Source organism: Flavobacterium odoriferum (assembly GCF_025499515.1).
Lineage (GTDB): Bacteria > Bacteroidota > Bacteroidia > Flavobacteriales > Flavobacteriaceae > Flavobacterium > Flavobacterium odoriferum.
In genome coordinates this window covers 1-49,478 of sequence record NZ_JAMKFA010000021.1, presented here as the reverse complement: position 1 = coordinate 49,478, position 49,478 = coordinate 1, and the positions used below count along the sequence as shown (strand labels likewise).

49 protein-coding genes are annotated in these 49,478 nt (G+C 31.6%); 19 read left to right on the top strand and 30 right to left on the bottom strand.

Annotated features, from left to right (window positions below):
• The coding region (locus tag M9Q43_RS13070; protein ID WP_262319313.1) for a hypothetical protein at positions 1-191 on the top strand (191 nt) is incomplete at its 5' end.
• 29 nt (positions 192-220) lie between these two features.
• On the opposite strand, the gene M9Q43_RS13065 is transcribed toward M9Q43_RS13070, so the two are convergent.
• From M9Q43_RS13065 to M9Q43_RS13045, 5 genes are all read right to left on the bottom strand, one after another.
• Positions 221-1,150, bottom strand: a complete 930-nt coding sequence (locus M9Q43_RS13065) for a serpin family protein (RefSeq protein WP_262319312.1) — start codon at positions 1,148-1,150, stop codon at positions 221-223.
• A 1,051-nt stretch (positions 1,151-2,201) separates the two neighbouring features.
• On the bottom strand, positions 2,202-2,405 hold the full coding sequence (locus tag M9Q43_RS13060) for a hypothetical protein (RefSeq protein WP_262319311.1): 204 nt from the start codon (positions 2,403-2,405) through the stop codon (positions 2,202-2,204).
• Between the two features lie 14 nt (positions 2,406-2,419).
• Positions 2,420-2,878 (bottom strand): hypothetical protein, encoded by a 459-nt coding sequence (locus M9Q43_RS13055; RefSeq protein ID WP_262319310.1) that lies wholly within the window; start codon positions 2,876-2,878, stop codon positions 2,420-2,422.
• A 317-nt stretch (positions 2,879-3,195) separates the two neighbouring features.
• Entirely contained in the window at positions 3,196-4,062 is an 867-nt protein-coding gene (locus M9Q43_RS13050; RefSeq protein WP_262319309.1) for a hypothetical protein, read from the bottom strand.
• Between the two features lie 173 nt (positions 4,063-4,235).
• Complete coding sequence (locus M9Q43_RS13045) at positions 4,236-4,667, bottom strand: hypothetical protein (RefSeq protein ID WP_262319308.1); 432 nt, start codon at positions 4,665-4,667, stop codon at positions 4,236-4,238.
• 214 nt (positions 4,668-4,881) lie between these two features.
• Here M9Q43_RS13045 and M9Q43_RS13040 point away from each other — a divergent pair, with 214 nt between their 5' ends.
• Positions 4,882-5,181 (top strand): hypothetical protein, encoded by a 300-nt coding sequence (locus M9Q43_RS13040; protein WP_262319307.1) that lies wholly within the window; start codon positions 4,882-4,884, stop codon positions 5,179-5,181.
• A 150-nt stretch (positions 5,182-5,331) separates the two neighbouring features.
• Here M9Q43_RS13040 and M9Q43_RS13035 read toward each other — a convergent pair whose 3' ends face one another.
• The 10 genes from M9Q43_RS13035 to M9Q43_RS12990 all read right to left on the bottom strand — a co-directional run bounded on the left by M9Q43_RS13035 (position 5,332) and on the right by M9Q43_RS12990 (position 14,246).
• Positions 5,332-5,874 (bottom strand): hypothetical protein, encoded by a 543-nt coding sequence (locus M9Q43_RS13035; RefSeq protein ID WP_262319306.1) that lies wholly within the window; start codon positions 5,872-5,874, stop codon positions 5,332-5,334.
• Positions 5,875-6,423: 549 nt separating this feature from the next.
• Positions 6,424-7,392, bottom strand: coding sequence for a hypothetical protein (locus M9Q43_RS13030; protein WP_262319305.1), 969 nt, complete (start codon positions 7,390-7,392; stop codon positions 6,424-6,426).
• A 171-nt stretch (positions 7,393-7,563) separates the two neighbouring features.
• Positions 7,564-8,208 carry a hypothetical protein gene (locus M9Q43_RS13025; RefSeq protein WP_262319304.1) on the bottom strand — a complete coding sequence of 215 codons (645 nt, stop codon included), beginning with the start codon at positions 8,206-8,208 and terminating at the stop codon, positions 7,564-7,566.
• 10 nt (positions 8,209-8,218) lie between these two features.
• Positions 8,219-8,485: a hypothetical protein gene (locus M9Q43_RS13020; protein ID WP_262319303.1), complete on the bottom strand. Its 267-nt coding sequence runs from the start codon at positions 8,483-8,485 to the stop codon at positions 8,219-8,221.
• A 638-nt stretch (positions 8,486-9,123) separates the two neighbouring features.
• Positions 9,124-9,672, bottom strand: a complete 549-nt coding sequence (locus M9Q43_RS13015; RefSeq protein WP_262319302.1) for a hypothetical protein — start codon at positions 9,670-9,672, stop codon at positions 9,124-9,126.
• Positions 9,673-9,880: 208 nt separating this feature from the next.
• Positions 9,881-10,318 carry a DUF4844 domain-containing protein gene (locus tag M9Q43_RS13010; RefSeq protein WP_262319301.1) on the bottom strand — a complete coding sequence of 146 codons (438 nt, stop codon included), beginning with the start codon at positions 10,316-10,318 and terminating at the stop codon, positions 9,881-9,883.
• A gap of 162 nt (positions 10,319-10,480) precedes the next feature.
• A complete protein-coding gene (locus M9Q43_RS13005; RefSeq protein WP_262319300.1) occupies positions 10,481-11,287 on the bottom strand; it encodes a hypothetical protein in 807 nt (268 codons plus the stop codon).
• Positions 11,288-11,588: 301 nt separating this feature from the next.
• Positions 11,589-12,557, bottom strand: a complete 969-nt coding sequence (locus tag M9Q43_RS13000; protein WP_262319299.1) for a hypothetical protein — start codon at positions 12,555-12,557, stop codon at positions 11,589-11,591.
• A 458-nt stretch (positions 12,558-13,015) separates the two neighbouring features.
• Complete coding sequence (locus M9Q43_RS12995; RefSeq protein WP_262319298.1) at positions 13,016-13,324, bottom strand: hypothetical protein; 309 nt, start codon at positions 13,322-13,324, stop codon at positions 13,016-13,018.
• A gap of 148 nt (positions 13,325-13,472) precedes the next feature.
• Entirely contained in the window at positions 13,473-14,246 is a 774-nt protein-coding gene (locus tag M9Q43_RS12990; protein WP_262319297.1) for a hypothetical protein, read from the bottom strand.
• 402 nt (positions 14,247-14,648) lie between these two features.
• On the opposite strand from M9Q43_RS12990, the gene M9Q43_RS12985 reads away from it, so the two are divergent.
• From M9Q43_RS12985 to M9Q43_RS12910, 16 genes are all read left to right on the top strand, one after another.
• Positions 14,649-15,866 (top strand): site-specific integrase, encoded by a 1,218-nt coding sequence (locus M9Q43_RS12985; RefSeq protein WP_231834652.1) that lies wholly within the window; start codon positions 14,649-14,651, stop codon positions 15,864-15,866.
• Between the two features lie 332 nt (positions 15,867-16,198).
• Positions 16,199-17,101 carry a hypothetical protein gene (locus tag M9Q43_RS12980; protein ID WP_262319296.1) on the top strand — a complete coding sequence of 301 codons (903 nt, stop codon included), beginning with the start codon at positions 16,199-16,201 and terminating at the stop codon, positions 17,099-17,101.
• Between the two features lie 89 nt (positions 17,102-17,190).
• Positions 17,191-17,472: a helix-turn-helix domain-containing protein gene (locus M9Q43_RS12975; protein ID WP_153200096.1), complete on the top strand. Its 282-nt coding sequence runs from the start codon at positions 17,191-17,193 to the stop codon at positions 17,470-17,472.
• Positions 17,473-17,569: 97 nt separating this feature from the next.
• A complete protein-coding gene (locus M9Q43_RS12970; protein ID WP_262319295.1) occupies positions 17,570-19,762 on the top strand; it encodes a VapE domain-containing protein in 2,193 nt (730 codons plus the stop codon).
• Positions 19,763-20,159: 397 nt separating this feature from the next.
• Positions 20,160-21,623, top strand: coding sequence for a class I SAM-dependent DNA methyltransferase (locus M9Q43_RS12965; protein ID WP_262319294.1), 1,464 nt, complete (start codon positions 20,160-20,162; stop codon positions 21,621-21,623).
• Complete coding sequence (locus tag M9Q43_RS12960) at positions 21,623-22,819, top strand: restriction endonuclease subunit S (protein ID WP_262319293.1); 1,197 nt, start codon at positions 21,623-21,625, stop codon at positions 22,817-22,819. The genes M9Q43_RS12965 and M9Q43_RS12960 overlap by 1 nt, the downstream gene beginning before the upstream one ends.
• A gap of 16 nt (positions 22,820-22,835) precedes the next feature.
• The gene (locus M9Q43_RS12955) at positions 22,836-23,759 is read left to right on the top strand and encodes an endonuclease NucS domain-containing protein (RefSeq protein ID WP_262319292.1); all 924 of its coding nucleotides are present in this window, start codon (positions 22,836-22,838) and stop codon (positions 23,757-23,759) included.
• Positions 23,760-23,761: 2 nt separating this feature from the next.
• A complete protein-coding gene (gene hsdR / locus M9Q43_RS12950; protein ID WP_262319291.1) occupies positions 23,762-26,119 on the top strand; it encodes an EcoAI/FtnUII family type I restriction enzme subunit R in 2,358 nt (785 codons plus the stop codon).
• Positions 26,120-26,520: 401 nt separating this feature from the next.
• The gene (locus tag M9Q43_RS12945; protein WP_262319290.1) at positions 26,521-28,002 is read left to right on the top strand and encodes a Fic family protein; all 1,482 of its coding nucleotides are present in this window, start codon (positions 26,521-26,523) and stop codon (positions 28,000-28,002) included.
• Between the two features lie 101 nt (positions 28,003-28,103).
• On the top strand, positions 28,104-28,427 hold the full coding sequence (locus M9Q43_RS12940; RefSeq protein WP_231834738.1) for a helix-turn-helix domain-containing protein: 324 nt from the start codon (positions 28,104-28,106) through the stop codon (positions 28,425-28,427).
• A 58-nt stretch (positions 28,428-28,485) separates the two neighbouring features.
• Complete coding sequence (locus M9Q43_RS12935) at positions 28,486-29,046, top strand: hypothetical protein (protein WP_262319289.1); 561 nt, start codon at positions 28,486-28,488, stop codon at positions 29,044-29,046.
• 89 nt (positions 29,047-29,135) lie between these two features.
• On the top strand, positions 29,136-29,381 hold the full coding sequence (locus M9Q43_RS12930; protein WP_262319288.1) for a hypothetical protein: 246 nt from the start codon (positions 29,136-29,138) through the stop codon (positions 29,379-29,381).
• A gap of 59 nt (positions 29,382-29,440) precedes the next feature.
• Positions 29,441-30,937, top strand: coding sequence for an efflux RND transporter periplasmic adaptor subunit (locus M9Q43_RS12925; RefSeq protein ID WP_262319287.1), 1,497 nt, complete (start codon positions 29,441-29,443; stop codon positions 30,935-30,937).
• 10 nt (positions 30,938-30,947) lie between these two features.
• Entirely contained in the window at positions 30,948-34,043 is a 3,096-nt protein-coding gene (locus M9Q43_RS12920; protein ID WP_262319286.1) for an efflux RND transporter permease subunit, read from the top strand.
• Complete coding sequence (locus tag M9Q43_RS12915) at positions 34,033-35,211, top strand: TolC family protein (RefSeq protein WP_262319285.1); 1,179 nt, start codon at positions 34,033-34,035, stop codon at positions 35,209-35,211. Before M9Q43_RS12920 ends, M9Q43_RS12915 begins: the two co-directional genes overlap by 11 nt.
• 1,105 nt (positions 35,212-36,316) lie before the next feature.
• The gene (locus M9Q43_RS12910; RefSeq protein WP_035118826.1) at positions 36,317-36,739 is read left to right on the top strand and encodes a DUF6943 family protein; all 423 of its coding nucleotides are present in this window, start codon (positions 36,317-36,319) and stop codon (positions 36,737-36,739) included.
• Between the two features lie 203 nt (positions 36,740-36,942).
• On the opposite strand, the gene M9Q43_RS12905 is transcribed toward M9Q43_RS12910, so the two are convergent.
• The 4 genes from M9Q43_RS12905 to M9Q43_RS12890 all read right to left on the bottom strand — a co-directional run bounded on the left by M9Q43_RS12905 (position 36,943) and on the right by M9Q43_RS12890 (position 38,845).
• Complete coding sequence (locus tag M9Q43_RS12905; RefSeq protein ID WP_309508540.1) at positions 36,943-37,200, bottom strand: hypothetical protein; 258 nt, start codon at positions 37,198-37,200, stop codon at positions 36,943-36,945.
• A gap of 29 nt (positions 37,201-37,229) precedes the next feature.
• Positions 37,230-37,508 (bottom strand): hypothetical protein, encoded by a 279-nt coding sequence (locus tag M9Q43_RS12900; RefSeq protein ID WP_262319284.1) that lies wholly within the window; start codon positions 37,506-37,508, stop codon positions 37,230-37,232.
• Between the two features lie 12 nt (positions 37,509-37,520).
• Positions 37,521-37,973: a DUF5675 family protein gene (locus M9Q43_RS12895; protein WP_262319283.1), complete on the bottom strand. Its 453-nt coding sequence runs from the start codon at positions 37,971-37,973 to the stop codon at positions 37,521-37,523.
• 68 nt (positions 37,974-38,041) lie between these two features.
• Positions 38,042-38,845: a hypothetical protein gene (locus M9Q43_RS12890; protein WP_023572017.1), complete on the bottom strand. Its 804-nt coding sequence runs from the start codon at positions 38,843-38,845 to the stop codon at positions 38,042-38,044.
• Positions 38,846-38,942: 97 nt separating this feature from the next.
• Here M9Q43_RS12890 and M9Q43_RS12885 point away from each other — a divergent pair, with 97 nt between their 5' ends.
• Positions 38,943-39,434: a thermonuclease family protein gene (locus M9Q43_RS12885; RefSeq protein WP_262319282.1), complete on the top strand. Its 492-nt coding sequence runs from the start codon at positions 38,943-38,945 to the stop codon at positions 39,432-39,434.
• A gap of 105 nt (positions 39,435-39,539) precedes the next feature.
• Here M9Q43_RS12885 and M9Q43_RS12880 read toward each other — a convergent pair whose 3' ends face one another.
• The 11 genes from M9Q43_RS12880 to M9Q43_RS12830 all read right to left on the bottom strand — a co-directional run bounded on the left by M9Q43_RS12880 (position 39,540) and on the right by M9Q43_RS12830 (position 49,396).
• Positions 39,540-39,947 (bottom strand): hypothetical protein, encoded by a 408-nt coding sequence (locus M9Q43_RS12880; RefSeq protein ID WP_262319281.1) that lies wholly within the window; start codon positions 39,945-39,947, stop codon positions 39,540-39,542.
• A gap of 163 nt (positions 39,948-40,110) precedes the next feature.
• The gene (locus M9Q43_RS12875) at positions 40,111-40,671 is read right to left on the bottom strand and encodes a DUF4274 domain-containing protein (RefSeq protein WP_262319280.1); all 561 of its coding nucleotides are present in this window, start codon (positions 40,669-40,671) and stop codon (positions 40,111-40,113) included.
• Positions 40,672-41,238: 567 nt separating this feature from the next.
• Complete coding sequence (locus M9Q43_RS12870) at positions 41,239-42,144, bottom strand: alpha/beta hydrolase (RefSeq protein ID WP_262319279.1); 906 nt, start codon at positions 42,142-42,144, stop codon at positions 41,239-41,241.
• A 176-nt stretch (positions 42,145-42,320) separates the two neighbouring features.
• A complete protein-coding gene (locus M9Q43_RS12865; RefSeq protein WP_262319278.1) occupies positions 42,321-43,376 on the bottom strand; it encodes a hypothetical protein in 1,056 nt (351 codons plus the stop codon).
• 10 nt (positions 43,377-43,386) lie between these two features.
• A complete protein-coding gene (locus tag M9Q43_RS12860) occupies positions 43,387-44,559 on the bottom strand; it encodes a hypothetical protein (protein WP_262319277.1) in 1,173 nt (390 codons plus the stop codon).
• A 247-nt stretch (positions 44,560-44,806) separates the two neighbouring features.
• Positions 44,807-45,532 carry a DUF3667 domain-containing protein gene (locus M9Q43_RS12855; RefSeq protein WP_262319276.1) on the bottom strand — a complete coding sequence of 242 codons (726 nt, stop codon included), beginning with the start codon at positions 45,530-45,532 and terminating at the stop codon, positions 44,807-44,809.
• Position 45,533: 1 nt separating this feature from the next.
• Positions 45,534-45,794 carry a hypothetical protein gene (locus M9Q43_RS12850; protein ID WP_262319275.1) on the bottom strand — a complete coding sequence of 87 codons (261 nt, stop codon included), beginning with the start codon at positions 45,792-45,794 and terminating at the stop codon, positions 45,534-45,536.
• A 196-nt stretch (positions 45,795-45,990) separates the two neighbouring features.
• On the bottom strand, positions 45,991-46,665 hold the full coding sequence (locus tag M9Q43_RS12845; RefSeq protein ID WP_146603309.1) for a hypothetical protein: 675 nt from the start codon (positions 46,663-46,665) through the stop codon (positions 45,991-45,993).
• Positions 46,666-46,828: 163 nt separating this feature from the next.
• Complete coding sequence (locus M9Q43_RS12840; protein WP_262319274.1) at positions 46,829-47,284, bottom strand: hypothetical protein; 456 nt, start codon at positions 47,282-47,284, stop codon at positions 46,829-46,831.
• 563 nt (positions 47,285-47,847) lie between these two features.
• Positions 47,848-48,396, bottom strand: coding sequence for an outer membrane beta-barrel protein (locus tag M9Q43_RS12835; protein WP_072783505.1), 549 nt, complete (start codon positions 48,394-48,396; stop codon positions 47,848-47,850).
• Between the two features lie 199 nt (positions 48,397-48,595).
• Positions 48,596-49,396, bottom strand: a complete 801-nt coding sequence (locus M9Q43_RS12830) for a hypothetical protein (RefSeq protein ID WP_262319273.1) — start codon at positions 49,394-49,396, stop codon at positions 48,596-48,598.
• Between the last annotated feature and the right edge of the window lie 82 nt (positions 49,397-49,478).

Genomic DNA, 49,478 nt, shown 5'->3' with positions numbered 1-49,478 from the left:
TATCACAAGAAGATAATAAGGCAATAACAGAAAGGCTTAAAATATACAATGTTTTTATTCTCATTTTTTCTAAATTACAGTTAACGTTCTGCGGCTTGCTCTCAGTGGCGTTGAACCAACACCAAGCCATTACAAATATAACAAAACATTCCATTCAGCAGCGGATTTTCCGTAGGAAAATCCAGAAGTAGCCATTGAAGCAAACCGCTGTTAGCAGAGGTTATTCTTTCGTCATTAGTTCTGTGTTCGTTGTCCATAGTCCAAAATATGGGTTTTTAGCGTCTATTCGTTTTAGTAAAATTAAGAATGGCTTGTCGAAAACCATTTTTTTAGGTTTTGGCTTTTCGTATTCTTCTTCCATTTCTTCAACTGCAACAGCGATTTCTGCTTCACTTTCAATTTCTGCACCACTTTCGTCTAAAATAAAAGCAGTTCTTTGCCAAGCACGTTCTATTTGAAAATTCTGTTTGTTTGAGTTAAATCTATTACCTTCTAAATTAGTATAATTTGTCTCAATGTTAAAATTGAATTTTGGAATAATTACAATGTCTTCTTCACTGTAATAATATTTCCAATTTACCTTTTTGTTCTTCTTTTCACTCTTCCCGATTTCTGTTAGTTTTTCAATTTCATTCGTCATTTTGGCTATTGATTTGAAATTTTGTTCTGTCTTAAACAAAATGATTTCGTGTTCCTTGTCTTTTGGAAGCAGTTTTATAATAAAGTTGTTGTCGTTTTTATAGTAAATGATTTCTACAATTTTCAGTTGTTCGTAACTGTCAAACCCATTAACGCCAAATGAAGAAACTTTTTGTCCGTCAAAAATCAACTTGTTTGTGAAACTTTGAAGTTTGAGTTCAAATGGTAATGACTTATTAAATTCGGCTCTTGCTTTTATTAAATCATCTTCAACTTCTCCGCTCACTTCATACTCATTGCTTTTTAATACGTTTTTAAAAGAAGTTGAGTTGTCAAGCAGTTTCAAATCAGCATACTTGTCAGAAATTGTTAAAGGTGAATTAATTTGATTTCTTATTTCGTCCCAAGCAAATAGTAAAGTTGCACAATAAACCGAATTATTGTTATTTGAAATTTTATGTTCCAAAGTCGGAATGAATTGCGTGTTTTTATATCCAGATAGTTTTTTCACTTTTGGAAACTTTCTGTCATTCTTACAACTAAATAATGTTGTCAAGATAAGTGTCAATATGATTGCTGTCTGTTTTTTCATAATCTCTGCTAACGTTTCGCGGCTTAAAAATGTGGCGAAAACCAACACCAAGCCTTTACAAATATAACCAAAACTTTAAATTAAACAACTGCGCCATTTCAAAAATTCCCGAAACCAGCCATATTTTTAAACCGCTGTTAAATGCAGTTTTATATTTTCGGAACTTAAAAGACAACGCAACATTTTACCGCAAAGTTTGGTTTTCGGCTTTCCATTGTCACGCAAACTTGATCTGTCGCGCAAAGTTTGGTTTCCCGCAACGTATTTTCAACACAAAGTTATTCGGCAAAGTTCGGTTCAGATTTCACTTATCACGCAAAAGTTTTCGGCAAGTTTTTTTAAAATTATCAAACAGAAAAATAGGAGCGAAGCGTTCAGCGTAAGTTCGGAAAATATATTGCATTTAACGTTCTGAGGCTTGAATTAATGGCGAACCAAAGCACCAAACCATTACAAATATAAGAAAACCATTAAATTAAACAACTGTGCCAATGAGGATTTTCCGCAAGCCCAGCCATTAATGCAAACCGCTGTTAAATGCAGTATTATATTTTCACGAACTGAAAAATCAACGCAACGTTAATCCACAAAGTTTGGTTCGGTTTTCAATTTTTCGCAAAGTTTGGTTTCAGTTTTTGATTTCACAGAGAATTTTCCCAAAAAGGATTTTCAGCACAAAGTTTGGTTTCAGTTTTCCATTATCACGCAAGATTTTTCGATTACAATTTCCATTAATTTTCTTGCGAAAAAACAGGAGCGAAGCGCTATGCGTAAGTTCGGAAAATATATTGCATTTAACGGTCCTTGGCTAGCTGATGTTGTGGTATTTTGATACTAGCCAAACCAAATATACGAATACTTTCGGATTTTCGGAGAAAATTCGGAAGTAGGCTAGCAGCCACAATAACAGCTAACCAATGTTAGCACACGTTTTTTTATTCAATTGGAAATTCGGCTTTTATAAAATTAATTATAACTCCTTGAATTTCCTTTGGACATTTTCGGTTGTTTGAATTATTCTTTTGTAACCATTGCTATGCCAACCAATTAATTCATCAACAGTCAATCCGTCTAAATCAATTTCATACTCTAATAAGTATTTTTGAATAGAATTTTTAAGATTAGAATATTTTTTATCAAACTCCTCGTTTTTGAATGGATTAAAAATTGTCATAATAAATTTTTTAGTTATTGTCTTTCAAATACTGTTGTGAAATTTGGAACAGTTGTCTGCATACTTACATTTCCTGAAATATATTTAGTTTTAAAACGATTTTCACTCATTTCAATTATCTGTGTTTTATATTCAGCAGAAGAACCACTTCCAGCAGGATTTGTAATTGTTAATATTTTGGTATCTGGATTGTATGAATAGTCATAAAAAACAATTTCACTTTGACAAGCGCCAACAGTAGAAGCAGAACCAATCCAAAGAAGTGTATTTAATTCATTATTTGAAGTAAAAGTATAAGAAGGCAATTCTCCATTAGAACAAAGAATTAACAAATTTTCGCCAGTTTCTTTATTCATTGCTGTTACTTTCCAACTTCCGTGTAAATAACTTTCCGAGTTTAGGTTGTTAGAATCATCGCTATTACTACAACTTATTATAATTAAAGAAATAAGAATATTAAATATTTTTTTCATAATCTTGGTTTTAAATGTGTGCTAACGTTTCGCGGCTTGCTTTCAGTGGCGTTGAACCAACACCAAGCCATTACAAATATAACAAAACATTCCATTCAGCAGCGGATTTTCCTACGGAAAATCCGGAAGTAGCCATTGAAGCAAACCGCTGTTGGCAGTAGTTTTTATTTTTTAGTTTTTAAATCTACAAAATCCAAATATTTTTAAAACGAAATATCGTTCTGAAATCTATATTTAATGGTTATTATATGCTTTGTGTTATATTGAAAGTTTTCTTGCTCCGTTTTAATTATTTCTTCGATATTATTATATCGTTTCTAACTTTGGTTTCTTGGGTTTTTTAAAATTTCTTCAAGATTTTCATTACAAACTAAACAACTACTTTCGTAAACCGAAATTTTTCCACATATTTTGCAATCAGTTAAATTTAAGAATAGATTATCTATAAAATCGTAATCTGTACTAGTTAATTTTTCTTTTGGAATGTATTTTAAAAGTCTAAAAAAATTAACATCAGTTTGGGCTTGTAAATATAAATTTTCAGAATCAAAGTTGATTTCTAGTTCAAAATTATTTCCGTATTCGGGAATATTTATATTGATGTTTTTTACTTGATTCCATTCAAAATATTTCAGTTCAAATTTAAAATCATTTATTAAAATGCCATATTTAAAACCACTTTCTGTTATTTCGCTGATTGTATGTTGGTTTTTCATTTTGTTTGTCCAACAACTTTCACATATATTTTCTATCCAATAATCTGTTTGGTCATTAAAAACATTTTCTTGGCTTCCACATCTTGAACATAAACTATTAATGATTTTTTTGTATTTTTCAACAGTACTTTTTAGTTTAATATTATTTGATTCAATATTACAAATAAAATTACCATATTTTTCTTTTGATTTTATAGGAATGTTTAATTCCCAACCATTTAAGATTAACTCAGAAAACATATTTCTTAATTCATTTTGCCAACCTTCATAATTTGTTTTTATAAAAAGCTCAACAAAAAAATCTCTATCATTAAAATCAACTTCTATTTTTCTTTCTTTTAAAATATTTTTTGCAGTTTCTATGTAAATAGTATTATAGTCAAATTTCAAAATAGTTGTTAAATGAATCAAATAATCATCATCACAATTTATTAATTCATCATAATACTGTTTTACTTCATTTGTCATTTTAGTACGATTTTTTTCAAAATTACTGCCAACGTTCTGCGGCTTGCTCTCAGTGGCGTTGAGCCAACACCAAGCCATTACAAATATAACAAAACATTCCATTCAGCAGCGGATTTTCCGAAGGAAAATCCGGAAGTAGCCATTGAAGCAAACCGCTGTTGTACACTGTTTTTTTATTTTCTAATTAAGTCTTGAACTTTTTTAATACCACAACCAATAACAAAAACTCTTGTTCTTATATCGTTAATCCCATTATATGGTATTTTGTCTGTCCAAAATTCAACATTACGTTTTTCAAGTTCGGATTTTATTTTTTCGACTTCATTTTCAGATTTAAACATTCCAATATAATTTCTAATTGAATGTTTGTCCGATTTTATTTTTTCAAGAGCATATTGAACAGCTTCCTTTTCGTTAGCAAAATATTCCAAGACTCTTTTTTCTCCACGTTCAGTATAAAACCATTGGTATAGACCTCCATTTTTTTCAAGTCCACAACCTTCATAAATCGTATTTCCATTTATACTATAATTATTCATAGAGTAACAGTTTTCTTTTAACCATTGTTCTAATTCTAATTCAGTTTTTATTTCAGTTTCGTTCATTTTTAAAATAGTGTACAACGTTCCACGGCTTGTTTTCAGGTGGCGATTTCAGCACCAAGCCATTACAAATATAAACTAATTATTAAATTTTACAACGGCGTTTTCGGATTATCACTTAACCGCCACTTGAAACAAACCGCTGTTGTGCGATGGTGCTTTTAAAATACAACTTTCGATTAAAATTATATACAAAAAAACGTAAAAATTATATATTATGAAAACGATATCATCACAAGAATTGATTAAAAAAGAAATTTTAGAAATATCAAAAGAATTTACCAAAGGATTAGGTATTCCATTAAAAAACAGTACTTGGTTAATTTGCGACCCTTTGAGTGGATATTTAAATGCTTGTGGTTTTAAAAATAAACTACAAAGTTATAACGAGAACGAAGAACATTGTCAAGTATTATTATTAGACTTTGGCTTTGATATTTTAATTCCTGCTGGAAGCGATTTAAATAAAAAAGAAATAACTGATTGGTTTTGGGTTTCTTCTTTGGCGGTTTCGTAGCATCTCGCACAACGTTCTGCGGCTTGATTTCAGTGGCGTTGAATCAACACCAAGCCATTACAAATATAACAAAACATTCCAGTCAGCAGCGGATTTTCCGGAGGAATATCCGGAAGGAGCCATTGAAGCAAACCGCTGTTAGCAAACGTTTTATTCAAAAAATATTTCTTCTAGATTACCGTTTTCGTATGCTTTTAGATATTTTTTTGTTTGAGAACTTATTTTTACATTATTGTTTTTATTACCAATGTATTTTAGAACGATTTTTGCTCCTTCAATTTGTACTTCTTTAACATCAACTTGTTCGCTATATTTTTCACCTTTTTTGGGTTTACATTCTAAATTTCGATTGTAGTTGATTTTTTGGTTTAAACCATAATTAATCATTGCAACTATGTAAAGAAATTGTTGTTTGTCATCATTCGTTAATGATTTGAAAAAATTACCAAATGTTGGAATTCCCATTTCAGTTTCTTTATTCATCCAAAAATTCACTATTTGAGTAGCAGAAATAAATTCTTGAGATTTCAGGTCGACAGGATTTTCAAAAATATAGTTAGTTGCTCTAAAAAGCAATTTTTCATAATTTTTATAATTTACATTTTTGTCTGCTTTCATTACTTCTAAGGAATCAGATAATTGACCAAATAGAGTAATTGGTAATAGAAAGAATAGAAATGTAATTTTTTTCATAATAAGATTTTTAAATGTTTGCTAACGTTCTGAGGCTTGAATTAATGGCGAACCAAAGCACCAAACCATTACAAATATAAGAAAACCATTAAATTAAACAACTGTGCCAATGAGGATTTTCCGCAAGCCCAGCCATTAATGCAAACCGCTGTTAAATGCAGTATTATATTTTCACGAACTGAAAAATCAACGCAACGTTAATCCACAAAGTTTGGTTCGGTTTTCAATTTTTCGCAAAGTTTGGTTTCAGTTTTTGATTTCACAGAGAATTTTCCCAAAAAGGATTTTCAGCACAAAGTTTGGTTTCAGTTTTCCATTATCACGCAAGATTTTTCGATTACAATTTTCATTAATTTTCTTGCAAAAAAATAGGAGCGAAGCGTTCTGCTTAAGTTCGGAAAATATATTGCATTTAACGTTCCCAGGCTTTACGTCTGTTGCGGATTAAGGAAGCCGTAACTTTAGGTTTTGCACTGACTTCAAAGATACTAAACTAACTTTAAATTTAGCCCGAAACCCGCAATAGCGTAAAACCTGTGTTAGCGGTAGTTATTTTAATTTAATTGTTTCTGTGGTTTTTTTAAATTTAGTTAAATAATTTTCAACGTCATTGTATGAACTTGCAACAAATAAAATTGGATTTTTTTCAAATAATATTACCGCTTGATACATTATACCGACTTTGCCTAGATATTGTATTTTAGTTTCTAGAACATAAGCTATTTGATTATTTATCTTTGTTTTAGAAAATATTTTTTTATCGAACTTAATTCCAGTTTTTTCATAATTTGAAATTATATTTTCAAGATATCCTTCAGCATTATATTCATTAAATTCAAATAAAACTTTAAAATGTAGTGAGTTAGTTGTCGGGTTTTGAGCATCACTTTGGCCATTTTCAGTAAACTTTATCATTGTTGCAACCCTTAAATTTGGTGATGTCATTGCGTATTTAAAGTTTGTTATTGTTAGGTCAAAATCAAATCTAGCAAACTCTAATGGATCTAACTGTAAAAACTTGTCGTAATAAATTGATTTAAATATATTTTGTAATGTGTTTCTTCCATTTATATCTTCTGTTTTAAATATACCACCAACGATTACAACAAAAGATTCGTCACCGAATAATAATATTAGTTTAGTTTCTCCTTGTTTCTCTGATGGTCCTTCTAAATATATTGCATCATAGCTATTTAGCTTAATGTTTTTAACTACATCAATTTTCAGTCCTCTTTCATCCAAAGATTTTTTTGTAAAGTATTGGCTATATTCTTTAAAATTTGAAGAGTTGATTTCTAAAATTTGGAAAGATAAATTTTCATCTAGTCGGTAATCTAAAGACTCTTTGAAAAATATAAATTTTTGGGGTATTTTACAATATACCCGTGAACCTGTTATTAAGCTGTGTTGGTCAGTTTTTTCTGTTTGGAGTTCAGCCGGAAAGTTGTTTTGTCCAAATATTTTAAATGTTGAAAATAGAACAAAAAACATTATAACTACTTTATCTTTATTTATCATTGAATTCAAGGTTTTATTTTTATAATTACCGCTAACGTTCCGGCGCTTGGCGAGGTTGCGAACTTCGGAACTTATTATTTTCTGTTAAAGATAAAATTTCTTGCGAAATGTAAACGTGAATTTACTACAAAATTCGCAATCTTGCCAAACGCCTGTTAGCCGTTCGGTTTTTTATAATTCAAAATTGTAACTAACGTCTTTATTGTCATTTTCTGAAATTTTCACTTTTTTTATGTAAATTTTTCCATCACTTTCTAAAATGTCATAACTACCTGTTCTGTTTTTTGACTTTATTAAAACATAGTAAACACCTGGTTTTGCATTTAGTGAATAATTTCCATTTGCATCAACAGTTTTTTTCGGCAAATCGTCATCAAGTTTTAGAAGTTGCATATATAATTCTGTAGAAATTTTTGCGGCTTTTTCTGGAGTTTCAGAATCATATTTTACTAATTCTTTCATATGTCTTTCCATATCTTTTTGAGCATCTTCCATTCCTTTTTTAAAAGTTTCGCTCTGTTCAGCCATTTTCTTTTTGCCTTCAGTCTTTTTATAAGCAGCAGAATATTTTTCGTATCTTTCTAATGATGAAAAATACATTTTTTGGTAAAACTTGCCATAATAAAATTTTTCATAAAGTTTATAATCAAAATTTTTAACTTTTGCACTGTCTATCAAAGTTACAGAAGCACCCAAATCTGGTTTGTTTCCTTGGTATTCATTAAAGTAATATGTAACAACTCCACTAACAGAAGTTTGAGAATAACTTAAAATTGAAAATGAGCATAGAATTAATGCGAAAATAATTTTTTTCATAGTATTGAATTTAGAAAGGAGATATTAAAAATTTATTAAACTCTTTTATTTTGATTTTTATAATGTTCTCAATTTCTGTTTTTGAAAATTTTTCATTTTTTTTTAAAAACTTGTTTGATTTAGAAATTAAACTGTCAGTTAAATCTTTTAAAATTGGAGTAAAGTTTTCTGCATTTTTTTGCATTGCTAATAATCCACCACTATTATCAAAAACGTCAATATATTTCTGTTTATGTTCAACAAAAACAATATTTATTTCCATTTCAATTTCTTCCATTTATTTTTGTTTTAATTTTCGTTTCGTTCCGCCAAACTGACGGCTAATGTTCTGCGGCTTGAATTAATGGCGAGCCAAAGTACCAAAACATTACAAATATAAGAAAACCATTAAATTAAACAACTGTGCCAATGAGGATTTTCCGCAAGCCCAGCCATTAATGCAAACCGCTGTTAAATGCAGTATTATATTTTCACGAACTGAAAAAATCAACGCAACGTTTATCCACAACGTTTGGTTTTCGGTTTTCAAATGTCACGCAAACTTGATTTGTCACGCAAAGTTTGGTTCGGTTTTCAATTTTTCGCAAAGTTTTTTGTTGAGAATTGTCTTTAAATTACTAAAATCCGAGAATTGTCATTGAAGGTTTTCCACAAAGTTTGGTTTCAGTTTTCAATTATCACACAAGATTTTTCGATTACAATTTTCATTAATTTTCTAACGGAAAAATAGGAGCGAAGCGTTCTGCGTAAGTTCGGAAAATATATTGCATTTAACGTTCTGCGGCTTGCTCTCAGTGGCGTTGAGCCAACACCAAGCCATTACAAATATAACAAAACATTCCATTCAGCAGCGGATTTTCCGAAGGAAAATCCGGAAGTAGCCATTGAAGCAAACCGCTGTTGTGCATTCGGTTTTTATCCAATTAGTTGTGGATTAAATGTTAAAATTATTCCCCAAATTGAAATATTAATTCCAAATACAGTCATTAACAAACCAATTATAAATTTTGAACTTGATGATGTTTCTTTCACTATTAAACCTATTTTTTCAATTGGTAATTTCTTTTGAAATAATCTTTTAGATACTAACATAGATTCTTTTACTTCTAAGTCTTCAATATTTTTAATAAAGATTTTGTGTATTCCAAGATTTTCAATTTCAAAACTATAGAATTCGGTTGCTAATCTTCCTTTGTAATGAAATTTGAATTTCAGATTTTTTTCAATAGTATTTAATTTCGTCTCGTTATGGGTAATTTGAGTTTCAAAGTTTACCAAATTATTTGCATAACCTCCACCAACTACAGAAATTGAATACGTACCAATTTTTTGAAAATTTATTTCATTTTCAGTTAGTTTTAATTCGCTAATAATTTCGTTTCTGTAATTTTTTATCAGTGTTTTTATACCAAAAACAAACATAACTAATCCAATTATTCCGATTAGAAGAAATATTATTTGCATTTATTTTAAGAATTTAATTTTAGAGTTTATTTATATTCCGTTTTTTGTCGCTCAAAACTGATGCACAACGTTTCGCGGCTTGCTCTCAGTGGCGTTGAACCAACACCAAGCCATTACAAATATAGCAAAACATTCCATTCAGCAGCGGATTTTCCGTAGGAAAATCCGGAAGTAGCCATTGAAGCAAACTGCTGTTGTAACAAGTTTTTTATTCAGAAAAGTCATAACCATACATAAATTCATTAAGTAAACCTCCCGAGCTTTCTAATCCTACGATATCCATCAGCTCTTCAAAATAAGTACATATTCTTTCCCGATTTTCTGTGTCCAATTCTAAATATATTTTTGAAAATCTATTTAAGCCTTTTTCAATAGCTTTATGGTAATCATTATCAGATGCAATTCCTTTCACCGCAATATTTTGAAAATCTTTAGCTGATTCATTTATCAATTCTGTTAATATCGGTTTCAATTTTTCCTCACCAATTCCAGGATAAAATATTTTCGAATCAGGTAAAAATTTTTCTTTTGAAATAAATTCTTCAAACTTATTCATGGCGGTTATAGGAGTTTTAATTTTATTTTGACCACATGAATAAATTGTAGTCAAAAAGATAAATGAAATAAAAAAAGTTAGCTTTTTCATTTAGTTGGTTATAAAATTTGTTACAACGTTCTGCGGCTTGCTCTCAGTGGCGTTGCACCAACACCAAGCCATTACAAATATAGCAAAACATTCCATTCAGCAGCGGATTTTCCGTAGGAAAATCCGGAAGTAGCCATTGAAGCAAACCGCTGTTGTACCACGTTATTCTTCATAAACACATTCATTCCTCACTTTAACCCCATTTTTCTCAAGTTTCAATTTAAACTCAATCCATTTTCCATCTGTTAATGTTCCAGCTGGATATAATTTTTCTTTGAAATTATTTTCGATAACTCTCAAACAATTCGGCATTTTTCCTTGTGTTTCGAATGTTACTTCTTTGATGTTACTTATTTTATAAATGTCTTGTTTCCAAATAAGGTTATGATTTTTAATAATTAGAAACTCTTTATCTAAACTGAAATAATGCATTAACCAAGAATTAAAATAAAACCAAAAAAAACCGAAGGTTAAAAAGACTATCCAAAAATTAATATTAGTTGGGACTTTACCTTTAGAGAAAACCATAAATAAAACAAATAATATTAAACCCCAAAGACTAATTCCTCTTAAACTTGTCCATTGATTGCCTTTGAAATCTTCAGTTTTTATAAAACGAATTAATTTAGGATCAATTTTATTATTTTCAGGTTTTGAAAATTCTCCCTTTTCAATTACAACTTTTTGAAGAAAATATTTTATTTCCCAACTATTTTGGTACATATCATTAAAAAAATATTTTACAGAATTATCCTTAAATTTAATTCTTGTTCCTTCCATAGGAAAAGTTATTAAATATTTAAAAGGCATTTTACCCGTTAGATATACTTTTTTAATGTCTGAAATTAAATATTCATTTTTATTAAATGTTATTTTATGATTGTCAATTTTTATAGTTGGTGAATTTCTAAAATATTGCCAAACTGTATAAAAAGCCATTAAGATTACGGCAATACCAAATAAAAGCATAAATAAAGTTTTGATTTCTGATTTTCCTTTATTTATTAAGTCAAAATATGTATATATCATAAAAGTTCCTAATGCATTAAAAAATAGAAACGCAAAAGAAATTGATAAGTAAAATTTTAGGAAATTTCGTTTTGTAGTAATCATTGGTTTATAATGTGGTACAACGTTTCCAGGCTTTACGTCTGTTGCGGATTAAGGAAGCCGAAACTTTCGGTTTTGCATTGACTTGAAAGACACAAATCAAACTTTAATTTAAGCCTTAAACCCGCAATAGCGTAAAACCTGTGTTAGCAACAGTAATTTATTTTTTTATTTCTAATTGGATAATTTCTTTTATTTCTTTTGCGCCTGATAAATTAGGATATTTATTTATTACATTATCTAAATCTTTAATCACTTCTGTAAAGACATAATTTGGGTTGTTTTGTTTTTTTATTAATGTTATTGCGTTTATGTATATATCCATCGCTTCAGTTTCACGATTTAATATTAGTAAAGCAAGCCCTTTGTTTGCATTTACCCAACCTAATTGAGAATATTCATTAGCCTTGTCCGAATATTCAATACATTTTTGAAAATCACCATTTTCGAATTGTTTCCATCCTAATCCACCATATAATTCAGCTTTTTTTTCTTCATCTGATTTTTCTACTATAACTTGAGTTTTTACAATAGCAACAACTTCAATAGTTATATTAATTCCATCAAGAGAACTCGGGTTTTTTAATCCTAAAAAGACTGTTCCTTTTGTTATGTCGTTAATTTGTACGATTGCTTGTTTTGTGTTTTGAACAGTACCTTCCATAGTGTAAGAATATGAACCTCCAAAAAGATTTAAATCTTCTTTTGCTAGAAACTTATCAATATTTGCTCTATCACATAAATATATATCTGCTGAATTTGTTCCAGCAGGAATTTCAATTGATTTCATTACTTCTTTAGTAATTCCCGTTGAAGTTAAAGCTGTCCCTATTACATTTGTTTTTGAAGCTAACATTGCTGCAATTTGGGTTGCCAAGTTTAAATTTTTTGTTCCGCTTACACCTGGACTTGTTGTAAAACTATAATACCATTCCACTGTATTTTGTGGTAAGTCAATTTTGATGTATTCTCTCGATTTTCCACCAGCGGCAGATTTCATACCTCCATTTAATGAAATTACTCTAGGTTTTATCAACTGCACTGACTCAAACTTTGTAATTATTTCTTGCGAAAATAAATTTAGACTGATGAATAATATAAAAAATGTAATAAGTTTTCTTTTTTTCATAGTTTTTTCAATTATTGTTGCTAACGTTATGTGGCTTGCTTTCAGTGGCGTTGAACCAACACCAAGCCATTACAAATATAATAAAACATTCCATTCAGCAGTGGATTTTCCGTAGGAAAATCCGGAAGTAGCCATTGAAGCAAACCGCTGTTAGCAAACGGTTTTATATAAATACTCCAATGATTATTGTAATCAACATTATTATTAAAATTATTTTCAAAAATTTAGATAGTTTGTTAACTATTCTTTTGTTTTTTAAATTTTCACCATTTATTTCCCATTTTAAAATTTGAAAAGGTTCAAATTGAGAAAATGAAAATAGTTTTGTAAAGTTTAAATGTCCATGAATATCTGGTTTTTCATTTTTTAGTATTAAGTAGTTAATAAAAGCGATTAAAAAGTATACAAAAATTGAAGCAAAAAATTGAATTCCTAATAAAATATCTAAATCTGTCATTTTAAATTATTAATGTCCAAACAGGAATAAAAGTTAATATTAAAGTAATAATAGATAAAATAATACCAATTTTACCGCTTTTATTTTTTTCGCGCATAGATTTTATTCCAAATAAGATTCCGAGTATGGCTATTCCTACAGCTATTAGTTTGTAAGATTTTCCAGTTGTTACAATTGTCGGTTCTATTAAAGAGCTGCTTTGAATTTTTAAAAATTCTGTTTGGTATAATTCATAAGTTTGATAATTAAACCAAATTATAAAAAGAATTCCTAAAGCTCCTAAAATAATAGATATTGTTCCTGATTTCATTTTTTTCTAAACTGTTTGCTAACGTTCTGCGGCTTGCTTTCAGTGGCGTTGAACCAACACCAAGCCATTACAAATATAACAAAACATTCCATTCAGCAGCGGATTTTCCGCAGGAAAATCCGGAAGTAGCCATTGAAGCAAACCGTTGTTAGCAAACGTATTTTTTAAAATGTTGGATATAATTCATTATTTGAAATGGATTAATATCGTATTGTTCTATTTTTAAAGTTATATTTTGATTTTCATATTTTAAGTTCAATAAAACACCATTTGCAGAAAAAATCAATTTTTCATTGGTAATCTTTGACCAATTCATAATCGCATTATTGTCAATCTTCATTCCAGATTTATCTAATACTATTTTAATATCATTATCTTTTTTTATTCTTTGAAAAAAAAATCCAAATAATAAAAAAAATACACCAAAAAGAGCATATTCAAACTTGATTTGATATGCTGCATAAATAAAAAATAAAATTGAGATTGCAATAAACAAATAATATAAAATATTGAAATACTTTTTATTTGATTTTATTGTCAAACAGTCTTCATATTTATAGTTTTCAAAATAATTTTTATTTTGAGTTTTTAATATACATTCGATTTCTATCCATTTTTGTTTTGATTGTTTTGTAAATAAAAATAAATTAATGTTTTCAAATTTATTTTTACTAATAATGAGATAAAATAAAGCTTGTTCAATTAATTCATGCCCGTTTTCAACTTTTAAAATATTTTTTAGTAACCAATTTGTAGAACTAATAAAATAATAACAAATACATATTAATAGCGATAATAAAAGTGAAATTATGTTATCAATTTTTAAATAATTAAAGACCATAAACATAAAAAAGAATAATAAAATTGCTCCGTAAAAGACAATAATTCTTCCTCTTAAAATTATTTTATCAATATTATTCATTTAGTTTTTTTACGTTTTTTGAACATATGTTTGCTAACGTTCTGTGGCTTGCTTTCAGTGGCGTTGAACCAGCACCAAGCCATTACAAATATAACAAAACATTCCATTCAGCAGCGGATTTTCCGTAGGAAAATCCGGAAGTAGCCATTGAAGCAAACCGCTGTTATCTCTATAATAATTCTGCAAGTATCCTTTTGCACTTAAAGTACTGTATTTATTGACTTTATAAAAAACACTAAAGCAAATTTAAGCATAAAAAAGCATCAAAATACTTGATTTGTTGTACCAATTGTTGTACCTTAGTACTCCGTTGCACTAGAATGAAATGCTAGTAAAATCAATACTTTCACTCGTTTGCACCGCTTTACAAATATAGTATAACATTTCTAATATTCTATAATTATGGCATCCATTAAATTAATACTACGCACCAACCAGAAAGATCAAACAGGTAAAAGCCCTTTGTACATTAGAATTATAAAAGATAGAAAAACGAAATTTATCACTGCCGGACTCAAGCTTAAAGAAAGTGATTGGGATGAAGCAAAGCAGAGAGTTAAGAAAAGCTATCCTAATAGCGCGCGAATGAATGCTGCACTTGCTCAAAAAATTGCCGATGCTGAAGGACAAGTTGCCGACATGGAGCGTAAAGTAAAAACCGTTTCCATTAAAAAACTAAAAGAAGCCATAAAAGGTAAAGAAGTGCCTAATTTCTTCGAGTACTCACGTAAACATTGTGAACGAATTAAAAACAACGTATCAATTTCAACCTATAAAAATTACCATGCCTATTTAGATAAGTTCGAAAAATGGGTAGGAACTAAGGAGGTTTATTTTGATGACATTACAGTTTCATTATTGATGGATTACATGAGTTATCTAAGCAACGAACTAAAAAACGGAAATACAACACAACGTTATTCCATTATGATATTGGCGATTATGTTCAAAGAAGCTATCAAAGAAGATTTAATTCCGGAATACATGTATCCGTTTAGTAAGTTGAAATTAAAGAAAGACCCAAGCAGAAGACAGTTTTTAAAGAAAGAGCAATTCGAAGCGATTATCAATTATAAACTAGATGAAAAATCAAAAGCGAGTGTATATCGTGATATGTTTATCTTTTCAATTTTCGCTGGAGGATTACGATTCAGTGATGTATTAGAATTTCAAGTAAAACACTTCAATGAAGAAGAAAGAAGAATACAAAAAGTAATTCGTAAAACAGGAAGAATGCATCAGTTTAAAATAGGTCAGTTAGCATTGGACATCATCAATAAATACAAAAAGGAAGATGCAGAACAAGACGACTTTATATTTCCTGTAATCACAAATAAAGAGCTGTATTTAAAGAATGATGAATACCGTTATACTTTTATAGAAAGTGCCAATAAAGCAGCTAATTTTCAATTACAGCGCATAGCAAAGAAATTAGAAATTCCAGTAAAAGTAACATTTCACATAAGCCGCCACACCTTTGCAACCAATGCTTTAAACAACGGAATGAGAATTGAGCACGTTTCAAAACTTATGGACCACCGCGATATCAGCACAACCCAGGTATATGCTAAAATCATTTCAGAAGAATTAGACAAAGCGGTTGACAACTACATCTACTAAAACAGAACGAGAGTAATTACTTCAAAAAACTACTCTCGTTTTCTTTTTCGAAGGTAAATTTTACTCTTTTTTACTCTCGAAATCCAAAACCCTAGCAAATACAAGCCTTCGCAAAATTGTTGAAAACTTGTACGAAAAACAACGCAAAACGGTACTGAATTTGTTCTAATTTTAGGCATCCCAAATAGTAAAAAACTTCCAAAATCATATTGAAATTTACTTGAAGTATACCTGAACTTCAAGCAACTAAATCATTTCAAGTCGTGACATTGGAAAAAGTGTAACCAAATAACAAATAATGAACAAATTTAACACCGGCAAAAAACGTGAACTTGAAAGGGCAAAACATCAAAAAATCATTGTTCTCAGAATGGAGAACCATCGACACAGCACAAAGTGCAGCTTCTATTTTTGACATTACTCACGACCAGGAACCCACACTGGAAAACTATTGTATTGCTTTACTCGAAAAAGTATTTACAATCCCACAATCCCAACTACCCGAATTCATTAACTACCAACTCCAACTTGCCCAAGACGGAAATACTTGGTTAAACAAATTCGAAAAATTATTAGCCAACAATGAAGAACTATTCTTTAGCCAAAAGGCACTGAGTAGATTCAACAAATTGTACAACATCATCGAGAAAAAACGAACAGAACTGCAATCTTCGAGCGTAAAAGAAACCAAACAAGTTACTCCAAAAAGGTTAATCAATGCCGAATCGGAAGATCGATATTTTTCATTTTTTGAAATCAAACATCAGGTTGAAAAAATGGAATCGTTCAATGAACAAATCTTGTTTTTAAACGAAGAAATTTTCGAATACCGACAAGCTGACATCATTTCAATAAACAACAAGCTGCAAGCTTATGACCAACAATGCGTTCAATTCATTGAAAAATTACAAACGCTTCGTAAAATGCGTTCAGAAATTGAGAAAGAAAAAGAACTAGAACTGGAGAAAAAACTAACCACTAAAAAACTGAAATTCAACGGAAATCTAAATCAATTAGTAGACATATTCTACCAACTAAGTCGGGAATTATTTGTTGATGGAAAATCATTTATTGATGCTTCCAATGGCGAAATAGTAAATATGATAGTTAACAACTTCATCGATAAAGACAACAACGAAATAAGTCCCCAAACAGTCGAAACCATCCTCAAACCATCACGAGGCGATAAAAGACCTAAGACCCACAAACGAATAGACCTCGATAACTTCCTCTAAAAAATAATAGTCCCTTGGGACCCGATTGGGACTAAGGGACTTTTTTTTACTTCACAATTTTGCTCCATAAACTTTTAAAAACTACGAAAATGGAAGCAATTATTTTAACAAAAGACCAGTACAACGACTTAATGGCAAAATTAGACGCAATTCAAAGCCAACTAAACACCAAGCCAGACCCAAAGAAAGAAACCTTCTTAGACAATCAAGAGTTCATCATGCTCATGAAAATCTCCAAACGCACAGCTCAAACTTGGAGAGATGAAGGTAAAATTTCATTCAGTCAAGTAGGAAGCAAAATCTACTACAAACTTTCTGATGTTGAAAAACTGCTACAAGAACACTACAACAAATCATTCAAAGGAAAATAGTATGAACCAGTGCAACGGAACATGTGAGGTATGTGACTGTAAAACAGGAACAACCACAAAAGCTATTCACTAATCACTTTTCACTAATCACTCAAACATGATAACAATCTTCAAAAACTTCAACGAAGTAATAGAACACAAAACAATTCCCGAAATCCTGCACGAAATCAAAACAGGAAAGTACAGACCAGGGATAACCTATTTGCGTAAATCATTAGCCGAAAACAAACTAGAAGCCTATGAAAAAGCAAAAAAATCATTGCCTGCATTCACACCTTCAGGAAAATTTGTAGGTGGAAGAAAAATGGAATTTCTGGAAGCATACTCCAATTTCATTATCTTAGACATCGATAAATTAAGTCAAACCGATTTACAAAACGCAAAACATAAAGCCAACCAATCCGAATACACCTATGCAAGTTTCATAAGTCCATCAGGCAATGGATTAAAGATTCTAGTAAAAGTAAACACCACAAAAGAAGACCACAAAGAAACCTTTTTGGCAATCCAAAAACACTACGAAACCCTATTAAACCATGAAATAGACAAATCCGGAAAAGACATAACCCGACTATGTTTCTACTCATTCGACGATAACCTCTATCAAAACGAAGCTGCAAAGACATTTGTCACAAAAGAGCAAAATGAAATGCTGTCATCCCGAGCGGAGTCGAGGGGCGAGATGAGTTTGAGCGGAACAGCCTCAAACCAATCTAGTCAAACTGAGCCTGTCGAAGTGCCTCAACCGCCAACTGCGACTGCGACTGCGACTAACAGCGAAGCTGTGTACAATCACTGCATCCGCTTCACCGAAAAAAAAGTGCAATTCGCGACAGGTAGCCGAAATGTATTCGTACACCAACTCGCGTGCAACCTAAACCGAAAAGGCATTTCATTAAACGAAGCACTAAGCTTCATACTAACAGACTTTGGCTATGATGAAAAAGAAGTAACACAAACCATTCACAGCGCCTACGGAAACATTCACGAATTTGGTAAAGATGAAAACTTTGAAACGAAAAGAAACACTAAAAGTAAATCAAAAAACGCTGTCATTCCGAGCCATGCCGAGGAAACTCCTTCGCAGAAGGCTAACATCGATGAAATCGATGATGACAAACCAAAACCAACCCAAATCGACCGATTAGAACTATTCCTATCCACAAGATATGTATTTCGGCACAACATGGTTTCAGGCAAGTTAGAGTTTCAGTATTTCGGCAAAAAGAAATGGCATGTAATGAACGACTTTATAGAAAACTCAATTCTTCGCGAATGTTTAAAAGGAAGAATCAAAACAAACCTTTCTTCTTTGCGAAACCTATTGTATTCCGATTTCTGTGAATTGTACAATCCATTCGAAGATTACTTTTATAATTTACCATCGTATGACGAAAAAACAGACTATATTTTAGAATTGGCAAATACGATAACTACAACAAAACAAGACCTTTGGCAAGAGTGTTTTAAAAAATGGATTGTAGCAATGGTCGGTTGTGTATTGGATGACAAAGTAATCAATCACACAGTTATTGTATTCAGCGGAAAACAAGGATTAGGAAAAACCACTTGGGTAGAAAAACTAGTACCTAGAAATTTAAAAGAGTATTTGTTCTCTGGAACCATAAACCCGAACAACAAAGACACTTTAGTGCAACTTTCAGAATGTATGTTAATCAACCTGGACGAATTAGAAAATCTAAACCGTTCCGAAATTGGAAGCTTAAAAGAAATCATTACAAAGACACAAATCAGAATGAGAAAAGCCTACGGACACAACAACGAAACCATGCCAAGACGCGCATCATTTGCCGGAAGTGTCAACACAGCGCAATTCTTAAACGACAGTACAGGAAGCAGAAGATTTCTTTGTTTTGAAGTAGAAAACATCCAATACCAACACGAAATCAACATTGACAATGTATTATCACAAGCCTTGTATCTATTCAAAACAGGATTTAGATATTGGTTCGACCAAGAAGAAATAAAAAACATCACCGAAAACAACGAACAATACCAACTACGAAGCCCAGAAGAAGAATTGCTTTTAACATGGTTTGAACCTTGCGACAGAGAAAATGCCACACATTATCTAAACGCCTCACAAATAGCAGCAAAACTAGCCGAAAGAGCAAAAATCACCATCACCGATGGAACCATAAACAAAATCGGAAAAGCTTTAAAAAAGCACAATTTCACAAGACTAATGCGAAAAGGAAGTCCAGTCTACGCAGTAAAAGAATTCACCTACGAAGAAGTAGATCAAACTAACCGACAATCCGAAATATAAACTCAAAAAAATTAAAAGTGGTAAACGCAAGTTGCCACTTTTTTTCTGATCACTGATCACCGACCACTGACCACTTCAACAGAGGGTGTAAGGGGTGTAACCAAATTTCCACACAAACATTTTGAGTTTTTTTACTTTTCAAATTTTCTAGCAACATCAGCACAATCAAAAGCAAATCAATAAACTGCTATGTGTAATTTGCACCCAATTCCTCAAATAAATCCGTTTTTTTTATTTCTGAAAAAATAAAAATCTTTTACACGTTTTTTCCCTACACCCTACACCCTGCTTTTTTTTTCTTTAATTTTCATTATTTTTTATTCAAATACGTTTTTCCTCATTTTTCTTTCAATTGCTTTTCACTATATTTACGAATTAATAAACTTACAAAAATACAATGGCCAATTTCGAGCAAACATTCAAAAACATTGACGACTTACTATATAAAGATTCAGGAGCAGATTCAGAAATCGATTATATCGAGCAAACCTCTTGGGTATTGTTTTTAAGATACTTAGATAGTTTTGACAAAAACCGCGAAGACGAAGCCATACTAGAAGGAAAAAACTATACAGCAATCTTAGAACCAAAATTCCAATGGGAAACTTGGGCAGCTCCTAAAAATGAAAAAGGAGAAATCGACATCCACAAAGCACTAATCGGACCCGATTTAGTAAAGTTTGTAGAATTCGAATTATTCCCATACCTAGCAAGTTTCAAAGAAAAACACATCGATAATCCAAAAACCATCGAATATAAAATTGGCGAAATCTTCTCCGAGTTGAGCAACAAAATCAAATCGGGGTATAACATGCGTGAAATCATCAACATGGTCGACGGTTTACCATTTGGAACCAGTGTAGACAAACACGAATTATCGCATTTGTATGAAACCAAGATTAAAAACATGGGTAATGCCGGTCGTAATGGTGGACAATATTATACACCACGACCATTGATTCGTACGATGATTAAAGTAATGAATCCAAAAGTTGGAGAAAAAATATACGATCCTGCTTGTGGTTCTGCAGGTTTCTTGTGTGAAGCGTACGAGTATTTATATGAGAAAATGGAAAAAACAGCTGCCAATTTAGAGCAGTTGCAAGACAATACATTCTTCGGAAAAGAAAAGAAAAACTTAGCCTACATCATTGGAACGATGAACATGATTTTACATGGCATCGAAGCACCAAACATTGTGCACACCAACACCCTTGGCGAAAACATACGTGACATTCAAGAAAAAGACCGTTACGATATCATCCTAGCTAATCCTCCATTTGGAGGAAAAGAACGTATCGAGGTGCAACAAAACTTCGACATCAAAACAGGAGAAACAGCTTTCTTGTTCATGCAACACTTTATTAAGTCATTAAAAGCTGGCGGTCGTGCAGCGGTAGTCATTAAAAATACGTTTTTAAGTAATACTGATAATGCTTCGGTAGCTTTACGCCATCACTTATTAGAAACCTGTAATTTACACACCATTCTCGACATGCCTCAAGGAACGTTCTTAGGGGCAGGAGTTAAAACAGTAGTATTGTTTTTTACGAAAGGCGAACCAACAAAAAACATTTGGTACTATCAATTTGATGCAGGTAGGAACATGGGAAAAACCAACCCATTAAACGATAATGATTTACAAGAGTTTATAGACTTACTAGCTACAAAACCCGAAACTGAAAAATCTTGGAATGTCACACTGAGCGCAGTCGAAGTGTCTAATTACGACCTATCCGTTAAAAACCCAAACAAACCAGAAGAAGTGCCTCTACGTGAACCAGCACTAATTTTAGAAGAAATGCAAACCTTAGACGAGGAAACCAATGAGATTTTAGGAACTTTAAATGAGTTGGTGTAATGAGAAATGATATGAATTGGGAAAATAAAAAATTAGGTGAAGTTTACGATGTAAGAGATGGAACTCATGATTCACCAAAATATATAGAAGTTGGTTATCCATTAGTAACATCAAAAAATCTTAAAAATGGTGAGGTAAATTTTGAAAAAGTAAAATTTATTTCTGATACTGATTTTATTAACATAAATAAAAGAAGTAAGGTTGATAAAGGTGATGTATTATTTGCTATGATTGGAACAATTGGTAATCCAACTTTAATTACAGAAGAACCAAATTATGCTATAAAGAATGTTGCTTTATTTAAAGTAGGAAAAGAACAAAATGGACAATATTTAAAATATTATTTAGAATCAGATAGTGTTGTTTCTAAAATGTTAGAAGATGCAAAAGGGACAACTCAAAAATTTGTAGGATTAGGCTATTTAAGAAGTTTCGAAATCCCAATCCCAACCCTAGAAGAACAAAAAGCCATAGTAGCCAAACTAGACCAAGCTTTTGCAGCCATAGACCAAGCCAAAGCCAACATTGAAAAAAACATCGCCAACGCTAAAGAATTGTTTCAATCTAAATTGAATCAAATTTTTTCTCAAAAAGCTGAGGGTTGGGAGGAAAGAACATTGCAAGAATTATGTGAAAAGATTACTGATGGTAGTCATAATCCACCAAAAGGTGTTGAAAAAAGTAGTTATTTAATGTTAAGTTCAAAAAATGTATTCGATGATTCAATAAATTTTTCCAACCCAAGATATCTTACTAAAGAAGATTTTATATCTGAAAATAAACGAACTGATGTAAAAGAGAACGATGTATTATTAACTATTGTAGGTACAATTGGTAGAGTTGCTGTGGTTCCGAGATTGGATAATTATTTTGTATTGCAGAGAAGTGTTGCAGTTTTAAAACCTATACCTACTGAAATAAACTCAAGATTTTTAAAATATACTTTGAGAAATGCAATTGTTTATTTACAAGAAAATTCAAGAGGGGTAGCACAAAAAGGAATTTATTTAAATCAGTTAAAACAAATAAATCTTTTCATTCCAAATCTATTATTACAGCAACAAATAGTCACACAACTTGATCAATTGCAAGAACAAACCAATTTATTAGTAACCAAATACCAACAAAAACTAGCTAATTTAGAAGAACTCAAAAAAAGTATTTTAGAGAAAGCGTTTAAAGGGGAGTTAGTTTAATTATTATTTAAAACAGATGAAGAACTATTTCAGAGTAATATTAGGTGCTAAAAGTAAATTTGCAAAAGAATGTTATGACAATGGTTTCATAGGAGCTGATTATGGTATAAATCAAGATTTAACCAACGAACTAACAGATAATTGGCGTGATTTTAATGAAAAATTTCGTGATATTTGGTTACAATCTCATCCTGATAAAACTAAAGTTGCAGCAGGTTTAGCATGCGGAATGTTATGGACAATATCGAAAGGATATCAAATTGGAGATATAGTACTTTGTCCTGATGGTAATGGTAATTATTATGTCGGAGAAGTAACTTCGAGTTATAGCTATCATCCAAGTCAAAACTTGCAACATCGAAGACAGGTAAAATGGTATTCTATTTTGATTGAAAGAGCTGCTATGTCTCAGTCTTTGAAAAATTCTACAGGATCAACAGGTACTTCTGCAAACATTACTCAATATGCTGATGAAATAGAAAGTTTAATAGGTAATATTAACAAACCTGTAATTATATCGACAGATAGTACAATTGAAGATACAACTTCCTTTGTATTAGAAAAGCATCTAGAAGATTTTCTAGTTCAAAACTGGAAATCAACGGAACTAGGTAAGAAATATGATATTTATGAAGAAGACGGTGAATTAATAGGACAACAATTTCCAAGTGATACTGGTCCATTAGATATATTAGCAATCAGTAAAGATAAAAAAGAACTTTTGGTGGTCGAATTAAAAAAAGGTAGAGTAAGTGATAATGTGGTAGGACAAATTCAGCGATATATGGGGTTTGTAAAAGAAGAACTAGCTGAACCAGGACAAAAAGTTAAAGGTGTAATAATAGGTTTAGAAGACGATATTAGAATAAAAAGAGCTTTATCAGTTACACAAAATATAGAGTTTTATAAGTATAAAATAAGTTTCAAATTAATCAAGTAAAGATGAGAAACGAATCCGAAACCCGTGCCGAATTAATTGACCCACACTTGCAACAACAAGGCTGGTCTATTGTTCCTGAAAGTAGAATTCGCAGAGAATATCCCATTACAAAAGGTCGCCTTATTGGAAGCGGTAAACGTGCCATGCCTGATAAAGCCGATTACATTCTGCAATTCAACAATCGTAATGTAGCCGTTTTAGAAGCAAAAGCAGAAGGCTGCTACTATACCGAAGGTTTGGCACAAGCTAAAGATTACGCTACTCGTTTAAATTTGAGATATGCCATTTGTACTAATGGTGTAAAATATTACATGGCAGACCTTCAAGGAAATGAAGGAGACATTACAGAAGTACCTACACCAGAACAATTATGGGAAAAGTTGTATGCAGTAGAAAAAAAGAAAGATCCAGAAGCTTTCAATTGGGAACAACGCTTTTTTAATGTACCCTTCGAAACCAAAGGAGGAAGTTGGGAACTACGTTATTACCAACAAAACGCCATCAATAAAGTATTGAAAGCGGTCGCAAACGACCAAAAGAAAATATTAATCACATTAGCAACCGGTACAGGAAAAACAGCCGTAGCTTTTCAAATTGCATGGAAATTATTCCAAGCCAAATGGAACATCAACAAAGATGGAATCCGTAGCCCAAGAATTTTATTCCTTGCCGATAGAAACATTTTAGCAGACCAAGCCTTTAATGCTTTCGGTGCTTTTGAAGATGATGCCTTAGTTCGTATTAAACCTTCAGAAATTAGTAAAAAAGGAAAAGTACCAACAAACGGAAGTATCTTTTTTACCATTTTCCAAACCTTTATGTCAGGTGAAGAACCTAATTTCGGTCAATATCCAAAAGACTTCTTCGACTTTATTATTGTAGACGAATGTCACCGTGGTGGCGCTAATGACGAAAGTACCTGGAGAGCTATTTTGGAATATTTTGAACCTGCAACTCAATTAGGATTAACCGCTACACCAAAACGCGATGTAAACGGCGATACCTACAAATATTTTGGTGAACCAGTTTCTGTGTATTCATTAAAAGAAGGAATCAACGATGGTTTCTTAACACCATTCCGAGTAAAACAAATCCAAACCAATATCGATGAATACCAATTTACTTCAGATGATGATGTAATATCTGGAATGGTAGAAGAAGGAAAAGAATATACAGAAAGCGATTTCAACAGAATCATTACAATAAAAGCCAGAGAAGAATACCGAGTAAAGGAATTTTTGAAAATGATCAATCAAAATCAAAAAACCTTAGTTTTCTGTGCTACACAAGACCATGCTTTAGCGGTAAGAGATTTAATCAACCAACACTGCGAAAGTAAAAACCCAAATTATTGTCAAAGAGTAACAGCAAACGACGGTGAAATAGGAGAAAAACATTTAAGAGATTTCCAAGACAATGAAAAATCGATACCTACAATTCTTACTACCTCACAAAAGTTAAGTACAGGTGTAGATGCTCCCGAAATTCGCAATATTGTTTTAATGCGACCAGTTAACTCTATGATTGAGTTCAAGCAAATTGTAGGACGTGGTACACGTTTATTTGAAGGGAAAGATTACTTCACCATTTACGATTTTGTAAAAGCCTACAAACATTTCAATGACCCAGCTTGGGATGGCGAACCAATAGAACCAGAACCAAAAGAACCTCGAGGACCATTAAAAGAATGTTCAGTTTGCGGTCAAAAACCATGTATTTGTCCAAAACCAGATAAAGAACCATGCGAAATGTGCGGTTACATCGATTGTCGTTGCGACAATCAAAAAGAAATAATCGAAGTAGTATTATCAGATGGAAAAGTTCGTCAGTTACAATCTATGACAACTAGTACTTTTTGGAGTCCAGATGGTAAACCCATTACAGCAACAGAATTCTTAAAAACACTATACGGTTCAATTCCTGATTTATTCAACTCAGAACAAGATTTAAAAACACAATGGAGTGTTCCTTCAACAAGAAAAAGTTTATTAGAAAAACTTTCTGAAAAAGGTTTTACAAAAGAGCAACTATCAGAATTTCAAAAAATCCTGCATGCAGAAAACAGTGACATATACGACGTATTATCTTATGTAGCTTACCAATCAGAAATTCTAGAAAGAGAACAACGAGCTGCTAAAATGAGAGAACATTTCGCAGCGTTAAATGCCAACCACCAAGAATTTTTAGAATTCGTATTAAACCAATACATACTAAACGGAGTGTACGAATTAGACGATGAAAAATTAGGGACATTCCTCCAATTAAAATACAAAACCATCGCTGATGCAAAACCAATCCTTGGAGATTTAAAAACCATCAGAAATAATTTTATAGAGTATCAAAAGTATTTATACGTTTAAATGAAATAAATCAATGAAGAAGGAAATTACTGTCCAAGTTGTAGAAATAAAACCTTGGCTTTCAGAATTACAATGATTTAGATAAAGTGATTTAATTACCTCATTCACCTGCACAAAAACCGTCTTTAGTACAGGTATTCCTAAAACGTTGCTGCCGGTTGCTTCATAGCCTGTCCTGAGCTCAGTCGAAGGGTTAATTAACAATAATAAAAAGAGTAGTTACTGGAAAATTTTTGCAAAAAACAGGTCTATAATGGAAAATGCAATACTATTTTCCACTAAAAAGTACATGTAGTGGAAATCAAAATCAACCAACACTGCATTTATAATGGAAAATTTTTGCAAAAAAACACTCTTTAGTGGAAAATAAGAACTAATTTTGAGTTTCAAAAGCAATTATAATGGAAAATAATATCCCAATCCACTTACAAGAAATCATTTTTGCAACAAGCGATACTGCTTTAAATAGGCAATTAAGTAAATTGGAAAAAGAAGGGCAAATTAAAAAAATTGCACCACGTATCTATTCTTCAAATCTTAATGAATCAGAAGATATAATTATTAAACGAAACATCTTTTCCATTTTGGGTAAGTTGTATCCAGGAGCGGTGTTAAGTCATCGTTCTGCTTTAGAATTTAAACCAACAGCGGCTAATCAAATTTTTGTTACCTATACCTATACCAAAAAAATTGAACTTCCTGGAATCACAATTCGTTTTATGGAAGGAAGCCCTGCAATCGAAGGCGATAACCCATTCGCTGGCGAATTATTTGTAGCGCAACAAGAAAGAGCTTTTCTAGAAAACATGCAAACGTCTCGACAAGTAGGACCAACTTCCAAAACACTTACATTACCCGAAATCGAAAACAAACTAGAACAAATTGTTCAAGTAAAAGGAGAAGAAGGGCTAAATAAATTCAGAGACAAAGCCAGAGAAATAGCAGAAAAACTGGAAATGCAATCGGAGTTTGAAAAACTAAACAAACTAATAAGCGCTTTATTAACAACAAAACCTTCAAAAATACTTACTTCACCAATTGCTGTAGCAAGAGCATTAGGAAATCCATATGACAAACACAGAATAGAGTTGTTTGAAAAATTATTCATAGAATTACAGCAACAACCCTATAAAGACCGAAAAGATATAAATACAGAAACAATTGCGTTTAGAAATTTTGCTTTCTTTGAAGCGTATTTTTCAAATTATATCGAAGGAACTATTTTTGAAATAGAAGAAGCCAAAAGTATCATTCAAACAGAAACACCAATTCCAAATCGTGATGAAGATTCACACGACATTTTAGGAACCTACAAATTAGTAAGCAATCAAAAGGAAATGGCTACAACGCCATCAAATCCAGAGGAATTGTTGAATATTTTACAGTACAGACATCAAATACTTTTAGCAGCTAGAACCTCAAAAAAGCCCGGTCAATTCAAAGATAAAAACAACCGTGCGGGAGAAACACATTTTGTTGACCATACCTTAGTAAGAGGAACTTTAATAAAGGGGTTTGACTATTATCAAGCATTACAAGAACCATTTGCCAAAGCAGCTTACATCATGTTTATGATAAGTGAAATTCACCCATTCTTAGATGGAAACGGTAGAATAGCAAGAGTAATGATGAATGCCGAATTAGTGAAAGCAAACCAAACAAGAATCATAATTCCAACAGTCTACCGCGATGATTATTTGGGAGCATTAAGAAGACTAACAAGAAACGATGATCCAGCAGTGTATATAAGAATGTTACAAAGAGCACAAGAATTCAGCGCAACATTAGTAGCTAGTGAAATGGAAGCATTAGAAAATCAGCTTACCCAAAGCAACGCCTTCAAAGAACACGACGAAGCTAAACTGAAAATTATAACATTTTAACACTCAATGGTTTCCATGAATAAAAGGTCTATGCCAAGATGAAAATAGTAGTATCGGTTGCTTCATTTCGCTAATTTTACTAAAACTAAAAACTTTTGATTATGGAAAATCCTTTTGAGTTAATCATGGAAAGATTAGATAGAATTGAAAAAGCAATATCAAATCTAAAAACAGAAAATAGTATTGTAGCAGAATCCAAACCAATGAATTTGAAAGAAGTGGTTGCCTATATGGGTACTTCTACATCTGCAATTTATAAGTTAACATCAACTGCAGAAATCCCACATTACAAATTAGGTAAAAAGCTATTTTTTAAAAAAGAAGAAATAGATGAATGGATATACGCAAATAAAGTCAAAACAAGACAAGACATAGAAAATGAAGCCAATGAATACATTGCTCGAAAAAGAAATCCTTTCAGATAAACGTAATGCTATTTTGAAATAGGAACGCTTCGCTGAAGTAGTTTCACCCACCCAGTCCATGGTTTATCCTGAACGCAGTAGAAGAATATCCGATTGTCATCAAAACTTTTTACCAAAAATAAAGGATTATATAAATAGATTAAAAAGAGTTAGGTTAGACTTTTTAAAATTAACACTATGTTTTGATTTTTTCCATACTTTTGTAAAGATGATAAAAAAGCAAATCTATATTTACTTTCTTTTTTTAGCTTGTTCGCTACAATTAGGACATAACCTTTTTCCGCATACACATGCAGAAAAACATCATCATCACCATGGAGAAAAACATCATCACCATCATCATGAAGAAGAACATAATGATGACGACAGTTTATCTCATATTTTCTCCCATTTTAATCACCACTCAGATACTTTATCGAACTCTCATGTAGAGGAAGTAACTAAAATTATTAAAAAGGTTTCAAATGAAGTATTGGTATTTGAAATACCTTCAAATTGGAATCTAAACTTTACTATTCACAATAAAAAAGAAGTCGTTCGGAATAAAGAACCACTCATTTTTATTTCACCCCATTTACACTCCTTACAATTTCGTGGCCCGCCCACACTTTTTAGCTAAACTATTCATTATTTGAATTACAGGACACTTATTGCCTATTCTGGGCATTAAGTTATTTTCATATATACTAATTACTAAAAACTAAAACAATGAAGAAAGTATTGCTTTCAATGGCTGCTGTAGCATTTTTATTTACAGCTTGTAACGGTAACAAAACCGAAGAACACGGACATGATCACACAGATGGAACACACCAACACGCTGATGGTGAAGAGCACGCAAATCACGAAACGGATTCAGTTTCTCAAGAAGAATTTACTGTTGGTAAAGATAGTGTTGCTACAGAAGAAGCACACGACCACCAACACGAAAATGGCGAAAAACACGACCATTAATTAATTTCTGATGCCCATGATATCAATCATTATGGGCATCTTCTAAATGATTAAAATATATGAAAATAATAAATAAAATACTGCTATTGAGTTTATTCTTTATAGGATTTACAAGTTGCAATAACAAAGAAGAAGCTGAGCACGAGGCTCATTTAGAACCTTTAGCTTACACCCTTTACACTGAAAATTCAGAACTATTTGTTGAATTTAAACCTTTGATTGTAGGCGAAACTTCAAAGTTTGCAGCCCATTTTACAGTTTTAGGCGAAAACTTCAAAGCTTTGACTGATGCTAAAATTACAGTCAGTTTGATTGTAGATGATAAAGGCATTAAAAATTCAGTTGATACACCAAGTTCTCCTGGTATATTTCGATTGGCTTTAAAACCAAAAACTGCTGGAACAGGAACATTAGTTTTTGACATCGTTACTAAAGATTTTACCGATAAAATTACCATAGAAAATGTGGTGGTCTATCCTGATGAAAAAACAGCTTTAGCCAAACAAGCGCCTCATTCAGAAAGTACAGATGTCTCTTATCTAAAAGAGCAAGCTTGGAAAGTTGAATTTGCTAATCAAGCAATTAAAAAACAAACGTTTAATGATGTAATTAAAACTAGTGGTCAAATTCTTTCTGCTCCTGGAGACGAAATGATTGTTACAGCAAAAGCTAGTGGTGTAGTTGTTTTTTCAGGTAAAAATACCATTGTGGGTTCGGCTGTAAATTCAGGCAACTCACTTTTTACCATTACGGGAGCTGATATGACAGAAAGCAATATTGATGCTTCTGTGAAAGATGCTAAAGCTATTTACTTAAAAGCTAAAGCGGATTATGAGCGTTCTAAATTATTAGTGGCTGACAAAATTGTTTCGGAGAAAGACCATCAACAAGTGAAGCTGCAATTTGAAAATGCACAAACTGCCTACAACACCGTTTCTAAAAATTACAGTGGAAAAGGTCAAAATGTGTTAGCCCCAATGTCGGGTTTCGTTAAAAATATTTTAGTTACAGAAGGACAATTTGTAGCTTCAGGAACTCCGTTAGCCACTATTTCAAAAAACAAAAGATTATTGGTGCAAGCGAATGTTTCTCAAAACTACTTTAGCAGATTATCAAGTATTACATCCGCTAATTTTAAAACACCTCAAAGCGATGTGGTGTACAATACAACTGCATTAAACGGCAGAATTGTTTCTTATGGAAAAAGTGCTTCGGCTTCAATACCATTTATTCCAGTAACTTTTGAAATCAACAATGAAGGACAATTAATTTCAGGTTCTATTATAGAAATTTATCTTAAATCTTCTCCTATTGCAGATGCTTTAGTTGTTCCGGTTTCGGCTTTAATTGAAGAACAAGGAATTTTCTATGTGTATGTGCAAACAGGTGGCGAAAGTTTCCAAAAAAGAGAAGTAAAACTTGGTGCAAGTGATGGCTTAAATGTACAAGTTTTGTCTGGGATAGTTGAAAATGAAAGAGTCGTTACCAAAGGTAGTTATCAAATTAAACTCGCTAGTGCTTCTGGTACAATGCCAGCTCACGGACACGAACATTAATACGTAACTTATGCTAAATAAAATAATTAAATTTTCACTACAGAATCGGTTTTTTGTAGTGATAGCATCAGTTTTACTGCTGATTTTTGGTAGTGTAGTTGCTTCAAGAATGGAAGTAGATGTATTTCCTGATTTGACTGCTCCAACGGTTGTAGTCCTTACAGAAGCTCACGGTATGGCTCCTGAAGAAGTAGAAAAATTAGTTACATTTCCTATTGAAACTTCCGTAAATGGTGCAACTAATGTAAGACGTGTTCGTTCGTCTTCCTCAGCTGGAATCTCTATTGTGTGGGTTGAATTTGAATGGGACACAGATATTTACAAAGCAAGACAAATTGTAAATGAGAAAATTACTGCTGTTGCTGAAAAATTACCTCAAGGTGTTGGAAATCCTACAATGGGTCCACAATCTTCTATCATGGGAGAAATTATGTTGGTCAGTGTAACAGCAGATAAAACATCTCAAATTGATTTAAGAACCATCGCCGATTGGACAATTCGACCACGATTATTAGCAACAGGTGGCGTTTCTCAAGTGGTTGTTATTGGTGGAGAATTCAAGCAATATCAAATATTAGCTTCTCCCCAGAAGATGAATTATTACAACGTTTCACTTAATGAATTATTAAAGGCAAGTCAAGAAGCCAATGGTAATTCTTCAGGTGGTTTTATGAATGAATACAACAATGAATATATTGTTAAAGGAATTGGTAGAACTTCTGATATAAATGAACTTGGGAAATCGGTTATCAAAACGGTTAACGGAAATACGATAAAAATTGAAGATGTTGCTGAAATAAAAATTGGAGCTACTTTAAAAATTGGTGATGGTTCTTTGAAAGGAAAACCTGCTGTGATTATGACAGTTATGAAGCAACCTTCAACCAATACTTTAGAACTTACTGAAACAATTGATGCCTCGATTGCTGATATCCAAAAGAACTTACCAAAAGATGTCCAAATTAATACTAAAATCTTCCGTCAGGCGGATTTTATCAATGCTTCTATTAGTAATATTCAAAAAACATTATTGGAAGGAACTGCTTTTGTAATCATCATTCTGTTTTTATTCTTGATGAATTGGAGAGCTACATTTATATCGTTATTGGCAATTCCAATTTCATTAATTGTTGCGATATTAACTTTAAAATGGCTTGGTTTTACCATTAATACTATGAGTTTAGGAGGTATGGCAATTGCTATTGGTGATTTAGTAGATGATGCCATTATTGATGTAGAAAACGTGTTCAAGCGACTCAAAGAAAATGCCTTAAAACCAAAAGCCGAACAAAAAGACAAAATAACCGTAATTTTTGATGGTTCGTTTGAAATTAGAAGTTCAGTTATTAATGCAACTTTTATTATTATCGTTGCCTTTTTACCGCTGTTCTTTTTATCAGGAATGGAAGGCAAATTATTAGCACCGCTTGGAATTGCATTTATAGTGGCATTATTTGCTTCGTTAATCGTTTCAATTACTCTTACGCCAGTATTAGCAAGTTACTTACTGACTAACGATAAAATGCTTTTAAAACAGCACAAAGAAAGTTGGTTAGTAGAACGTTTGCAAAATGTATATGCTAAGGCTTTGAACAAAGTAATGGAAATGAAAAAAGCAGTACTGATTATTGCCGGTGGATTATTCTTGGTTTCCTTATTAGTAATGAGCCAATTGGGAAGAAGTTTTCTTCCCGAATTTAATGAAGGTTCCTTAGTAATTAGCGCTGTGAGTTTGCCTGGAATTTCATTAGAAGAAAGTAATAAAATCGGTACTCAAGTTGAAAAAGCATTGCTTTCTGTACCTGAAATTAAAATCACCACTCGACGAACAGGAAGAGCCGAATTAGATGAACACGCACAAGGGGTAAACGCAGCAGAAATTGACGCTCCTTTTACTCTTGAAGAAAGAAGTCGTGATGAATTTATGGCTGATGTTCGTGAAAAATTATCAGGAATTACAGGTGCAAATATAACTATTGGGCAACCCATCGGTCACCGTATTGATCATATGTTATCAGGAACTAGAGCGAATATTGCTATCAAAATTTTTGGTAATGATTTGAATAAACTTTTTACGCTTTCCAATGAAATAAAAGCCAAAATTCAGAATGTGGAAGGATTGGTAGATTTGAGTGTGGAGCAACAAGTGGAAATCCCACAAATTCAAATAAAAGCGAAACGTGATGTGTTAAACCAATATGGAATTACAATTGGTCTGTTTAATGAGTTTGTAGATGTAGCTTTTGCAGGTGAAAAAGTATCTGAAATTTATGAAGGTAATAAAACCTTTGACTTGATACTTCGTTTTGATGATGCTAATAAAGGTAAAATCGAGAACATTAAAAACGCGATGATTGATACACACGATGGAAAAAAAATACCGTTGTACTACGTTGCAGATGTAGTAAGCACTTCAGGACCAAATACAATCAATCGTGAAAATGTGCAACGTAAAACGGTGGTTTCTGCCAATGTTTCGGGTCGTGACCAAAAAAGTGTAGTAGCGGATATTCAGAAAATCATAAATGAAGAAGTAAAACTACCTGAAGAATATCATATCGAATATGGCGGACAATTTGAAGCCGAAGCGGAAGCCTCAAAAACATTGGTATTAACTTCACTTATTTCATTATTGGTAATCTTCTTAATTCTATATCAAGAATTTAAAAAGGTTAAAACCGCTTCTATCATTTTGTTGAATTTACCTTTAGCCTTAATTGGCGGTGTTTTCAGTATTTATTTTACGAGTGGCATTTTGAGTATTCCAGCAATTATTGGATTCATTACGTTGTTTGGTGTTGCCACCCGAAATGGAATTCTATTAGTATCCCATTATGAAACGTTAGAAAAAGAAGGATTATCTCTTTATGAAACCGTAATTCAAGGTTCAAAAGACCGTTTAAGTCCCATTTTAATGACCGCACTTACAGCAGGATTGGCTTTAATTCCGTTAGCAATTGCAAGTGATTTACCTGGAAATGAAATTCAAAGTCCAATGGCGAAAGTTATTTTAGGAGGCTTATTGACTTCTACTTTATTGAACATTTTTATTGTTCCAGTAGTGTATTATTTATCTAATCGAAAAAAAGAAACAAATGAAAAATAGTATAATCCTATTTTTAGTAACGATGTCTTTTGGTTTGGGATATGCTCAATCTAATATTGAAAATATCTTAACTGAAATTGCTAAAAACAACAAAACCATACAAGCCAATACGAGCTATTGGAATGCTCAAAAAGTACAATACAAAACGGGCAATTCGTTATACAATCCAACGGTTGAATATGACTATTTAAAAGGAAGTCCAGCCGAAGCAGGAAATCAAACAGATATTATAGTAACGCAATCTTTTGATTTTCCAACAGTGTATGGAAAGAAAAACCAACTAGCAAATCAATTAGGTATTCAAGCCGATTTACAATTGAAAGCGGCTAACCAAGAGTTACTTTTAGAAGCCAAAAAGATTTGTATTGAATTGGTGTACCGAAATAAATTGCAAATTCCTTTAACCAAAAGAAAAGAAGCAACAGAAAAATGGTTGGCACATTTTAAGAAGAAATTGACCACAGGTGACGGCACTATTTTGAATGTAAATAAAGCAGAAATTCAATTGTTAGAAATTAGAAAACAGTTTCAAGACAATGCTTCTACCATCGCAAAACTCAACGAACAACTTACAAGTCTAAACGGAGGAATTGCAATACGCTTAACAGATGTTGGGTATTTTGAAACTCCTGTTATTGCTGACTTTGAAACATTCGTAAAAGAAGTTGAAGCACAAGATTACATTAGAAAAACGTTAGAACAAGAAAAAGTAATTACTCAAAAACAAATTGAAGTAAGCAAAGCATTAGCCTTACCGAAAATGGAAGTTGGGTATCATTACCAAGGCATTTTAGGCCAAACCTATAACGGAATTCATACTGGAGTTGCTTTACCGCTTTGGGAAAGTAAAAACACCGTAAAACTTCAAAAAGCCAAAATGACTTTTGCAGAAAGTGCTTTAAACGATCATAGTAATTTATACTATTATGAAATAAAACAAACTTATGACCGTTATGAAAGTTTGAAAAGTATTTTAACTGAATACGAAAAGATAAATAAATCGGTGGAACCAATACAATTATTGGATAAAGCCTTATCAGCTGGACAAATTTCGGTTTTAGAATATTTTGTAGAATTAAATTATTACAATGACTCGCAAAATTCTTATTTAGAAATAGAAAAGGAATATTATGATGTCATTGCCACACTATTAAAACACAAATTGTAAGTTATTAATTCAAGTAAAGCACCCATTATTTCGAAAGGATTTAATGGGTGTTTTTTATTTGAATCATATTGGTAAATTGAAATTTTAAAAAAAGAAATACATCAATAAAAACAGGAACGCTTCGCTAAGTTATTTGCGCCCACCCAGTCAAACGCTCCCCACCGCACTAGTGGTATTTTGTGTGTTTTTAGCACTTGTTTTCCCCAAAGTAAGTCAATAAAAAAAGGCTCCCTGTTTTCAACTAAAAAGCACAATTCCGTTAACCGTCATCCTGAGCTTGTCGAAGGGCCCTCGCGCACAGTCCGCCTTTTTTTATCCACTTACACCCAATACAAAAACAAACGCTAAAAACACACAAAAACCACTCCCAAGCTATTATTACATAATAAACCTTATAATTCATTCCCAACACCCCACGCAGTCCCCCTGAAAGTTATAAGGGTTATTATGTAAAATATCCGCTCCCAGCCGCACCCACCCGAAGAATAATAGGAACGCTACCGCTAACGTAATTTTCATTGTTTTTTGAAGATGCTTCCCATTTCCAGTTCACGCACACCACTGAACACTAAAAACTGAATACTGAACACTTTCAAAGCATCCTCAAAAATCAAAATACTACAAGAGTGTGTTTTTCTTTTTTCTCATCTTCACAAAGAAACATTGTCAAACCGAGCGTAGTCGAGGTCCTCCAGTAAAAAAAAGAAAACCACACCCTTGTTTAACAGTCCCGATTTAACACCCCTAAATCACCATTTCTTAAGAACATTTGAGGTAAACATTTTTACAAAAAAAAGGATTAAAAAGAAGCCAAAGGTTTGTTCCGGGTATTCAAAAAAGCAAGTTCAAGCCTTCGGTTCCGGATAAAATCTCCACCCATACATTTTCAAAACCACAACATCCACTTAGCGTTTCCACAGACGCATATGGGTAGTATTTTACCCGTAAAACTTGCTTTTTTGAAACCCTCCACAAGGCAAGACGGCTTTCTTTTTTTTCCTTTTTTCTTTTGCAAAAATGTGTGTGGGGCATCTCGGTTTTCAATCACATTTCGGGCAATCACGAAGGAAAGACGAAGGAAGTTAACCTGTTAAATCCTTGTATTATGGACACAATTTTTATCAAAACCCACCAACCTGGGGCGCACTATGCCAAACCGCATTTTTTCGTATTATCAAAAGGACTAAATAGCGGAAAACCTAGCAATGAACCTTTTACAAACAGCTTTGTACTTGTATTTCAAACCGAAGCTCAAAAAGAAGACATTTTTTGGATAGCCATGAGCCTATGGAAATCCAAATTCTGGATGCCTTTTCTTCGTGGTTCGGTTATTCCGTTCTTATCTCTCTATGAATTCAAAAAAGAGTTCAATCCAAAAGCCACCCGATTAATGCGTGAACACGAGCTGCACCATAAAAACATCCAAGCGCTCAAGCTGCTGCAAGAACAAGAAGCTCACCACGCAAAAAACATCCACTTAATCAACGAAATTCGTAACGCCATCTTACTCCGTTACAGAAACAAATAACACAAACCTGGCCCCGATGGGCTAGGTTTTTCCATTTCATCAAATTTCCAAAAATAATCCCTATCCCGAAGCAAAACAATACATAACCGCAATATAAACGCACCAATTAAATAAAATTGGAAAAAGCGATGCAATTGGGTATAAAACCAAAAAAAGCCCCTGAAATAGGAGCTTTTGATTGCAATTTTTAAGCAAATTTAGGTTTATTGAACCCTGTCTTCCTGTGGAACTCTCGGTTCGTCGTCATCTTGTACAGCAGTTTGCGATACTGCCGACAATACACCACCGCCCAAAACCAAATAACCTGCAGCTGCAACTAATCCAGCCGGCAATGCAATTGGTGAAGCGATGATAGTTCCTCCAACGGTTGCCAAGGCTAAACCAATTGTTCTCAATACTTTGAAAAACTTTGGTGTTGGAGCTTTTACTCTTTGAACGATATTCATTTCATTACTTTTCATGTTCGTGATTTTTAAAGATGGATAATTACTCACTTATTTTTTTTAATTGTTTCGCTTTGGTGTTCGTGAATGCAAAGCATTTCTAATTTTTGTACTCGGTGTTCTAAATAATCTACTTTTTGGTTCAGTAAATCACTACTACTTTTAAACTCGGTTTTAATTAATAATGCCATGGTTTTTACTTCAACAAGGTCTTTTTCCATTCTTTTGAAATCTGTGTGCAATTGTTTGATAAAATAGGCTACAACCGATAATAATAAGCTTATTAAACTTCCAAAAAGTACCATTAATTGTGGAGCTTGTTCCATGGCATAACAAGTTTAAAATTGGAAATTGTTTTCGATACTAATCTTGTTTGCTTTGTTCTTTGCTAATGCAACTAACTTAGGATAAATCATTTGGTAAGCCATAACACTTTGCGTAACTCGGTAATCGCCCTGGATAAGTTGGAACCCAAATCCACAAAGCGGACATCCTGCAGTATCTTCAATCGTATTTCCTGTATGGATATACACATAACTGAAATTTGGTAAACCTGTAATTTCAATCATACCTTCATGAACTTTTCCAAATGCTTTTTTGTAGTTGACATTTTTTGCACCCCAAGTATTAAGCTGTAACGAATAGGTTCCAGTAGGTATGGCAGTTTGTTCCTTGATTTTTTCTGTTCGTATTTTATCCTCAAGTAAATAACATTGAAAAACTCCGTTGATATATAATTGGCTTAATGTACTTTGTTTGCCCTGTGCTACGCGAATGATTTTTGTTTCCATGGGAATTGAATTAGTAAGTTAAAACAAAAAATCCCCCAGAGTTGCTGAGGGATTTGTAAGTAGGATTCTTAAAATGCGTCCTCAATTTTCAAGCAGTTACCTGTTGCAAATAAGTAATAGTTTGAACCTACTTTTTGGTAGAACTCAATTCCAATACCTTGAAGAACGGTAACATCAGTTGATGGCGTAATACCATTTGGCAAAGTTGCTGTAATGGTAGTTGCAGTTGCAGGAGCATACAAATCCAAGAAAGTGCTGAATTGAACATCACTCACTTCATTCTGTGCTGTGTCAATAGGATCATAACTATTCGTTACAGCATTGTAAGCAAAGTCACTCACTACAGAAAGCGTGTGAATCAATCTAAAGTGAGTAGCACCTGCAGGAGCATTAATCAAATTCGCTGGATTAAACGCAGGAATTACAAAATCAGCAGTGTTTCTTGCTGGGTCATGCGTAACACTGTAAGGAGCATTGAAAATACCATTTAAGGAAGTGTTTTTGTCAAACTCAAAACCTACCAAGTAATTTCTTTGAGTAGTAATCTCAATTTTGCGATACCCTCTGGCTTCGGTTTGGTCTTCCAAATTGATTTTTTTCATGATAGCTGTTAAACGTCCTGCTACTTGCGTATCAGACATTTGCTTCACGATTTGTGATAAACCAGTTCTAACCGATTTTCCTGCTTTAGCACAAGCACCAAACTCGTTCATGTTCTCACGAGTTCTTTCAAATTCTGGAGCTGATAAAACTTGCTCCCCTGAAGGTCCACCTACCATTCCGGCAAAGTACCCTTCTTGTCCTTTAATTTTAAAGTGGCGAACATCTCCAAGAGTCCCCACATACTTTAAAACGCCTTTCTGTCTAGCCATTTTGTAAAGATTTTAGAAGTTAATATTTAAGTGAAATTTTATACTCAAATATCATTCATTATCTTTGATTTACAATAACTTAAAATACTGAAAATCAATGCAATACAACGCAAAAGCACCCTATTTAGTGGAAACCCATTGGCAAATAGATGAAGTCAAAGATGGGGACAGCATAATCATTAGCAATCTTTTCACTCGTTTGCGAAAAGAGATACGACTATATGGTTTAGATGCACCAGAAGTAAAGTACAATAGAAAGATGAAAGAGGACGAACTGAAAACACGTTTAGCAGCCCAATTTTTAATCCAATTAGGATTAGAAGCCTTGCATTATGTTTTGGAAGTAGCACCGCCTAAAACGGTTGTAACGATAATTACAGAACAGGATAACTTTTACGATTATTGGAACCGACAATTAGGATATGTAATCTTGCCAGGAGGGGAGTGCTTGAATGATTTGCTTTTGATCAATGGATTTGCAAAAGCAACAGACGAATATTATTGTGGACGATTAGCAGAATTTCAAAAAATGAATCGCAAAGCACAACTTAAAAAAAGAGGTATTTACAAGCATGTAAAAAAGTTCTGATTTGTTGTACTTATGTTGTACTAATGGATGTTTGAAAACTAAAAATATCAATAAATATGGTGCTTTACAGGCGTAATGGAGCTAAACCGCTGTTAGCAGAAGTTTTTATTTACCGTACTTTAATTTAAAATCATTAATTTTATCTTCATTTATTTCTCCATTGGAATCTAATACTTTTTCTTTAAGAAGCCAAGTTATGAAATTTTTTATCATATTTTTTACCCCAAAACCTGCAATTCTACCTGTGTTTGAGCTATCGATAATTTTTTTTGAATTAACAAAATAAATAGTCATATAGTCATCACTTTCAAAAGAAGTTCCATTGTCTTTAAATTGAAGATTAATTATTTCGTTTCCTAATTTATCAATTATTGAATATTCTGAATAATTAATTTTTTCAAATTTTAATGTTTCAGTATTATCAACTAATATAGAATTTTTTTTTATTTCCACATTTTGTGCATAACTAAGAGTTGTCATTAAAGTTAAAGATAACCAAATAAATTTTTTCATATGTTTCATTTTTTTTGTTTAAATTTCTGCTAACGTTTTGCAGCTTGGCGAAGTGGCGGTTTTAGAAGCACTTACTTTCAATTTAGCACTAATGTTTATTTGAAAACCAAATGTTCAATTTAGCACTGAACCCGCCATTTTGCCAAACTGCTGTTGTATGCTGTTATTTTTTTCGGTTCATTCTTTTTTTAGCACGTTTGGCTTCTTTTTTGCTTCGTTGCCATTGCCAAATTTTATGTTGTATAATTCCTAAACTAATTATAGAAAACCCTTTTGTTGGTTTTTTTAATTCTTCTGGGATTTTCCATTCAGCATTTTGTTTACTCCAATCTATTCGCTTTTCTCTATCAGTTGGATTATATTTTAAGTTTGACTTTTTAAAGTCGTTATTGTTAAATTTTTCTACAATTCGTTTAAGCAACAAAAAAGTGTCTTTTTCGTAATCCGAAATTTCACTCTCGGATTTTTCAAAGTAATAATCAGGTTCGGATGTCCAAAAAATCAGAGAAGCAGTTCCTTTATCACACTTTTTACTTTCAATTATCCATTTCAGAATTTCAACTCCATCATCCCAATTATAGTTTTCAGCAAGATAATATTGGTCTGTAGAATTTAGCTTTTCAAAAAGTTTAAAGTCAGGTAAATAATTTTCGTCATCGCTATCGAATGAAAATTCAATGAAATTTTCTCGAATAAATTTTTCCTTATATGGTAATATTATCATTTTGTTCGTTTTTCTGCGGTTTTCAAATATAATAGCATACAACGTTCTGAGGCTTGAATTAATGGCGAACCAAAGCACCAAACCTTTACAAATATAGAAAAAACTTTAAATTAAACAACTGTGCCATTGAGGATTTTCCGCAAGCCCAGCCATTAATGCAAACCGCTGTTGTATACAGTGTTGTATTTTCACGAACTGAAAAAAATCAACACAACGTTTATCCACAAAGTTTGGTTCGGTTTTCAATTTTCTGCAAAGTTTTTCGGTTGAGAATTGTCTCTAAATTGCTAAAATCCGAAAATTGTCTTTGAAGGTTTTCCACAAAGTTTAGATTCAGTTTTTCATTATCACGCAAGATTTTTCGATTACAATTTTCATTAATTTTCTTGCGAAAAAATAGGAGCGAAGCGTTCTGCGTAAGTTCGGAAAATACATTGTATACAACGTTTTGCAGCTTCACGAAGTTGCGGATTTTCAACACTTTTGATTACAAATATAGACAAAATTTAGTTTCAAAAATTACCAATTCTGATAAATCCCAAACCCCGCAATTTCGTGAAACGGCTGTTAGCGGAAGATTTCATTTATTTTCACTTTAATGCTATCTCCATAATATTGTAAACCTTCTAAATGGTTTTTGTCAATTTCCATAAAATATTTTGGTTCATTTGCTTCATCAAAAATTTTTCTCCCAAATTTAATTGGTGTTCTTTTGTCTTCTTTTGAATGAATAATTAATATTGGTTTTTTGTTTTTCTTTATCTCTTTTTCTGCTCTTATTCCGTCATATACAACATTTGCCACGAAACCTGCTGTATAAACAGCTTCTTTTCTGTGCGAATAAAACGCTCCTTCAATTATCATTCCTTCAATATCATTTTGTCTGTTTGAACCAACTACAGATGCTAAATGTCCGCCATAGGATTGTCCAAAAATTATCACTTTTTTATTTTTAAAGATTGGATTATTTTTTATAAAATCTAATGCAGAATATGCGTCAGTTAATACATTTTTCCTTGTTGCTTTTCCGTCAGAAAAGCCATAGCCGCTATAATCAAATGTAAATACTTGAAATCCTTTTTCAGTGAGTTGGCTTACCATTTGAAAATGATATCCCAATAAATTTCCGGCACTTCCGTGATAGTGTAAAAAAATTAAGTCTGTTCTTAAATTATTTTTTGGAGATAATAACAAACCAGACAATTTATTACCTGATTTACTTACGAAATCTATTGGTTTAATTTCATAAGTCTTGTTTAATCTCACCGTATCTTTAAATATACAGATTGTCGATTCTAAAGCGTCTCTTTCAATGTGATGTTTTTCGCCATTTATTGCAAATGGAGGCAAATTATTAAAATTCCTATTTTTTTCTAACTTATTAGCTCTATGGAACAAACTACTAAATTGGCAAGAATTTAAAATGTTTAGAAGTATGATTAATAAAATTAAATTCAATATTTTTTTTAACATATCATTTTCTGCGTTTAGTTTTTCAAAATTTTCCGCTAACGTGTCGCGGCTTCAAGAAGTGGCGATGAACCAAGACCAAGCCTTTACAAATATAACTAAAACTTTAAATTAAAAACCTTTCCGATTTCAAATAAATCCCGAGGCTAGCCATTTCTTGAAACCGCTGTTGTGTGATGTTATTCTTCTAAAATTTTATTATAAAAACTATATTGTTCATCAATTAGTGTTAAGGTTGCAATAATCAATAAATTCCATTGTTCACTATTTAATTTAAACTCTTCATGTGAAGATCTAAAATGTACAATTGAATTTCTTAATTTATAAAAATATTTATAATCACTTTGATTTTGAAGATTTGGATTTGATTTTTGAAAATTATCAAATGAATTTTTAGTATTTTGTTTTGCGATACTGAAAATTTTTTCTAATGCGTCTTCTTCTCTTGGTCTCCAACTGGTTATGTTTTCCAATTCGGATGAAAATTCAATAAAATTCAATTTTGTATCAACTCTTTCGTGGAAATCTTTTAAATAATTTATTGGAAATAATCTTTCAACAAGTCTGTATAATTCTAAAAACGAATGTTTAAAATTCGTTGATAGTAAACTATGTAATAATAGATTGTATGAGATGTTTTTTGAACCTACAAGAGATATTTCTGTAAAAGTTTCTAGTACAAATTTATTAAATTCTAAAATTAAGTAATTTGGATTGTTAGAATATATATATACTAAAATTCGATATAAATTTTCATCTTTAAGGATTGAATTTTCTGTAATTTGAAATAGTTTAATTGGTTCTAAATATGACAATATTTCAAAATAATCATGACCTTTGTAATCAGCATCTTTGTGTTGAGACATTATATTATCGTCAAACTCTAGCAAGTTTGCTGTTGGGTTTATTTTCAGTAAACCTTCCGAAATTAATAATGTTATTAGTCCTGAATTTAATTCTGTTACCAGTAATATTGAAGGATCTTCATTAAAATTTTGCATATTTGCTCCAATCACTGCAATGTATTTTAATCCATTAAACTCCAAATTAAATGCTCTAATACTTGGAAGAAAGAATTCAACACCACTTATATTGGTTTCAATCAACCATTTTTTTTCTTCTTCTGTAGTAGAAAAATATCTTCTTCCAGTTTCAGTTTTGATTTGTGATAGCTCAAACAGTTGTTTGCAAATATTATTAAAAGCTTCAATATTTGTTTTAATCATATTCCTCATGATATATTATTTAGTATGATAACCAACAAACATCCATGGAATTAATATTTTTTGCTTCTTCAATTAAAACTTCAAATGATTTTGTAAAAAATTCTCTTTCAAAATCTCCAACTCTCGATGATTTTACAGAAAGTTTTTCACTTAATAAATTTAATGAAAGGAAAGTTCCTAATTGCTCGTTTTCATATTTATGTAATTTTTCTATTATCGTTTCTAAACTTCCGAAAATTTTTATTTTAAGATATTCAATCTCCTCTTGTGTTCTTTCTACTCCAGGTCTTCCATATATACTTTTTGCTATTGCAGTTATAAAACCAACTCTAGCAGGCTGACTTTTAAATAATTCAATTCCATTTGAAAACCTATGTTCATTAATTGGAGACTGATATCTACTAATTTCTATATCAATTAAAGTCAAACTTTTTAATGAATTATAGAAAATATCAGAAAATGTTGGGTTTTCAGTTGCTTCAATAAAGTCTAAACGTGTAAACTCATCGGCTAATCTCTCTTTAGTATCAACTTTTTCTTTTCTACCTCCAAATGCTAGATATAATTCAATTAAATCATTAGCGTGATACTGACCGCCTTTTGTTCTTCTACTTGGTTCATCAACCGTATATACTTCCATTTCAGGAACAGCAACTGATATTTCATTTATCATAGTACTGAACACTGTTTCAATTTGTCTTCTTAAATTCCAAGGAACTTGACCAGTATTTAAAATTAACATTCTGTAAATTAGACTATTTAATTTTGTTGATATCCAAAATTCAACTCTTATTAACTGATGTTGATTTGCTCCTTCATCAATTGCTTCGTTTAATGCTGTAGTTCTTTGCATTCCATCAATAATTGTTAAATTTCCTTCGACAGGAGCATTAATTATATTGATTAAATTTTCTAGGTCTATAGTTGGTATTTCCATAAACTCATCTTTATTAACAATCAATCCTAATACAATTGGAGGTAGGATAGTTCCAGATTTTATATCTTTTACCATTTGTTTCCTTATTCTCATTGCAGAACTTGATTTTAGAGGTTCTCTTTGTCCTTTAATACCTCCTTTTTCTAAATAAATTTTATTTATTAATTCAATGTAATCAATAATTGTCATTTCCACAATCACAGAAAAGCAATTGGTTCTTGTATCTTTAAGTCGAGATATATTATTTAATTGCATATAAGTTTTTTTTAAGTAAAGATTTTATTGATAAAGATAACTAATTATTCTAAAAGAAAAATAAATTTTATTAATTGCACAGTTTTGATATAATATCACACAACGTTTTGCAGCTTGGCGATGTGGCGGATTAAGGAAGCCTAAACTTTCGGTTAAACACTGACTATGCAAGTACAAAACCAACTTTAAATTAAGCCCAAAACCCGCCATATTGCCAAACTGCTGTTAGCAGAAGTTTCTTTATTCATCATTTAATTATTGTGTCATAAATTATTGCAATTATTGATGCTAAAATTCCAAAGGTAAACATTCCTATAATGTATGCGGAAAATGCTTTTAGATAACTAGAAAATTTTCTTTCAAAAACACTTCCAATTGCAAAACTAATATATGCAAAAACTAGCCAATAAATCGCACTACTTAAAATTGGAATTTTGAAATATTTTGAAATAATTGGTTCAATAGATAACAATAACATAGATTCACCGACTACAAAGCAAAGAATAACAATGACTTCATAAAAATTGAATTTATATTTTCTGAAAAAAATATTGGTCCAAAAAGCAACAAATAAAAGCATCAAAATATTTGCATATCCATAATTTCCTTGAATCCAATTAAATATTGTGATAATGCTTGAATTTCCATAAATTTCTTTAAATTTTTCCTCGTTTTCTATTACTATTTGAAGATAATTTACAACTAGAGTATAGATAACGGAGGATAAAATTAAAAATGTTAATGGCTTTGTAAGTTTATTTCTGTTTGTTTTTAGATAAGCGGAAATGTTTTGAGGTGGTCTTAATAACAATTCCTTGAAAGTATATAAAAACCCCTTTTCATAACCAATTAAGTTAAGAAATTCATTTTTCGCATAATTTCTGTCAATTCTGTCAAAGGTAGAATTCTGTCCGCAGTTACTACAAAAATTTCCGATTACAACTTGTCCGCAATTTTGGCAATTTTCGCTCATTTTATTTTAAATTTCTTGAACTTATTTCATTTTTTAATTCTTTTTCAAATTCATTTCTTTTCTGTCCACGGATAAACAGTATAAAAGCAAAGAACAAAGGAAAAAAAGTAAAAAAGGTAAATCCGCTTTTTACTGCGCTATATGCAAAAACCCCTAAAAGTAATCCAATTAATGATGCATTTATTATTTTGTTAGTGTCAAATTTCTTTTTTTCTTGAAGTAATTCTTGGTCATTTAATTCTTTTAGCTTTATTGATTCCATTTCTATAATATAAATTTTTGTTTGTTTGCGGTATTTTTATGAAATTTCTGCTAACGTTCTGCGGCTTGCTCTCAGTGGCGTTACACCAACACCAAGCCATTACAAATATAACAAAACATTCCATTCAGCAGCGGATTTTCCGCAGGAAAATCCGGAAGTAGCCATTGAAGCAAACCGCTGTTGGCAACTGGTTTTTTTAATACAAGAAAGTACATTTTCCTTTCCCTTTTTCAATTTTTATTAATTCATTGGAATCTGAAAATAAAATACAGTTAAAAGAATATATTAATTCGATACCTTTAGAAGGACTTTCAAATTCCCTAATGCTTTCAATTTGAAAATTATTTTCATTAAATGGTGGTTTTCCAAAATCTGTTGATAAATAACTTATTCCTGTATTATTAATTAATTGCGAATAATCAATATAGTTAATTAAGACTTGTGTTGTCAAATTTTTATAATTGTCAACATTCCAATATTCAAGTCTTGTTCTATTGAAAAAAGTATAAAAATCATTGTATTCATTATATTTGAAATAATTATTAGAATTAAGTTTATTTATTGATTCATAGGCTATAAAATTAATAAAAGGTGTTTTTAATTCTTCACTATTCGATATTTTATAAGCAAAATCAAATCGAAGAGAAACAGAATCTTGTAGTGTGTTGTTCACACTTCTTCCAGAGGTAAAAGGCTCAGTACTAACTAAAATTTCTCCGTTAAATTTTCCAATAAAGTAATTGTCATAATTTACTAATGTATCTAATGCAATTGAATAATCATTATCAATGTTTGGATTGAAATCTACAGGTTCATTATCACAAGATAGAATTGAAAATATTAATATTGTTAAATAAATTATTTTTTTCATAGTTATGTTTTTTAACTTGTTGCCAACGTTCTGCGGCTTGCTCTCAGTGGCGTTGCACCAACACCAAGCCATTACAAATATAACAAAACATTCCATTCAGCAGCGGATTTTCCGTAGGAAAATCCAGAAGTAGCCATTGAAGCAAACCGCTGTTGTAAACAGTTTAATTTTCTACGTCGATTGTAATTTCACCATTTAGTTCTATAAATCTATCTTTATCAGGAATTTTAATAAATAGTTTTATTTTATTATCATCGGTTGATTTTGGTTTGAATTGATAATTAAAAAATGTAGAATTATTACTATTTACTTTAATTTTTTTGTTGTCTTCAATTTTATAGAACTCGTATTTCGGTAGTTTATGTCCAAATGGATGAAGTAAAACAGCTATACTATCTTTTTTTCCAACTTTTGATGTTTTATTATGAGGAACACCAACTAAATGTAGGGAATATAAAAAATCTTCCTCAGCTTTCTTTATAGAATCTTTTAGGTTCTTATTTTCCTCTTCAAGTAAAGTAATTTTTTCAGTCAAAATTTTTAATTCTTCCTGTTCGATATCATTTTTATTACAACTTAAAGTAATAATGATTAATGTCGTAAGTAGTATTTTTTTCATAAATTGTTTACAACGTTATGCGGCTTAAAAATGTGGCGAAAATGCAACACCAAGCCTTCACAAATATAGCCAAAACTTTAAATTAAACAACTGCGCCATTTCAAAAATTCCCGAAACCAGCCATATTTTTAAACCGCTGTTGTGTGCTGCATAATATTTTCTGAACTTAAAAAACTCAACGCAAAGTTTTTCGGCAAAGTTCGGATTGTCACGCAAAGCATATTTTCACGCAACGTTTGGTTTCAGTTTTTCATTTCACAACGGATTTTCCCGAAAACGTAATTTCAGCACAAAGTTTATCGACAAAGTTCGGTTCGGTTTTCAACTATCACGCAAAATTTTTCGGTAACAATTTCAATAAATTTCTTTCGGAAAAATAGGAGAGAAGCTTTCGGCGTAAGTTCGGAAAATATGTTGCACACAACGTTTTGCGGCTTGCTCTCAGTGGCGTTGCACCAACACCAAGCCATTACAAATATAACAAAACATTCCATTCAGCAGCGGATTTCCCGTAGGAAAATCCGGAAGTAGCCATTGAAGCAAACCGCTGTTAGCAGCTGGCTTTATTTTTCTAAATGAATTTGAAAGCCAACTCCAATCATAAATGTTTCTTCTCTTAATGTACTATTTAATTTATTAGAAATGTAGTCTAATGATAGTTCTACAGCAACACTACTATTTAAAAAAATTGCCGATCCAGCTTTGAATCCGTATCCATTGTTGTGAAACTTTCCATTATCATTACCATCAACTGTTTTTGAACCACCTTCGTAATAGTTATAATTTCCTTGTAAAAATATGTTTATTCTTTTTTCTGAATTTAAAAAGTAATATCTAACAAAAGGTCCAACTCCAAAATATTGATAGTCTTCAAATATATTGTCATAAGTATAACTTAAACTAATTCCACCAGCTAATTTGTCATAAAAAAAATAACCGATATTCGGTGAAATAGAAAATATAGTTCTGTCATCATAAGGTTTAGTTCCATCTGATAATTTTTCAGTTTTCGTTGTTTTAAAATTACCGCTTCCGCCAACTAACCAATTATTTTTAGTTATTTGGGAATATGATAATGATGTAAAAAACAAAATAATTGTAAAGATTTTCATTTTGGCTTAATTTATTATTCGGTTCTTTAATTTACGTTTTTGCGGTAAGCTTGCTGCTAACGTTAGGTAGCTTAACAATGTAGCGGACTAAATAAGCCTTTCACCTTGTTTTATCACTACACATCAAAGATAAGAAAAAAACTTTAAATTAATCACAAACCCCGCTATATTGTTAAACTGCGGTTGTGTGCTGTTTTTTTTATTCTTTTAAAATTGAATTTATATCTTCTACTTTTCCAAAAACATATATTTCATAATCTTTTTTAATATTTTCGAATTCTCCTTTTCTTCCATATAAATTGAATTTTTCACTTAAATTTCTGTCGCAATAAATCCAAGCCTCATAAGTGTCGCAACAACCCCAAAAATGCACTTTAAAATCATATTCTTTATAAACTTCATGCATTTCTTTTTCATAAAATTCAGTAGATTTTAATTTTCTTTGTTTTTTCGATTTATTGATTTGAATAAAAAAATATCCACTGTATTTTATCCATTCATAACTATTAATATAAGGAATTTGTATATTTTTATTTTCGGATACTTTGTTTATAAAATTACGAGCAGAATTTAAATCTTTTGTTTTAAATCTGTATTCAGAGAATATGTTTTCCGTACTTAAATCTTTAAATGGATTATTTGTAACATTGAAAGCACCTTTAGAACTTACAACTTGATTACATTCTGAATTAAAGTTCACCTGTTCAATGATTTTATTATCTAAAACTATGTAAATTCTATAGTCATAACCACATTTATACATTTGATTAGTTTTTTCGCCTTTCCAAGTGTTAATCAAATTTGAAATTACTGATTTATCAGTTATTAAAGTTTTTTTCGGTTCTAATGAATTTCCGTTTTCGTCAATTTTAAATAATTCATTGAATATATAAAATTCATATTCCTTATTTTTCAAATCTAATTCAGGTAGAACTTGATTTTGAGAAAAAATCTTTACAGTTAAGAGAAAAAATATTAAAATTAAAGTTTTGTTTTTCATATTCATTTTTCATTCGAATTTTGTGGTATAATAGCACACAACGTTCCACGGCTTGTTTTCAGGTGGCAAATTCAGCACCAAG

What these genes read in the sequence shown, in the direction of transcription:
- M9Q43_RS13030 (WP_262319305.1), bottom strand. Translation starts at nt 7,392, where the DNA reads ATGATAAATAAAGATAAAGTAGTTATAATGTTTTTTGTTCTATTTTCA.
- M9Q43_RS13020 (WP_262319303.1), bottom strand. Translation starts at nt 8,485, where the DNA reads ATGGAAGAAATTGAAATGGAAATAAATATTGTTTTTGTTGAACATAAA.
- M9Q43_RS13025 (WP_262319304.1), bottom strand. Translation starts at nt 8,208, where the DNA reads ATGAAAAAAATTATTTTCGCATTAATTCTATGCTCATTTTCAATTTTA.
- M9Q43_RS12885 (WP_262319282.1), top strand. Translation starts at nt 38,943, where the DNA reads ATGCAATACAACGCAAAAGCACCCTATTTAGTGGAAACCCATTGGCAA.
- M9Q43_RS12990 (WP_262319297.1), bottom strand. Translation starts at nt 14,246, where the DNA reads ATGAATAATATTGATAAAATAATTTTAAGAGGAAGAATTATTGTCTTT.
- M9Q43_RS12890 (WP_023572017.1), bottom strand. Translation starts at nt 38,845, where the DNA reads ATGGCTAGACAGAAAGGCGTTTTAAAGTATGTGGGGACTCTTGGAGAT.
- M9Q43_RS12985 (WP_231834652.1), top strand. Translation starts at nt 14,649, where the DNA reads ATGGCATCCATTAAATTAATACTACGCACCAACCAGAAAGATCAAACA.
- M9Q43_RS12910 (WP_035118826.1), top strand. Translation starts at nt 36,317, where the DNA reads ATGGACACAATTTTTATCAAAACCCACCAACCTGGGGCGCACTATGCC.
- M9Q43_RS12880 (WP_262319281.1), bottom strand. Translation starts at nt 39,947, where the DNA reads ATGAAAAAATTTATTTGGTTATCTTTAACTTTAATGACAACTCTTAGT.
- M9Q43_RS13050 (WP_262319309.1), bottom strand. Translation starts at nt 4,062, where the DNA reads ATGACAAATGAAGTAAAACAGTATTATGATGAATTAATAAATTGTGAT.
- M9Q43_RS12845 (WP_146603309.1), bottom strand. Translation starts at nt 46,665, where the DNA reads ATGAAAAAAATAATTTATTTAACAATATTAATATTTTCAATTCTATCT.
- M9Q43_RS12960 (WP_262319293.1), top strand. Translation starts at nt 21,623, where the DNA reads ATGAGAAATGATATGAATTGGGAAAATAAAAAATTAGGTGAAGTTTAC.
- M9Q43_RS13005 (WP_262319300.1), bottom strand. Translation starts at nt 11,287, where the DNA reads ATGCTTTTATTTGGTATTGCCGTAATCTTAATGGCTTTTTATACAGTT.
- M9Q43_RS12905 (WP_309508540.1), bottom strand. Translation starts at nt 37,200, where the DNA reads ATGAAAAGTAATGAAATGAATATCGTTCAAAGAGTAAAAGCTCCAACA.
- M9Q43_RS12975 (WP_153200096.1), top strand. Translation starts at nt 17,191, where the DNA reads ATGGAAGCAATTATTTTAACAAAAGACCAGTACAACGACTTAATGGCA.
- M9Q43_RS13015 (WP_262319302.1), bottom strand. Translation starts at nt 9,672, where the DNA reads ATGCAAATAATATTTCTTCTAATCGGAATAATTGGATTAGTTATGTTT.
- M9Q43_RS12930 (WP_262319288.1), top strand. Translation starts at nt 29,136, where the DNA reads ATGAAGAAAGTATTGCTTTCAATGGCTGCTGTAGCATTTTTATTTACA.
- M9Q43_RS13000 (WP_262319299.1), bottom strand. Translation starts at nt 12,557, where the DNA reads ATGAAAAAAAGAAAACTTATTACATTTTTTATATTATTCATCAGTCTA.
- M9Q43_RS13035 (WP_262319306.1), bottom strand. Translation starts at nt 5,874, where the DNA reads ATGAAAAAAATTACATTTCTATTCTTTCTATTACCAATTACTCTATTT.
- M9Q43_RS12870 (WP_262319279.1), bottom strand. Translation starts at nt 42,144, where the DNA reads ATGTTAAAAAAAATATTGAATTTAATTTTATTAATCATACTTCTAAAC.
- M9Q43_RS12865 (WP_262319278.1), bottom strand. Translation starts at nt 43,376, where the DNA reads ATGAGGAATATGATTAAAACAAATATTGAAGCTTTTAATAATATTTGC.
- M9Q43_RS12855 (WP_262319276.1), bottom strand. Translation starts at nt 45,532, where the DNA reads ATGAGCGAAAATTGCCAAAATTGCGGACAAGTTGTAATCGGAAATTTT.
- M9Q43_RS12965 (WP_262319294.1), top strand. Translation starts at nt 20,160, where the DNA reads ATGGCCAATTTCGAGCAAACATTCAAAAACATTGACGACTTACTATAT.
- M9Q43_RS12850 (WP_262319275.1), bottom strand. Translation starts at nt 45,794, where the DNA reads ATGGAATCAATAAAGCTAAAAGAATTAAATGACCAAGAATTACTTCAA.
- hsdR (WP_262319291.1), top strand. Translation starts at nt 23,762, where the DNA reads ATGAGAAACGAATCCGAAACCCGTGCCGAATTAATTGACCCACACTTG.
- M9Q43_RS13055 (WP_262319310.1), bottom strand. Translation starts at nt 2,878, where the DNA reads ATGAAAAAAATATTTAATATTCTTATTTCTTTAATTATAATAAGTTGT.
- M9Q43_RS13010 (WP_262319301.1), bottom strand. Translation starts at nt 10,318, where the DNA reads ATGAAAAAGCTAACTTTTTTTATTTCATTTATCTTTTTGACTACAATT.
- M9Q43_RS13045 (WP_262319308.1), bottom strand. Translation starts at nt 4,667, where the DNA reads ATGAACGAAACTGAAATAAAAACTGAATTAGAATTAGAACAATGGTTA.
- M9Q43_RS12945 (WP_262319290.1), top strand. Translation starts at nt 26,521, where the DNA reads ATGGAAAATAATATCCCAATCCACTTACAAGAAATCATTTTTGCAACA.
- M9Q43_RS12935 (WP_262319289.1), top strand. Translation starts at nt 28,486, where the DNA reads ATGGTTTATCCTGAACGCAGTAGAAGAATATCCGATTGTCATCAAAAC.
- M9Q43_RS12875 (WP_262319280.1), bottom strand. Translation starts at nt 40,671, where the DNA reads ATGATAATATTACCATATAAGGAAAAATTTATTCGAGAAAATTTCATT.
- M9Q43_RS12840 (WP_262319274.1), bottom strand. Translation starts at nt 47,284, where the DNA reads ATGAAAAAAATACTACTTACGACATTAATCATTATTACTTTAAGTTGT.
- M9Q43_RS12900 (WP_262319284.1), bottom strand. Translation starts at nt 37,508, where the DNA reads ATGGAACAAGCTCCACAATTAATGGTACTTTTTGGAAGTTTAATAAGC.
- M9Q43_RS12895 (WP_262319283.1), bottom strand. Translation starts at nt 37,973, where the DNA reads ATGGAAACAAAAATCATTCGCGTAGCACAGGGCAAACAAAGTACATTA.
- M9Q43_RS12940 (WP_231834738.1), top strand. Translation starts at nt 28,104, where the DNA reads ATGGAAAATCCTTTTGAGTTAATCATGGAAAGATTAGATAGAATTGAA.
- M9Q43_RS12920 (WP_262319286.1), top strand. Translation starts at nt 30,948, where the DNA reads ATGCTAAATAAAATAATTAAATTTTCACTACAGAATCGGTTTTTTGTA.
- M9Q43_RS12925 (WP_262319287.1), top strand. Translation starts at nt 29,441, where the DNA reads ATGAAAATAATAAATAAAATACTGCTATTGAGTTTATTCTTTATAGGA.
- M9Q43_RS13060 (WP_262319311.1), bottom strand. Translation starts at nt 2,405, where the DNA reads ATGACAATTTTTAATCCATTCAAAAACGAGGAGTTTGATAAAAAATAT.
- M9Q43_RS12955 (WP_262319292.1), top strand. Translation starts at nt 22,836, where the DNA reads ATGAAGAACTATTTCAGAGTAATATTAGGTGCTAAAAGTAAATTTGCA.
- M9Q43_RS12835 (WP_072783505.1), bottom strand. Translation starts at nt 48,396, where the DNA reads ATGAAAATCTTTACAATTATTTTGTTTTTTACATCATTATCATATTCC.
- M9Q43_RS12860 (WP_262319277.1), bottom strand. Translation starts at nt 44,559, where the DNA reads ATGCAATTAAATAATATATCTCGACTTAAAGATACAAGAACCAATTGC.
- M9Q43_RS12970 (WP_262319295.1), top strand. Translation starts at nt 17,570, where the DNA reads ATGATAACAATCTTCAAAAACTTCAACGAAGTAATAGAACACAAAACA.
- M9Q43_RS13040 (WP_262319307.1), top strand. Translation starts at nt 4,882, where the DNA reads ATGAAAACGATATCATCACAAGAATTGATTAAAAAAGAAATTTTAGAA.
- M9Q43_RS12830 (WP_262319273.1), bottom strand. Translation starts at nt 49,396, where the DNA reads ATGAAAAACAAAACTTTAATTTTAATATTTTTTCTCTTAACTGTAAAG.
- M9Q43_RS12915 (WP_262319285.1), top strand. Translation starts at nt 34,033, where the DNA reads ATGAAAAATAGTATAATCCTATTTTTAGTAACGATGTCTTTTGGTTTG.
- M9Q43_RS12995 (WP_262319298.1), bottom strand. Translation starts at nt 13,324, where the DNA reads ATGAAATCAGGAACAATATCTATTATTTTAGGAGCTTTAGGAATTCTT.